The organism is Pseudochrobactrum kiredjianiae (genome assembly GCF_030362795.1).
In the GTDB taxonomy this organism is placed as follows: Bacteria; Pseudomonadota; Alphaproteobacteria; order Rhizobiales; family Rhizobiaceae; genus Pseudochrobactrum; species Pseudochrobactrum kiredjianiae.
Map to the genome: position 1 here is coordinate 1 of NZ_JAUCBM010000018.1, position 41,941 is coordinate 41,941.

Genomic DNA, 41,941 nt, shown 5'->3' on the forward strand with positions numbered 1-41,941 from the left:
GGTTGTGTCGCAAATTTTGCAGTAAGTTAAGTGCGGCCTTATCTGTGGGCACAATTATGCTGCGAGCTCCGCGAACACTACGAATGGCGATTGATTGTCGTTGGCGAATTGATTCTTGCGGATCATGTGAGCCACTTCGATCCCTGCAATGGTGGCTGAAGCGGAATGGAATGCTTTGAAGCCCAACATGTGCTTGGTGACCCGCTTGATGAAACGATGATCCTGTTCAAGAATGTTGTTCAGGTATTTGACCTGAAGAATCTCAATCAGCTTGTCCGTATCGGTGATCTTAAGGATATTATTTATAGCCTGCGCACCAGCCAAATTAGCTCCGCTTTTATCAATAACAATCTTGTTCGGAACACTATTGCTTGCGATAGCCTTTTTAAGGAAACGCCGCGCAGCGCTGAGGTTGCGGCGCTCAGAGAGCATGAAATCAAGGGTTTGGCCGTCACGATCAACGGCCCGATATAGATAGGTCCATTTCCCTTTGACCTTTATATAGGTCTCGTCAACACGCCATGAGCCTAGTGTTGCGCGTTTACGCTTCTGAGCATGAGTTGCAATCTGCGGCGAGTATTTAACAACCCATCGGTTCAGTGTTGCATGGTCAATCTCTACGCCTCGTTCGGCCATTATTTCCTGAAGATCACGATACGAAACTGAATAACGAACATAGAAGAAAACGGCATACAGGATGACACTTTTGGGGAAATGCGTTCCCTTGAAATCGACCATGTTCAATGCCTCTCATCAATCTGTAACCGACGCCACTCATCGCATATATGGTCCGACATAAAAAGTTTGCGACAAAACCATGATATTAGTCATGCATTTCTTGTAGCAGTTTAGGTATGAAAAAAGCCGGTCACGAAGACCGGCTGGAGGAAATGACAAATTTGCCATGAGTGGCACAAGAACATTTAATCACATGGATTATATGTCATTGAGCCTTGTTCTTTGGCAGCGATAGCAGCAAATTAGTACCCCTGATTACATCAAGGCTACTGCCTCGTAAGCGCTTAAAAATTTCACGCATACAGTAACTTTTATCCGGATTTTCACTTAGATATTTAGGTGAAATCAAGATCAGTAGATCCATCAGTTCTATGTGAAGCCGATGGCATATGTTCAGTGTTACCAAAAGCGGTACACCCGTTTCCCCATTTTCAAAGGAACGCAGTGTGTTGAGTGGTATGTTCACAGAGTCGGCCAGTTCCTTTTGACTAATTTCTGCTTCCTTACGGTAAGACCGTATAACAACCCCAACCTGTCGGTTGAAATTGTCGACCTGATCAACATCAACAAAAATCGGAGTTGGGTTTTCTTCCTGGGATGAAAGTTTTTGCAAAACCGAGTTTTTGATTAGGCTTTTGGCATGTGTATCAATTCTACGTAATATACTTGGCATAGCCCATTTTCGTTCCCTACAGACAGCCCGCTCACAACTCACAATAGCGTTATTAAAATCTGTGTCTATTACAAGTATATAATTAATTAGACTAATAGGTAAAATTTGCCCGCAATTTTACGAATTTAATTTCATGACATTATGCGGGAATGAATACATTTTTCTATTGTGTGTTTTTCTTAACAATAAGCGCTCTGAAATTTAGCCTTCATATATTTGACATGCTGAATAAATCAAATCAGTATGCGCTAATGACTAAATATGCCATGTTGTGCATAGATTTTGAGTCGTAAAATCCGTGTTTTGCGTAATGTTATAGGTAAAAAACGCCAACTATTCGCAATAATCAATTTCAGATGAAATTTATATTATTGAATAAAATCATATAGATAGATGTCAAATCTATCATATTTCACTTGGCATTTTTTGCTCAATAGCGTCGATAATATTGCAAAAGTAACCATAACTGAGCTATGTTTTGCTCAAATTGCGCTCGCGCACATGATTCATATGGAGATCAAATGAGGCCATAAAAGAAAACCGCTCCCGAAGCGAACTCCGAAAGCGGCACATAATTTCAAGTTGTTAAAAAGAACATAGTTGCCCTTTCCCTAAAAGTCAATAAGAAAAGCATCGTTTCGGTGAACGGGGAAGCTTTGTCTGGCCTCACCTTTTTGGAGGTGGGCAGATGTACCCGAACTATACCGCAGGCAGGAAACTGTCAGCTGATCGGCTCAATTTTATACAATTGGCCGAAACGGCAGAACTCGGCCAAGTCAGCCGTTTTAAGCTGCTGGATTTAGCAATCAAACTTCCCTTGCTTGGAACTATCCGAGCTAAGGAAGCCACATTACTTGCAGCGCTCATTCAGTCGGCCACGCATGACCAATTTAAAGATGGCCAAAAGCCTATTGTCTTTAAATCGAATGCCACGCTTGCCGCTGAACTCGGATATGCACGGCCTGAAACAATCAGCCGTATGTTGTCATGTCTTTATGATGCCGGTCTGATCACAATGAAGGACAGCCCAAATTATAAGCGCCATTCAACGCGCCATGTCGGGCAAAATATTATTGACGGATTTGGCATTGATTTAAGAGTGCTGGTTGCTCGATATTTCGAGCTGGCGCAGCAAGTCAAAGATATGCAGATTTTACGATCACAGCATCAAGCCGCTGTTAGGTCGTATCGCGCTGCATTGCGCCAATGGAAGAATGCTCTGCCATGTTCGCAACATCTGCCAGCTGCTTATTTGCTGGCTCAGGAAGCCCATTGTGCAAAGGTAATGCGCATCATTGGAAAGTCTGCATATGCTACGACTGACTATCTGGAACGCGCAGCTGCGATCCTGCACCGACTTACAGAACGCCTATTCAGCGTAAAGCACGAAAACATATATGTTTTTCAATCAAAAAAGTCATGCACGAATGCGCAAACAGTCACGCACATAGATAATACAAACCCTTATAATTCCGACTGTATTAGTAAGGATGAACGGAGTTCGCCTAACGGCTCACAACAAAATTTAAATGAAGCTGGACAAGCCAGCTTATGGGCTTTGGATAAAAGCCAATCGGAAACCTTGAGCCATGACAAGCTAAAATCAGCGCAAAGCCTAGCAATTGACTTATCGCTTGTGCTGAAGGCGACCCCATTTGTGCAAGATATGTTGCCCGAAAATGCAAGCTGGCGCGATTTTGTTGCTATAACCGGCGTAATGGCCGGTATTTGTGGCATTTCAAAATTCGCGCTCGCTCGGTCGCGCAATTTGTTATCGGCCGAGTTGATTGCAACGGCGCTCGCAATCACCCTGCAAAAATATGCTGATCAGACCGTGAAATCGCCCGGCGCGTATTTCGTGGGTATGCTCAATAAGGCTGAAAACGATGAATTGAGGCTGCAAAATTCGGTTTTTGCGCTGGCAAGCGCAAAGGCGGCGTAAATTTTACAGCGGAAAAAACCTTGTAGTGCCAAAGCTAGTTTCATCCGGAAATATGGGTCATTGTATCGTTAGCGATCATCCCAATGACCGCTTGTTTCAGTCCAAAGCATAGCCCCGCTCACGGACTGAAGCAGGGAACGGCCAAAAGCCGTTCCCACTTTTTCCTGAAACTTTCCGCGATGAATAATCTGCCGTGCCTTTTAGCACGGTGGATTATTTTTGTCGGAGGATTGAGCGCACATTTATCCGGTGCCGTAGGGAAATCCGTAGACCGCTAAACCGGCCACGGTTTAGAGCGCAGCGGCGCGGAAAAGGGAAAAAGAAAATCAAATAAAGAATGACCGCCTGCGGCGGTCATACATTTCTTGAAAAGCCAAAATAAATTATGCCGATCGAGGCGACAAATATTTTGAAATAGGATAACTTTCACAGCGAAGCGAAAACGCATCGCTTTGGGGCTTAGAATCCCCTTACTTGCGGTTGGTGTTGGCCGTTACAGCACCAGACTCTTTGACTTTTATGGTCGGGGAGCTTGTAGCGTATGCAACAGGCTCAACGAGCTAAAGGCTATGAGGATCGTCAAGTACGGTATTCTAACTCCCCGATCACCAAGGGATCAATGAGCATGTTAGCGGGGGCGCACCGCTGAAGCTTGGGGGGAATGGAATTGACTTCTCAGCATGAGTTTTATGCGATAACGCACCGCCAACTTGGCGAAATTATTATTGAAATTTATCCTAATTTTTCCGACGCGATTAATGATTTTTGGGCGTTTGAGAAGGCTTTTAGCCAGTCAGCAAACGATAATGAAAGCCACGAGCTGACGTTGCATAATGCTTCCGCGAGCTTGCCGGAAAATCTGATTTTTCTTTCAGATAAAGTTAAAATGGCATACTTAAATTCGTCTGAATATGAAAATCTGGTGAATGCAAAGCTGTTGCAAAAACTGCATGTAAGCCAGAAATGTTGAATCCGGATCTCCGATAAATTTAAGAAATTGGCCGTACCCCTGCGGGTCGGGCTTTATTCCGTTCGCCCTGGCACCGCTTTGCGGCGCTAGGGCGAACTACACCGAACCCGCATAGCGGTTTCGTCCCTTCGGGTTACAATCCCTTACGGAAATAATTCGGCCGGCTGCGCAACTTTTTATATTTATTGCCGCCATAGCATCGCCACTCATACGGTCAACGGCCAAGCGCAAGCGTCATTCCCGCAAAAACGGCTTTCATCCTTCAGCTGAACCTTCAGTTTTTGCGGGAATGAGCCATGACCGAAATTCGTGCCGAACTATCGGCGGGCTTCGCCCCCCTCTTTGCTCCGGTAACAGCTGAAGCCGTTACACGGATAAAGAGGATGCCTTGCCCAAGGGCGGCATAGAAAGGGAATGAAATGCTAAAATTTATGCGCGAGATTTACGATCCCGTATTGCTCATTGTGGGGGTGGCATTTTTAGCAATTATGCTACCGGCCATATTTCTTGATAAATTACTCGGCCTATATCCTGAGCCGCTGCGCTTATGCATGTGTCAATGTTTTTGAAAATTAAGCCCAAAAAAAGCCCTATACAGCTATTGCTCGTATAGGGCTTTAATGCGTTTTTGATATATTTAAGAGTTTAGTTTCAAAAGAATAATGATCAACGCTGCTGCTGGCACAGAGAGCTTTAAGAGTTCAAACCGGCGATGAAATTTTAATTTGAAATCTTCAGATTTAGGAAACTGATAATCAACAACGGTGGTGAGTACCATCGGCGCAATAATGACAAGCAAAATTGCACTAAATAGAAATGCCGGTTTCGGTTCAAAGAATAACAACGGAAGGCCAGCGCACAAATAGAAGGCAAAAACCAAAAATTCTAAAGAGTTTTTTGGAAAAAAACCTGAAAACCATTTTGATATTGCTGCTGACTGTCCCATTACAAAATCCTATTAATTATAATCCGTCGTCAGATTAAATCAAAAACCCCAATATTACAAATACAGCAACTTGTATGTTTGATCATACTGGCTAGGATTATCAATATCGCCGGTGCCGTTATGGTCGGATCGACCGCACATAACGGCATAAGAAAGGGGAATATCCCCTCTCAAACTCACCTATATGGATCTGTTTCACAGATTAAAGGCCAATATTTCATGACTGAATATGCTCCACTCATGCACAATTGTGCCCATTGCGGCACGGAAATGGAAAAGCAGTATAGAACATGTCGAAATTGCAAGGCGGTCTATGGCTTTATGTTTTGGCGTTTTCTTATCATGGTTCTTATTGGTGGTCTGTTCTTAGTCAGCCCTTTCATTGCTTTTTGGCAAACATACCAAGCAGGTAAATTTGCCATTCAGGATATTCTAATTGTCCCTGCTATTTTCGCAGGATGCATCTTTATTGCTTATAAAATGTTGCGTAACTGCTGGCGGTATGGCTGGACAAAACCATCGCCACCCTCAAAACCCCTCAATCTTGAGAACCCGCATATGTAAGTAGGGGAACAAGGGGGCTTCGCCCCCTACCCCTCACAAGCAGGAAAATGGGGTTTCCCCGTGCTTCCGCATTCTCTTCAGCCGGCACGACCGGCTTTCGTTCTTTTGTGCAGCATCACCAGGAGCATAAACGCTCTTGGTGTCCCTTCGGGCGGGTGATCCCCCTCCCCATTTTCCAACTTGCCACCCCTTACCCCCAGTCTCACTTGCGACGCCGCAGGAGCAGAAACGGGGTTTCTGCCCTACGGGCAAAAAAGGGAAAAAAGAAATGGCAAAACTCACTAAAGCACAGTTGAAAGCTCACCGCGAAGCCGAAGCGATTTTGACAAAAGACCGCTTGAGCGAAGATGAAAAACTGTTCGTGCTGGATAACTGGCACGAAGGCGCAAATTTCACAAATGGCGCGTCTGGTGCGTTCTTTACTCCCGCAGACCTTGCAAGTGATTTTGCAATTGAAGCCGGTTCAGGCCGTATTATTGACTTGTGCGCAGGGATTGGAACTCTCAGCTATCATATCTATGACCGCCACCGTTATAACCCGCAACAAGTGGAAATTACGTGCGTAGAAATCAATCCGCGTTATGTTGAAATCGGCAAGAAAATTCTGCCTGAAGCCCGTTGGATTTGCGCAGACGTTTTTGATTGGCGCGAATGGTGGATGAAAGACCTGAAAGGCGAATTGTTCGAGACAGCCGTTTCAAATCCCCCTTTTTCAAAAGTTCGCCGCTCAGGATCAGCACCGCGCTATTCCGGTTCTGAATTTGAATTTCACGTCATTGATATAGCCGCAGAAATGGCAAAATACGGCACCTTTATTGTGCCGCAGCAATCAGCAAATTTCCGCTATTCCGGTGCGCATTTTTTTGATTGGCGAAAGGACGGCCGCGCCGTTGAGTTTTGCAAAACGACCGGCTGGCAAATGAATGCTGGCATTGGAATTGATTGCTCTATTTTCAAAGACCAATGGAAAGACACCTCAATCATAACCGAGGTTGTGAATTTTGATTACGGCTTAGACCGTGAAGAACACAAGGCCGAAATTCAAAACCGCGAGGCCATTTTAGCCGCTGTTCAGCCCTTTGCCGCGCAGCAGCTTGCCCTCATTTAAGGAGCCTTCAAAATGGCAGCATATGCAATCAGCCTTTTGAAAGGCTATCATCTCACCGCAACCGAGAAACGCCATATTTCCGAAGTGTTGGAGAGTGGCCAGAAATGCGGAGCAACAACTAAAATGCGGCTCGAAATTTTGAGCCAGCATGAACAGACTTATGAAATCGCTATCCATACCCGCGAGCGCGATTCATTAAATCGCCTTGTTCCGCGCCGCAGTCTTGTAACCGTTAAAGCCGTGCCGCGCCTCGTGAAATCAAAATGAAATCTGTTGAGCGCGTTTATCGCGCTTAACAAAAGCCATAACAATCTTAGCCCGCATCGAGCGGGCTTCAATTGTACGGAAACCCCTAACCCGTTTCCGAACCATTCCCCGCCCGTTAACCTTGCCCCGCTTTGTCGGGGCAATCTTTTTTATGCTCATTGAAAATTGCGAATGTTCATTATATGTTCTTTTGATGCAATCTGAAGTAAGCACCATGATTTTAACACCAGTCCCTAATCCCATTGACGGGAAAACCGTAAAACTATCTTCAATAGTTGTTCCTGCTGGCTTTCCCTCGCCAGCCAGCGACGACTTAGAAGATGAAATTGACCCTATTGCTTGGATCGTCCGGCACCCAAGCGCTACATTCTGGTGGCGCGTTTCAGGTGATAGCCTCATAGACGAAGGCATTTATGATGGTGATATTATTGCCGTTGACCGCGCCGGAAAGGCGCGTGTTGGGCGCGTAGTTCTGGCCGTTGTTGACGGCTCTATTACCTTAAAAAAATTAGCCAAACGTGAGGGGCAATATTGGCTCGATCCAAAATCTAAAGGTAATGGATTCCAGCCAATCCGAGTAAACGACCAAACGGAGATTTGGGGCGTAATAGCTGGTGTTGTGCGCCGTTATTCGGTGGAATAACGGCGATGGATAAACCCATCGCCCTCATTGACGGCAATAATTTTTATGTCTCTTGCGAGCGCGTTTTCCAACCGCATTTGCTCGGCAAGCCCGTCATTATTCTTTCCAATAATGACGGCTGTGCCGTTGCGCGTTCAGAAGAAGCCAAAGCCCTTGGTATCAAAATGGGCGCACCGCTCTTTAAAATCCGCGATCTGGTCAAAGAGCATGGCGTTAAAGTTCTATCGTCAAACTATACGCTTTACGGGGATATGAGCCGCCGTGTTGTCGATGCTGTTAGCCAGTTTTCGCCACACTATGAAATCTATTCCATTGATGAAAACTTTGTTGATCTATCGGGATTTGGTGAGCGGTATGAGGCCATTGCCGTTGAAATGCGCTCGACAGTTCGCCAGCTGACCGGCATTCCAAATTGTGTTGGCATTGGCAGCACAAAGACCCTCGCCAAACTTGCGAATTTTGCCGCCAAAAAAAACCCGATTTTTGGCGGCGTCTGCGACTTCACAAAATCGGCTGTATTGGCTTGGTGTCTCGACCGGATTCCGGTCGGGGAAGTGTGGGGTATTGGTCGCCAGACACAAATTAAACTGGCCTCACAGGGAATAACGACCGCAGCACAATTGCGCGACATGCCCCGCACTCTTGCCCGTCAACTCGGCACTGTTGTGCTAGAGCGCACAGTTGCCGAATTACAGGGCATTCGTTGTCTCGAAATTGAGGACGTGGCACCACAAAGAAAAGGTATGGCCGTTACCCGTTCTGCAGGGCAACCAATGCGCAATCTGGAGGCTGTTATGCAAGCGCTCACCGCCCACGCATCCCGTGCAGCTGAAAAGCTGCGAATGCACGGGCTAGTTGCTGGTCAGATAACCGCATTTTTTCACACAAATGCGTTTTCTAAAACTGCCCCGCAACATTCGGTATCGCGCACGATAAAGCTGAAACCAATGACAAATAATACCTTTGATCTTGTGCAGGCTGTTAGCCGGTGCGCTCATGCCGGTTGGCATCCAAAAGCGGAAGCGATCGGTTATGCTTATACAAAAGCTGGTGTGATGCTGGATGATCTTCTGAAAGAAGAGGACGCGTCCAAAATGCTATTTGATGTAGAGCAGCCCCGCGATGCTCGCCTCATGAAAGCGATGGACGCAATTAATGACCGATACGGCAAAAAGAAATTAGTTTTGGCTTCGCAAGGCTTTAAAAATACCCATGAAGCCAAAGCTGATATGCGTTCCCCACGGTTCACAACAAGAATGTCAGACTTACCTGTTATTTACTGATTAAATTCTAGCTGAAGGCTGTCCATTACCTTCTTAATTTAATTAGCATAAATGCAATTAAGGCACATACAGCGACAATAATCATCGTATGAATTTTTGAATATGTGATTTCTTGGACTGAAAATTTATAACATACCAGCAATGCGAAAGAGGCAAATGCAAAGGCAGTATATGCGAGTATGTTATTTTTCGCACTAAAGGATTTTTCTTCAGTAAAAGAGGCTTTATAAGCGTCCCTAAAACAGTAATTGTCTACTGTTATGAAATGGTACATTCGGTATAATTTTTGATGAATATACATACAGAAATATATAACGAGAAAAAGTATTGCATCATCGCTCGTTACAATCATATTCCCCCCTTGAAATGCATTTTGGTGCCACTTAAACAAAGTCAATGAATGTCTTTTATTGTAGCAGCTACATTCAATTGATATATTTTCCTTGGGTCTGTTTGTTTCTAAAACCCCATGATCGAAACAAATGTTAGAATACAAAATATTTGTTTTTCAGGCAATGTATCTATGGTTACGCTCGTAGTTTAATAAACTTATCATTCCATTTTCTTGGCAGATTATGACGTTTCCCTTCGGGACGGGCTTTATTCCGTTCGCCCTGGCACTGCGTTGCAGCGACTAGGGCGAACTCCACCGAACCCGCATGCGGTTTCGTCCCTTCGGGTAACAATCCCTAACGCAAGAACTGCATGAACCGCCTGCGCCGTCACTACGGCACTATTTGATTTGCGCGTTCTGGCTTCGGCTTCAGCGCTTCGCGCTGCTGTCCATTTTTGCAGTTAAAGAAAGGGGAACAAGGGGGCTTTGCCCCCTTCCCCTCGCAAGCAGGAAAACAGGGTTTCCCCGTACTTCCGCATTCTCTTCAGCCGGCACAACCGGCTTACGTTCATTTGTGCAGTATCAGACAGCGGATTTGCTTCGCAGATCCGCTGCTGACCCTTCGGGCGGGTGATCCCCCTCCCAGTTTTCCAGCTTGCCACCCCTTACCCCCAGTCTCGCTTGCGACGCCGCAGGAGCAGAAACGGGGTTTCTGCCCTACGGGACAGAAAGAACGCTTCGCGGAAAAGGAAGAAGGGAAAAACAAATGACTATTCGTGAAATCGCATTATCAAACCTGCTGCCAGACCCTCTTAATGTGCGTAAGAGTATGAATACCGCAGACCTTGCAATTCTGGCCGCAAGCATTCGCGCAACTGGTTTTAAACTGTTGCAAAATCTGGTTGTCAGACCCGCAGAAACCAAAGGCGATTTTTTTGTTACCGCTGGCGGTCGTCGCCTTGCCGCTCTTTTGCGTCTGGCCGAAGCTGGCGAGATTAAGCCAGATCATAAAATTACCTGTAGCGTTCGCACCGATGCAGACCCTGTTGCCCTCAGTCTCATTGAAAATGAAGCACGGGCAAGCATGACACCACTCGACCAGTTCGCAGCGTTTAAGGCACTGGCCGAAAATGGCGCAACCGTTGAACAGATCGCTAACACCTTTAACGAAAGTGTTCCGACCGTTCAGAAACGCTTGGCATTGGCAAATGTCGCGCCGGAAATTCTGGACGCTCACCTTCAGGAAGTTATTTCTGTGCCGCAGCTTCAGGCATTTGCAATCACTGACGATCATGAGCGCCAAAAGGCCGTTTTGTCGCTGTTGCGTTCTGAATATTATTCACCAACAAGAATACGCAGCGCACTGACCAACTTTGAAATGGCAACATCAACGCCAACCGTTCGCTTTGTTGGGCTTGAAGCCTATAAAGCCGCTGGCGGTGCAGTCATTACAGATTTGTTTGCTGATGATGGTGGCGGGGTAATCGTAAACCCTGAAATTATCGGCAAGTTGTTGGATGAAAAACTTGAAGCTGTGAAAGAGAAAATCGCCGCTGAAGGTTGGGCATGGTCTGAAATGATGGGCGATAGTTCCGATTATTACAACTGGCGCAGAATCTATTCAAAAAACAGAGATTTGAGCGATAAAGAGTATGCACAGCTCGAAGCTTGGGAGGCCGAAATGGCAGCACTCCCAATTGAAGGCGATAAGCCGGAAAATATTGCAGCCCTTGCTGAACATGACCGGATATCCGAACTATACGAAGCGTTGCAGGAAAAAAAATACTCATTTGACCCTGTAGAAATGGCCTATTCTGGCGTGTTCTATACAATCCGCACAGATGGAGAATTGCACTTCTATCATGGATATATTCGCCCAGAGGACGACCCAGAACGCTTGAAAAAAGTTTCAAGCGCTCAGGCAGAAGATACAAATGGCGGCGTATCTCAAACATTGCGTGAGGATTTAACCGCACATAAAAACGCTGCTATGATTGCACTCATGGCAAAAGACGCGAATAGCGCACTTGTAGCGGTTGTGCATCGCTTTCTTATCAGCACCCATTACGGAAAGTGCTGTGATCTGTCACCGCTCGACATTGCTATCTATTCGACTAACACAACCACTTATATGAAGCAGCCGGAAAGCTCGAAAGCTTATGACGCATTTGAGGCCATTAAAATTGAAATGGGTGAAATGCTGCCGCAGAATGTCGATGATCTTTTTGAATGGTTGCTCGACCAAAACAAAACCACCCTCTTGGCACTTTTGGCCTATGCCACGGCTCCATCTATTAAAGTGATTGAAACACGCAATCAGATAAACGCACCAGATAAGAATGACCAGCTTGCAAGAGCCCTTAATCTGGATATGCGCGACTGGTGGACACCGACCGCAGATAGCTATTTCAGACAGGTTTCGCGCAACGAAATACAACGCACCGTTGGCCTTTTGAAAGGTAATGATGCAGAGCGCGAAGTCATGCAATCATCAAGCAAGGCAGATGCTGCAAAGCTGGCCGAGAAAATTCTTAAAGGCACGAAATGGCTACCACCTCTCTTGCAGGTATCTAAGCCGGTGAACCTTGACACATCGGACGAAATGCCAGACGCTGCATGAAGCCCCGCAATGCTTCAAAGGCATTTATTTCTTGATTTACGGGGCGGATTTTCTGCCCCGTTTCCTCAAAAAATGATTGCAAATTTAGTATATACTTTGTAGTATATACGTATATTTCAAATTGGATATACCGGAGTCAATTCAATGTCTGGTCTATATGTCAAAGATGATGCCGTTAATGAAATGGCGATCAAACTTATGAAAGTTACCAATGCGCCGAGCAAAACGGAAGCAGTTCGCCGCGCCATTCAAAATGAGCTGAACCGTTTTGCAAACGAAAGGCCGCTTGCGGAGCGCGTGGCAGAAATTCAGGCATCTATGAAAGACCTGATCGGGGAAAATAAGACCCCACATGACCATAAGGCTTTCATGGATGAAGGATGGGATTTGTAATGTTTCTTGATGCTTCAGTTATCGTTGCAATTCTGGCCGAAGAAGAAGATGCAGGTTATTTCGTCGGTAAGATTGAAAGCTGCACAGGGACTAAGGCATATTCGTCTGTTTCAGTTTTTGAAGCTGTTATAAGTCTGGCTCGTATTGCCGCGACCGCACGTTACGGCGATCAAAAGCCAATCCCGCCGGAACTGATTGAACAGGTTCAAATCCGAGTTGATAATTTCCTGCGCACAATTGGTGCGAAAGAAGTTGCAATAGGCGGCTCAACACATAAACGCGCCCTTGATGCAGCCAAAACCTTTGGCCGCTTTGTCGGGCATCCTGCTAAACTCAATTTTGGTGATTGCTTCTCTTTTGCAAGCGCTACAGAATTGCGTTTACCGCTATTGTTCAAAGGCAATGACTTTAGCCAGACTGATATTGAAAAAGCCTAAGCGAGATAAAGGACAGGCATTATGAAAAGCATTACACTAATTGCATTAGTTTCTCTCTTTTCTATGCCTGCCTTTGCTGACAGTGCCTATAATTGCGGCGCAAGCGGCAATCGGTGCCAGTCAAAAGAATTTCAAGAGTATCTTGATATTGCTGCCGGTGCCTTTCCTGATGCACCTAGCTATCAATTAAGCACTTATGCTTATAAGTGCGAACATGCTTCAAAAAAGAATAAGCAACTGTGCCGGAAAAACCCGCAGCAAGCGGCCAAAAACCTGAAGGTTTTTGAAGATGAATGATGGTTTTGGCTTGCCAAAACCGCGCTGCCTGCCATTTCTTCAATAAAGCCCCCAAAGGGGCTTTTTTATTCCCTAAAATTGCAGTGAGCTATTCCCTTGCGCACTGGTTAGACAAGATATGCCAAGCCATAGCCGACTTTGTGATTAAGCCGAGATCCGTTCTGCTGGCTGTTACCCGTGCCTTATTACTTATGTGACGATTAATGCCATGTTTCCGAAATGCGATTTAATGGTGTTTTTATTTTGCGATTGACTAAAGCACTGACTTGAGTTGCTATCACGCTGGAAGTTATGAGTTAATACAATCGCATTGAATTTTCTTGGTCGCAGGCAGTGAATTTGTAATGTGACGGAATATACCAATTTTTGAGCGGTTCTTTTCGCCGTTGCTTCTGTTACGTCGTCGCATTTCGTGCCGGTTTGCTGCAAAGCCGCGTTCAAAAAATTTCCCCGTCCTGCGGACTTCCTCGCGGGACAAATTTTTTTCTCTCTGGCTTCCTTCGCTTCGCTGCGGCCTCCGGTGCAGCACCGTCAACTTCATGCTTGGGACTTCTCAGCAACTAGCAAAAAGGAACCTAAAAATGAACACCGCCACAAACTTCATCAAATTCGATAGCGACAACATTGAAAATTCCGCAGGCTCCGGCCGCATCTCCACTCTCACCAACGACCTCACAATCAAGGTCATGCCAATCAACAACCCAAAAAGCGATAAAACCCCAACCCATCGCATTTACTCAAAATCTCCGGCAGGCTTCGACATTCAAGTCGGTGGCATCTGGAAAAACAAAAGCCAGCAGGGCAAGGAATACTTCTCAATCACACTGAAAGCGATTGACTTCCGCGCCAATCTTGGGCGCTACCCTGAACAAGATGATGAAAGCCTTCAGGCAATCATCGAATGGGATTAAAAAAATCAAAGCCCCTTCGGGGGCTTTTTCATTTTCAGAAATGGCAGGCAGCTGAAGGCACTTTGTGCCTTCTTTTTTCAGATGAATGGTTGAAACATCTTCGCAACCTGGACACGCCTCTTTTGCTAATCCATTCTGACTGGAATGAAATTTAATGCACGTCCTCGATGCAAGTAATGTTCTGACCAATAGCACCCACCATAATCTAGTTGTCGCTATATTCAGGATAGGCACGATATAGAGCATGAGCCGTAGTTCCGGCATCCTTTCCGCTCAGTGCCTGCCAAGACCACCCGATCATATCTAAAACGCTGTGCTTCAGCGGCCTATTCATGACGGCAAGACTGAAAGGCGTTCAACAACGCTGACCGGCACAAGTGTCATTTAGTTTAGGGGGCAGCACAGCAGCGCGACTTGATATTTCCTGCCGCATACTTGCCTATCTGCCAATGAGGCCGAGCATTGCGCCGTTATGGCTGATTGAATGAATGCAGCAACCACCTGCGCACGAACGAAGCCGCTAAATCAGTGTGAAGCCGTCTCACCTCACACCAACATTTCTTTGAGCTGATGCCGCTTGTCACGACAGGGCTTTGTCATTTGCACAACCCCGCCAGTGATTGCCCAGATCATCCCTTTTGATTGCTGAAGTAGGATGCAACACAAGCGGCGCCGGTCGCACGTTGATGCCAGCCATTAGCACGGCGGCTTGGGTGTATTGATGCGCAAACAGAGCTAACAGGCCGCGCCAACATAGCCGCCCTCACCTCTTTGGTGAAGCATGTTACAGGTGCGAGCTTTGTGGAACTTCCTTTCGTTCCTTACTTGACGGCAAGCTGCAATGGCCTCGTGTCCGGTCAACGGCTTTGCCGTACTCCACTCCGTTTCGTGCCTACGGCTGACCGGCCACTTATGCGGCCATTTCCGTTTTTCTGCCGTCAGGAACGAAAAAGGAGATCCACCATGAAAAGCAACGACACATACGAACGCATCACCCAAACAATCGTTGAGCAGCTGGAGAATGGCGTTAAGCCTTGGATTAGCCCTTGGAATGGCGCTCCAAACATGAAACTTCCGCTCCGTGCAAACGGTCAGACATATCAGGGCATTAATGTTCTCGCCCTTTGGATTGCATCCCTAACCTTCGGCTACGATCAGCCAATGTGGATGACATTCAAACAGGCACAAGAATTAGGCGGTCAGGTACGCAAAGGCGAAAAATCAACCCTTGTCGTTAAATACGGCACCTTCACGCCAAAAGATGAAATGCCGGTCGATAATGAGGAACGTCAAATTCCGTACCTGAAAGGCTACAGCGTTTTTAACATTCGCCAGATTGACGGCTTGCCTGAACACCTATTCATTCAGCCAGACCTGCCAGACAATGAGATTGAGCCTCATGTGATTGCAGATAACTTCATCGCTAATACAGGTGCGAAAATTGAGTTCAGCGGTACGCAAGCTTATTACCGCCCAAGTGCAGACACTATCACAATGCCGGATAGAAAGCGGTTCGTAGATCAAACGCACCTATATTCCACACTGTTGCATGAACTCGGCCACTGGACAGCAGCAAAGAGCCGTTTAGATCGTGATTTGTCGGGACGCTTTGGCAATGAGGCTTACGCAATGGAAGAGCTGGTGGCCGAATTAACATCGGCTTTCGTTTGCTCTGATCTTCAGGTGCCAATCAATCCTGAAGAGAATACAGCGACCTATATCAGCACATGGCTTGAAGTGCTTAAAAATGATCCAAAGGCCATTTTTACAGCTGCATCTAAGGCGCAAGCCGCTGCTAATTACCTTCATGGTCTCCAACCTTCAGAATTGGATAAGGCCGCATAAGCGGCCTCTTTCATTCTTCAGGCTTTGCTTCAGCCTTTTTTCTTTTTGCGGGATATGCCCGTTTTTTAGGCTTTGTTTCAACTGTCGGATTCATCTGTTTGAAAAACAGGTTCATTGTGCGCAAGGCTTCCGGAGGCAGCTTTGACATTGCCGCCATAGTGTCCTGAAACTCTGAAACTTGCTCCGGCGTTGCGTCACTCAGAAAATCTTTAAAGCCCTCAATTGAAGAATAGAGGGCTTTCATTCGTTCAGCTTTTTCAGGGGTATCGCCCAACATTTGTGGGGCAATCGCATAAACAAGGTCAATCATGGAAAAACCGAGCAATTCCCAGACATGAACCAAGCGGCGTACAGTCATACGCGACCGTGCGCGTTCGTAGCGGCCATATACATAATATGACAGGCCGATCAGTTCCACGAAATGTTCATGTGTGAGATTTTTGCTAACACGAGCTTCACGGATGTACTCACCTAATCGGCGGTCAATATCCTCAAATTGCTCAACACCATCAAAGCCGGGTTTTCGAAAAATATTCTTTTTGGTTTCTGGATCGAAACTTTCAACAAGCCCTCTTTCTTCTATTGTTGTTTTGACTTGTTGGTTACTCACGCCAGCCCCTATTCATTTCAAAAGTTAAGCATATTCCGCAATCACGGGATAATACAAAATCTCAGCCCATTTTATAGCCAGCAATTTAGCGGTTATGTGACTAAAACAGTTATGTTAACCGATTAGCTTTTTGCAAGAGACTATGGAAGGTTTTTTTGTATTTCCATTATCTTCCACTTATCTTCAAAGCGCTGGAATGTTGCAGAAATTTGCGTTTCTTTCTCTAACCATGCCAATTTTAAAGTTATATCACAACCAAACGTATTGTTTTGTAATGTAACGCATTCGTCAACATTTGCTTTATTAGCCGTTGATTGTGCGGTTGCTTCCCACTTTTGATGCTCAAATAGCGCATTGAGAGCATCAGTAGATTTAGGCCACTGATTTTGTTCTGCAGGTTGTATAGCACCATAGATAATGTCTTTTAAAGGGAAGTTAGTTGTCTCATTTAAATGCTCATAGAGCATAGGGGCTGAAACAGCCCCTACAACAAACCCGATAAAACCAGCCATTACGAAGCCAAAGCGCATAATTAGAAACCTAGTTCTTTTAGAGCATTATCCAATGCAATGCTAAGGATAGCAGTTTTAGAGCAGCGTGTGCTTTCTGCCGCTGCATTAAAGCGGCTATTCAAATCCGCATCTAGTCTAATATTGACCGCAACTTTCTCAATATTTTTGTCTTGCAGCTTAATTTCGCGCAACAATGAGCTGCTTGCCGCCCTGCCCGCAGTTTCAGCATTTTGTGCTGCAGGCATTTCAACGCTTAATTCCGGTGAGATAGCCGATTTATCCTGCACAATTGTCGGTGCAATGTCTTGGGCTTCTGGTGCACTCAGATTAGCCTCAGCAGGTACTACTTCATTTTCTTTGGTGGTTTTAGAAACACCAAAATGCGCGCGGCGAGTACCATCTAACAAAGCTCTTTTTGAACTAACTTGGCTCATTATAGACTCCCCGTTTCTAAATACCGAACTACGTTGTCGGTGAAGATTACAGCTTCTTCAATGGCCTTTTGCACTGAATCATTATTTGCATCCGGTAGATCATATAATGAAGGATAGCCGGAATAGACTTTGCGATATGGATTACGCTGCATCAGCTCGACGTTGCAGTGATCAACAACAACATCAGACTCTTTAAGTTTGGCGAGGAACCCGCGTATTGTTTTATATTCTTCAATATGGCGATCTTGGAGTGTTACGCGCGTATTGAAAACAAGTTTCCTGATATTCACACCTTGATCTTCTTCAATTTGAAGGAGATTTGAAATCGTTGTGACCATTCCTTTAATTTCTGACTGACACGCCTGTACTGGAATGATTGTCAGATCAGTAACGAGAAAAGAGTCCTCTTGAAATTTTTCCATTCGACCCGGAGTGTCGATGAAAATATAATCGTAATCATCTAGGTTGGCACTCAAAATTTGCTTCAGCTTGTTCGCCGTGCCTGCATATTCCAATGTAATATTGCTGATAGGCGTTTCGTTTTCCGAGCAACGATCAAACCAAGCAGAAATATTCTTCTCAGAGTCTGTATCAACGATCAGGACTTTTTTGCCCCTGTGCGCAAGCTCAGAACTTAGCATTATTACAGAGACTGTTTTTCCAGCCCCGCCTTTTGCATTCGCACCAGTAATAATTTTCGCTTCAGCCATTGTAAGCCTCTTGTGCATTTCGCTTGAAAAAAATTCCGACGACACTTTACGGTCTGTAAAGCAGTCATTGCTTTACCCTATGTATAGCATTCAAAACTTTACGATTGGTAAAGTATGGCGGTAAAGATACGCTGTAAAGCCGTTATGTAAAGTTTCTTTGTAAAGCATTTAGGTATAGCCATAACGTAAAGCATTAATGTAAATTTAAATCGTAAATCATTAGTGTAAAGCATTTTCGTAAAGCGTATTTGTATTGCACAGATGTAAAGCACTAACGTAAAGTTTGAATGTACCGACATAATGTAAAGATAATTTGTAAAGCTAGTTGTAAGCTCAAAACGTAAAGCTCTGCGCAACGCTTAAATGTAAAGCATATATGTAAAGCAATTTTGTAAAGACGCTCTCATGCGTACCTTAAAGCTCGGAGTAGTTTGTAAAGAAGTTTTGTAAAGCAAATACGTAAAGCACAGCAGATAACCGCTATTGAGCTGCAACGTGTGATCAAATCCTAATCTTAAATCTAGGATGCCCCACAAATCGACACAGTGCGCGCCGCAGGCGCATTTGCCGCCTATCTGAAGGGGTGAAGCTCGGAGCCGCGCAAATCGCTGTCAGCGACGATCTATGAGTGAAATGCAAGGTTGAAAAGCGAAGCGTACCTTGCATGATCGAAAGATCGTTCGAAAAAGGCGATTGCGGCTTTCGTAGGTGAACCTTGGTGAGCGCATTTTAAAATAATCGAGCAGAGCGAGAAAATTAGGAGGCGAGCGAAGCGAGGCCGAAAAAGCCTTTGTAACGAGCGAAGCGAAGTGATAATCCTATTTTAGTTGGCAGGATACGTAATTTTGTAGTACAAAATTAATTCAATCAGCAACAGGTGCTGATTATTGGATTGTTCATTGGATTGATTGCCTCAAATTTGAGGCGTGGGAACAGGTTGAAACATGAAGGCAAAAGAGGAGAGGGCGCACGTTGTTACATTGCGGGTTTCCGCAAGCGAACACGCTGCTATTCATGAAGCGGCAGCTAAAGCCGGAATGTCGCCCTCAGCCTTTATGCGTTCAACGGTTCTTGAAGGTGCAGGGATAAAGCCCTTTCTGACAGAGGATGACAGGGTGATTTTCGCCCTGATATTGGAAGATTTGCGCAAGGTTGGTGTGAACCTAAACCAGATAACAGCGGCAATTAATTCCAAAAAATACCCAGTTCCTGAAGAAGTAGCTCTTCATCAGATGAATGTTTTGAAGTCTCATGCAGCGATATTTCACGAAGTGAAGCGTCTTTATGAGAAAACAGGACACAGATTAAAGCCAAAGGAATAAGACTTGGAGCCGTTTATTGGTGCATTTACAGAGCAGTGGGAGCGCCGGAAGGCTGCTGAAGCCCACGCTCGTCAGCGCCAATTGATGGTTCTCATAGCACTGGATGAAGAAGAGCGCCGCCGAAAGGGTGGTGGTGGCGGTGGGGGAAGTGCTGGAAGTCGCAGGCCAAAACAGGCAAAAATCAGTTTTAAATCGCAAGCAGCATTTCCGCGGCCATCAAAGCCTGTTGTATTTGATCGACCGCAAACCGTCCGAATGGAGGGACTGGCTTCAGGAAGTCAGCCAGCGGTTGTTAAAATGGCGTCCTTTGGTGGTGGTTCCCGCCTTGGTGCGATGCTTAATTATGTTTCTCGTTCAGGCGATTTAAAGCTGGAAAATCATTTAGGGCAGCAAGTTTCTGGTCAAGAAGATTTGCGCGAGATCCGTTCAGACTGGCAGAGCCTAATGTCAAATCGCACTGAATCCCGCGATGTAGCAGGGTTCAGTATTGAAATATCAGGACAGTCTGAAAACCATAACACGGACGAATTAGCGTTAAGTGTTCTCAAAGCTGGCCTTGGTGATCGTCACTTTGTCTATTCTGTATCTGCCAACAGAAACGGCGGTATCAATGTTTCTGGTGTTGCTGTTTTGCGAAATAGCCAAGGCGAGCGTCTTAGTGCAGATGCAAAAGCAAATATGATCGTCGCAGATCGTTTAAGGACTATATCAGCTGATCAAGGTCTGCGTGTATCTTTTCGTTTTCGCGGGTATGGGAATGGCGTTGAATATGGCAGCTATAAAGTTCGTGAATTAGTGGCTCATAGTGGCGATGCTGTTAAGAATGAGAATGGCCGTATTATTCGGACACATGACGAGGCCGGTGATTTAGTACAAAAAAATTGGCGGCAAGATATGCACAGTCGCAAAGGACGTGATGTAATGCACGTCATAATGTCAGCGCGACCTGGCACTGACATAAATGCTTTCCAATCCTCAGTGCGCGATTTTTTATCTCAGCAATTTGGTGGTCATAAATACGTATTTGCAGTGCATGACGAAGTGAGTGACACCAAAGAGGCAAGTGCAGGGGGCAAACGACCTCATGTGCATGCGCATGCCATTATCACGATGAAATCTGAAGCTGGAATAAAACTTCAAACCACACCGGAAACATTCAGGCAGTGGCGTGAAGTTATGGCTGAAAAGGCTAGAGATAACGGCATCAGAATGGAAATGAATGACCGGCGAGAATTTGCAAGCGCACCGGCTTATTCATCAAAACAGGTTCGCCCTATTTATAACAATGACAACATTGCTCGAACAGAACATGAGCCGGTAAGTGCCAGTGCCGCAGCACGGTATAATAACAAACGCGATAATGTCAGCCAGATTGCTCAGTCTGCCCGTAGTAGAGACTACGCACTCAATGCTGCTGTAAATTGGCAGAAGGTAGCAATGGCGAATGCCAACACGCAAATTGCGACACATGCCACACAATATTGCGCAAAAATAATCGACACAATTTTAGAAGTTCAAACCGATCAATCAGGAAAAGTAATCGCATTCAATCCCAATCATTCCGTAGCAGCTGGTGTTGCAGCGGTCATAAGTTTAGCTCAGGAGGCAACATCAATGCCAAACATGAATAGACAAGAATTTGAAGCGTATGAAAAAGTTGCGGAACAAAATATTCACAAAGTTGAGCAGATCATTCCTGAAGCCAATAGGGCTGATTATGAGGAAGTCATTGCGCTTGCCAGAAAGACCATTGATACGGAACGGTCATTGATGATTTTCAATGAGCAAGAAGCAGAGAGAGAGCAATCAATCAACATTATTAAGCGTAGTGTTGAAAGTGATTTTGCCGAGTTTTTTGCCCAAGAACTTGATAAAAATTTAGGTGAACAGAAGCACACTTTAACTCAAGCTGAAGGGGTATTAGGCGCTCCGTTCCCTGAAATGCCAGCCGAAGCTACAGAAGATCATACAGCTAATAAAAATGGCCTGATTAATCCTGAAGAGGATAATAAAAAGCGTCATGGTTATCCTGAAGAAGTAGAAAAACATCTTTACGTTCGTGAAGAGAAGAACGGCGAGCAACACCGTGTTTTTTATGACCATAAGGGCGAGCGGGAAATGTTCGTTGATAATGGCGAACGTATGCGTGCCAAAACTTTCGATGCTCATGCGGTGCGAATTATGGTTGAAACTGCTGCGCATCGAGGTTGGACGAGTATTGATGTAACAGGATCAGCCGAGTTTAGACGCGAGGCATGGGTTGAGGCACAGGCTCATGGGATCACGGCGAAAGGCTATAAACCAACAGAACTTGACTGGCAGGAAGTTGAACGCCGTGAGCAAGCATATTTGAAGAATGAAATCTCAAATAGCGATAGAGAAATGTCCACGCGACAGGTGCAAAGCCGAGAAGCTGGTCATGCTGGTTCAGCTATTGATACACGATCTGTTACTGAGAAAGGTCAGGAGCCAACTCGTGCAGCAGCCCCAACATTCAAAGAAGGGGTTGAAGGTAAGCTCTTAGAAACAGGCATCAAGCCTTATAAAGACGACCCTAAAAATGAAAAATCACCGTATGTTGTCATGGAGACAGGAGAAGGTGAAAAGACAATTTGGGGCGTTGGTATTCCTGATGCTTTGGACAGGGCAGGTGTAAAAGTAGGTGACAAAATCAATCTGCGTGAAGATGGAATTGAGAGTGTAAAAAAACCTATCATCAAAGAAGTGGATGGAAAGAAAGTACGAGAAACAATTGAAGTTGATCGTCGAGCATGGAAAGCAGAAATGCTTGAACGTCCTGAAGCGAAAATTGAACAGAAAACCATATCTGAAGTTGGCAGAGGTAATATAGGCTCGAACTCTGATCATGAACGTGCTAATCTTGATCAACTTACAGTTTTGAAAGAAGCTGAGACAGTCAGAACAGATCCACCGGCACAACATGTCAATCGTGCTGAAGATATGGGTTGGAACCACGATAAAGATACGGAGCATGAAAGATGAGCTTAGGAGATCATCGACCTGCCTTCTATGAAGTGCGGGTTCCAGTAAGCAAAAAGGATGAAGAAAATTCCACCGCTATGGTGAAGTTGTTCTTTGTTGTCGTTGCTCTCATGCTTTTTGCTGTTTTCATTACGTGGCTTGAGAACATCGTTTACACTTGGTTTGATAAGGCAGCATCTTGGGTCGGTGATACATATGCCGCCTTGCTTGCTTACCTACCATTTTAGAAAAAGCCGCTTTAAGCGGCTTTTTTTATGAAGCTGTATTAGCGCCAGCAGCAACTTCGGTCTTAACTGCATCAAGCATAGCGAATAAAGCATCAGACCGGTTTTTAGACTTTTCTGACTTTGCCAGCTTTGTGCCTAATTGGCTAAAGTCTTGGATAGCGCTGATATTGGCTTTCCTCAACTTCATAAACTCTTTTAGTCGTTGATCTTCAATCTCGTCCTGATCGACAATAGATTTTTGTTCGTCGTCATTATCCTGAATTATGGATATTTGAGTTTCGGAATCCGGTTTGCTGTTTTCCATTTGATTGATTGCTACCGGAGGAGGGGGAGCTTTGGCTTCAGGTGCTTCAGATTGAGCTGGTGTTTCTTCAATCGCTGGCTGAATTGTATTTTCTTCTTCGACGGGAGCTTTTGGCTCGGCCAGAAGTCGCTTTGCTATTGGCGTAAGTGGTACATAATAATCCAGTGCTGAAATTACCGGCATGTGACTTTGAGAATATTCGACCGCCTTATTAAACTCTGCGACTTTGAAATACTGGATTTTTTGCCCGAAAATTGGAGCCTCACCTTGAGGCAATAAAATCATTCTATCAGCAGGCATTTGACGAACCTCTTGCGGCATCATCAAATCGCGCTCGCGGATTTGCTCAACCTTTGTTCTCCGTGGTACGCCAATTAATTCAATTGTTCTGGATTCAGACTGATAGCGAATTGTTTTCCGGCCGAGTGATTTTGAAAAATATTCCGCTGTAGCCTGATCATTGGCAGCTAGGCATATTTGATAGCCACAGTTTCCTAAGAGGGAATAGCGGGACGTTTCGCCATAAATTTCATCAAGATTTTTTAGATCCTGAATGACAAACGCCATTTTGATATTATAGCCAGCCACGTAAGGAAGCTTGTTGATTACTTCTGACATTTTTTTAAGCTGGCGAAATTCATCGAGTAAGAAATAAACTTGTAATGATTTTTCATCAAAGTCCAATGTCAGCAAATCTAAAACCTGTTGCACAAACAATGTGAGTAGTGGCTTTAGTAGTGAAACGTCATTAATTTTAGGAGCGAGATAGACCGTCACCGGCTTTCTCTTCATTGATTTAAGATCAATATCCGTGACAGTTGTCGCTGAAGCAATACGCTCATTTTTAAACGGACGCATCGCGTTTTGAATGTCAACCAATGTAGACGCGGCCACACGATCACTTAGCCCAAGATAGCTATTGAAACTCTCTTGGGTGAATCTAGACAAATAAGGCTCTTGCTTGAGAATAAGCGAAATTTGTTTTTGTAAATCGAGACCTGAATTTATAAATGAATTTACTTCAGCAAGGTTGCGATGATTTTCGTAGTGCGGACTATCAAGCATATAGCTAATAATTCCGGCGAGTAGCTGCTGTGCGAGACCTTGAAAGACTGCATTTTCCCCCTGAGATTCAGGAATTAAAATGTTAGCCATATTCTGAATATCAGTTGTCCGGTCGCCTCGACTTTCACGAATGAAGTCTATTGGATTCCAGCGGTTTGTATTTTCACTTCCGGGAGCAAAAAAATATACAGAATTACCGTTCTTGCGACGATAACCAGCAGTACGCTCAAAAATCTCACCCTTCAAATCGGTTACGATCATTGAACCCTCATGCGTAAGTGCATTAGGAATGACATAACTAATGCCCTTACCTGAGCGAGTTGGTCCCATTATTAAATGATGCCTATCGTCATTACGCCGTAGAAGTCTCTTATCCATACGGCCAAATAAATGTCCCTTCTTTTGAAACCACTTGTTTTTTATGAGCGATGGTAATGTTTGAAATTCAGCATCACCAAGGGGATTTGATGATTTTCGTAAGCCCAACCAGCACACCCAAGAAGTTAAAATAGCTGTTGGTGCAATTGCACCAAGTGCCACCTTCTGAACGGTCGCGTGACTATAGTAGAACCAAACTTGCTTAAATGAGGCAAAAAAATTGTCTGAAATTGTAGCTTTTAAAACTCGGCCGTCTTTAAAGAAAATAGCAAGCCCTATTCCATAGAACAGCATCCATAGGATGAAAGCTATAAAGAGGCAAAATATGATATAAATGATTGAAAGCGGCTTGCTCATAATTACCCTCGGTTGAAAGCTATTTCAGAGACACCACGCTTTCCGTTCATATTTTTCACCTGAACGACAATAGGTATGACCATTTTAATATATGCCATTAGGTCAGCTTTAGCATAACCACTTGTAAGACCAGACTGCATCATCATCAAAGCAAGCCGTTCATAGGCCATTTGTGGGCTATTCGCGTGAACCGTAGACATAGAACCCGGATGCCCCGTATTAATTGCTTGAAGAAATGTGAAGGCTTCGGAGCCGCGAATTTCACCAACAAAAAGACGATCTGGACGCATACGAAGAGTTGCTTCGAGAAGGTCTTGAATAGAGGCATTTGAAGTCCCTTGACCGCCTTTTGAAGCCACTAAATGAACAGTGTTTTTTTGTGGAGGCATTAATTCGCGTGTATCTTCAATGGTAATTACACGCTCATTTTCATTAACAGCTTTGAGACATGCGTTTAAAAATGTTGTCTTTCCTGAAGATGTACCACCTGAAATCATGATGGTTTTTCTATTGGATATAGCTGTTTTGATGAACGAATAATAATCTCCACTTTTCAGTAAACCATCAAGTTCAAGATTAATCTGGCTTTCTTCATCACCAGCCATTGTTACCGCTTCAAACGCACCAAGCGCATTATATTGCTCTAGTGAGAAATCATTCAAAACTTGGCGACGAATTGATATTGCACCACCTGCCGGTGCAGCTGGTGGAAGTACAACCTGAATACGTGCCTTAAAATGATCAATTGATGCACTGAGAATTGGCGTTTGTTCGTTGATACTTTGCTTAGTTGCGGTCGCTACTCGTTGGCCGATATGAGTAATTTGTTGTGCCGTTAAATCAGGTACATGAATGTATTCCATATGAGGCTTGCCAAGTTCCTCAAAAAAAACTTGGCAAGGCTCATTCACAGAAATCTCAACAATTTTATCGTTCTGAAGTAGGTGCAATAATGGTTTCAGACTTTCATTGAGAACGAAGTTTCCTTGTGGGATATGTGCAATATTATCTGCGGCGCTCACGTTGAATTTCCTTCAATTCTTCTGTCACTGGATCGTCATAGAAAGCGGAAAAATCTAGATCCTGCCTAACAAAAACATGAATGTTTGCGCCTTGGTGGACAGTGATTGTTGGCTTAACTTGTAAACCGTCGCGAAGAGCTTCATTTGCCATTTCTGAAAATGTTCTGGCAATTGTATCGCGAGCAAGTTCTTCACCACTTTTAGAGTTAGTGCTACCTGTTGCGCGATCTCCATAACCGGCGGCATAACTTGCACCTGCACCGACAATTGATAACAAAATTGCAGAGCCAAACCGCTCACGGAATTTTTTATCAACATTTCCGGTTAAACCTACACGGCCAAGACCATCTGATCCAAAAGAATTGAGCCGGATATTTACCCCATCATCACGAATGAGGCGTGTCCAAACGACAAATACACGAGTTTGACCAGTCATTACTGACGATTGATATTCACCAATTAAGCGTGTTCCCGATGGAATAAGCACTCTGCGCCCATCCATAGAATAAACGTCAGCAGCAGTAACCGCACGTATCTGACCCGGAAGGTCACTGACAATTGCAGTTTCTAGGATGCCAGGAATTAAAGTACCTTCAGTGACTGTTGCGTCTATCCGATGAATCTTGCTCGCAACCGTGGCTTTATTGTTTACCGCTGATGCTGTAGCCAAAAACTGACTATGAGTGTCAGTTCCGGCTACTGTTGGAGAACCGGCACCATCACTATCACCACCAAAACCACCCGTGGCTAAAGAACCACTGGTTTGATCGAATGCGACCATTGGTGAACGGAACCGTGCCGGAAATTCTTCTTCTTCAGCAACAGGTTCTATAATCGTACTGACAGGCTCAATCACTTGAGGTGGGGGAGGTGGAGGAACGTCAAATTCAGCTACAGTTTCAGCTGGTGGTTCTTCTGCCGGTGGTGGTGGAATAATCACCAATTGATTTTCAGCCGGTGGTTCGGGTGCAGGCTCACCGTCCCTTACAAATGAAGGTGGTTTGAATGAAGTTGTATGAAATTCTTCATTAAGGTTTTTAGCCGTTTTGGTTTTCGACCCACTATTAGAGAAAATAAAAATTATGGCGATAACAGCGGCGCCGAGGAAACCAGCTTTCAGAATATTCTGTTTTCTTTTGTCATTTTTATCCGCAACGGCAGCATCATCATGACGGTTGATTGCTTCTAATTCTGGAGATTGAGACATTAGTTTCCGCTCCCCCTACGCTTGCTTGATGTGGTTTCTTGCTTAGGTGCCATAATGTTAGGATCAGGGGCGGCAAAGTCCGGTTTGCGTAGATTAAATACGCATGTCCAATTTGCACCATCACGCAATGTAAATTGAGTGGCTGTTGTATCAACTACGATGTATTCACCCTCTTTTCGGAAGTTTACGAGGGTTTCAGAGTAGTCGGGGTTTACTGTGAAAATTGCCGGTGTTTTGCCTTTGAATTTTAGGAATGTTTTATTCCCATCATCAAATACAACAGTTGGTTTAATCAGTGTCGACCCTGTGAAAGAGTAGTCAATGTTGACATTCTCTTTGTTGATCTTAGAAATATTTGGATTGGCCGCACGATACTCAGCCTCTTTTCGCATAGCGTTGTTTACGGCATTTTCTGGATAGATAAATCGAACTCCAAAAACTTTTGTGCCGGCACTAGGCTTATTATCGATCAACTCGATAAAATACATGCGTTTGTTTGTAACAATGTTCATGTTTGTTGGAACATTGTTAGCAACCGGCTTCACAAATAAAATGTTTTTGCGTTCATTTGGCGTTACCTGCCAGCTTTCTGTATCGCCAAGGGCAATTGTCTCAAGCCGTTCATCATTCTCAAAAATAATCGCTGTAGAAATGCCATGTGTAGCATTTACCTTCAGCACATTATTTGACTGATACACGACAGTAGTAACGCGAGGATCTAAATTGCCCGGCTTTGGAGCTTGCGCCCCAAATGCCAGTCCTGAAGATGCTGACAGAAAGCAGCATAATAATAAGAGCTTCTTCATTTATTTTACGTCCCCATTTGTGATGGTTTCTTGTTCACGGCGATAATCGTAAACCTGAAAGCCAAGGGGATTTTCAAAGCGCCATTCATTCGTCGCTGGCGTGTCTGTATACCGATACCGAACCACTGAAATATAATGACGCTCAATTGCGTCTGTGTCCGATTTTTCAATAAGTGAAAATCTGACCAGTGCAGTGTTATCGTTAGGCATTGTTACAGATTTGATATTTGCGGTAAGTCTTTTATTCTTACCGTAAACACGCGCAGGGTTTTGCGCGTTTGAAACGCTATAAATGCGTTGCAATTCATTTGCAGCTGAACCTGTAGACAGCAGACCGGCCAAGCTAACATTTTCTTCAATTGCGTATGGATCATATCCTTCACGCGCACGAATATAACGAACAATATTAGCCTGTGTAACTGCTTGTTTGTCGGTAATATTATCTTCAACAGTCAGACCAGATTTTACTTCTGTGTAACCGGTGTTTTTATCAACTACCACGATGTAAGGCTCAAATGTTTTGAGCGGAACAAGCATCATCAGTGTGATAATTGCTAAAATAGCGACTACAGAAGCAATGACAGCAACAAATATTGCTAAGCGTTTAGAACGCTCAGCTTTCTTGTATATTTGTTGTTCCCACTGCTCACCGCTTTGATAGTATGAGCGGAGATTTTCATCAGTTTTAGCTTGTACTTTTGACATTTTCTTAATTTCCGCTCTTACCTTGGACGGCTATGATTTTGCACTTGCCTTGCCAGTGCTTCACGACTGGCATTTGATACAGACCCACCATTTGAGCCGCCGCCGCGAGAGTATCTGTTGTATGCTTTGCGAATGCCTCTTGCCGTAGTTGAGACGGTCGAACTGGCTGCGCCATAAGACATTCTTCGCGCTCTTGAAGCGAAGTCCCCTGCAGAAATCATCACAGTACCAACGACACCTTGGGTCATGGTTTGAATGGTGAAAAGAATGTAGAGGCCAGCTAAGCAAACAAGGATGAAAATGGCACCTAAACTGGCCAGCTCATCAAGCGCAATTCCACTATAATCTTGGTCTTTGATTGCAGTCCTCATTGTAGCAATGATGATTGCACAGGCTCCATATGTGAATATCGGCATTAGCGAATATGCCATCACCTGCGTTAGCCAGCCGTCAGTTAGTTTGCGTGAGACATTAAACAGATAACAGGTGATAAAAATTGGTGCAGTTCCTATTAAAATCCAAAGAGCTACCTTTGAAATCATAAGAAGCATCAACGCCACGCCAACAAGAAAATATGAAATTGCTAGGACAAAAATACCGAACAAAATTGGTCCGAATTTAGTCCAACCGGCAGCATCGTTAAAGGCATGATTGATTGTTGTGGCTTGCTGAACAATAGCCGAGAGGCCATTTGTTGTTTTGGTTGTTGAGCCACCAGCCGCGTTTAAAACTAGCTGTCCGATGCCGTCAGGAACAGAGATGATCCATGAATATATAAGATCATTAAACATGCTCCAGTTTGTAGCAAGCGTAGCAACGCCAACAACCTTTACAACATGAATACAAACCTCAGCCGCAGAAATAGATGTAGCGCCCATCAAGAGCCGTATTCCATAGAAAATGACATATAGAATAACGAGAATATTGATCAACGGCATTATATCGCGTTCAAATGCCATAAATGCATTGGAAGTAAAATTACCACCAATAGCATCTAAGTTTTCAAGTAACTTTCCAATGAAATCATTTTCCATATTGAACCTCGTCACCAATCAAATCTTGGATAGCTAGTGCAGCTTCACTTTGATTGATTAGTTCCATTGAACCGCAATTCATTGGCTCTTGATAAAAGCCCATCAGTTCAGTTGGTCGCTTACATGGTGAAGTTTTCTCTTTTACCGTTCCACATGCAGCAAGAATTGTTGCAGAGACAATTAGAACGGCCATTGTTCCATAACGCTTGCTCATTACTTCACACTCCCAATTTCAGGAGCTTTCCATTTTAAGGCGCGTGATGAATTGGTGATTGAAATCAGGTTTTGCTGGTTCTCGACCTGTAAGGATTGAACAGCGCCATTCATGACCCCAATCAATTCATTGATTGTAAGGCCGGTTTGAACTTGCAATTGAGTGTTCTGGTCAATTGAGCCTTTAATATCTTTGGCTTCACCAATTTGTTCACCAGCAGATTTTAAGCTTTCGGTACGTGACTGAACCGCTGATTGTGTTCCTTGAACAAGAGCAGAAACACTAGCAACGGTGGAGATTAATTGTTTATAGCCTTGATCACCTGATTGGTTCTTCAGGCCACTAGATAATTTCTCGACAAGTTGTAGCCCCTTCATGAAGGTTTCAACAGTTTTGCCGAGGTCAGTACCAAAGCCGCTTAAATCCAAGCCACCACTCGACATAAGGCTGTCAAATGAAGGCATTGAAGATACTGAGAAGCCATTTCCAACGGCGAGAGACTGGAAACCTTGAGAAGAGTCCTTCCGGTCGCCTGTCATGGCAGACAAAGTTTCTTCAACTTTTGTCAGAATTTTGCCGTTCACATCCAAAATATCTTTAGTTGTTTCCGCCGTTTTTTTAGCGATTGTATAGTTCCGATTATCAATAACCGGCACGTCAGCATAAGCTGTACCAGTCATGAGAATGATTGCTGTCGTAATGAGGCTAGTTGTTTTCATCATATCAGCAGTTCCTATTCTGGTTTGAGCATAAGTTTGTTTTGATCAGAAGGTGGATAAATGCAGCTTTGACTTTCTTCATTCCATTTTGAACCTTCGAGATTGGCGCATTTATCTTTTGTTTGTTCGTCAGGTTCTTTCTCTTTTTTAATTTTTAGAGAATTTGAACTTCCTGACAATGCTGCGGCACCAAGCTTATTTTTGGAATTTATTAAGTCAGCGAAGGCAGAGCCAACCAGCAAGGCGCGGTTGAACATTTCAATGTTCGCGTTTCTCGCGCCTGAATTAAGATCGTAACTATCTTGAATAGTATCAGTGTATGTTCCACCGAGCTGGTTGAGCCATGAGGCTACATTGCCGCTACTTTCAGTAATCGAAGTGCTAATTTTTTCGGATGAATTTGCTGTATCAATTGCTTGTGTGTAAGCGTTCCCACCCTCAAATGAACCGCCGCCATAATTTATAGGTACGGATTTTCCATTTATTTTTGGAAGCCATTTTTGGGTAATGTTATGAACGTAACCACGAGTTTCTTTAAATGGAGGTACGCCACCATATTTATTGACGTTCCCAGGTCCCGCATTATATGCGGCTAATGCCTTGGAAACGTCTCCGTTATAGCGCTTCAGCTGCTGTTTTAAATAGCGTGCTCCACCACGCAAATTACTTTCCATGTTTTTGGGATCAACGCCCAAATCTTTAGCAGTTCCTGGCATCAACTGAGTAAGGCCATAAGCGCCAACATGCGAACGCGCACAGGGATTGAAGCGGCTCTCTTGATAGATCAGCGCAAGAAATAAATCGGGATCAAGACCTTCTTGCAAAGCAATCCGTTTTGCCATGCCAGCAATTTCAGGATTGTTGTTAATGGCTGCTTGTGGGTCGTCTTTCCGCGAAGGTCGATAAACAGCACCGGCCACACACGTTGTGCGCTCTCTGCGCACATTGTCATTTTTTTTAATTTTTTCTGTTGAATCTTGGCGTTTATTTTTTTCTGACAAATTCCGATTATCAATAACCGGAACTTGTGCACTTGCTGTCATAGAGCTAAAAATTGCAGCCATGATTATTGGCGAAAACACCTTCAATCTAATCATTGTTATTCTCCCAATCACAGAAAATTGGTAGCCAATGCTTCGGATCGTTCCCGACCTTTTCTCTAAGTGCTGTGCACTCGTCTAGGGTGGCTTTATTTGCTGAAAGCACCTTGATTAAATCTGGCATCTTAGAGAGATCCAATCGGGCAATAACGGAGTCATTACCCTGCTTAATCAAGAATGAGCGGCTTTCTGGTGCTGTATTTTTAATGTACTGAAATTCTTTGATCGAAAGCCCAAAGCGCTTTATGTAGCTTTCTTCATCAGCTCGCGGATTAGGAAAATGAATATTCAAAGCTGATTGTTCGATGATCGTGTGCGATGCTTTGGCTTTGGTAATATCAGCGGCAGACTGCGTTCCAAAACCAACTAGACCATTCAATTTACGAATGGTTTTCATTTTATCGACAATGAACGAAGAAAATTCCTCATCTTCGAGAAGCTTCCAGCCTTCATCCATAAAAAACATGACAGGATCGCCATTGAGCATTTCATCAAAGCGATGGAATAAGTACATAAGGACAGGAGTTCTTACTTCTGGAATATCTAAGATACTCGTCATGTCGAAGCCAAAAACTGTTGTCGTAGAAAAATCTAAAACATCTCTTTGAGAATTAAATACCCAAGCTTTTTCACCGTCGATCCAAGGCCGCAGTCTTGCGGATAAATCGTTAGCGTTAGCTTTTGTCCGACCAGATAATAATTCCTGAAGGTTATTCAGATTCCGCTGCTCAAGTGGATATGACATGAGATTGTTGAGCGCGTATTCTAGAGTGTCTTTATCTTCCTGTGCAAAATCATGCGTCCCTGATGAAAGCATGACTTTTAGTAACCGGAATAAAAACTCTCTATTCTTGGAGTTGTTATCTAAGTGTAACGGGTTGAAGCCAGTTTTTTCACCTGCATTGAGTGTTTCATAGTTCCCACCGATAGCACGAATGAAAATTTCCGCACCGCGATCTTTGTCAAAGAATGCAGCGCGAGGAGTAGGTGAAACTCGTCTTGCTTGAGATAGTAAGAAATTTAAAACAACAGTTTTACCAGAACCAGTTGGTCCGGTTATTGTAAAATGTCCCACGTCTCTTTGATGAAAATTAAAGAAAAATGGTGTCTGAGACGTGGTTTCCAATAATGAAATTGGAGTACCCCAATGGAGGTTTTCAGACCGGCCAGATGCAAAATTGTGAAGGGAGGAAAGACCAGCAAAATTGGCGCTAGATAGCATAGATTTACGCGCTATATAGGCATGGTTTCCCGGCATTTGCGCCCAAAATGAAGCTTCTAAATTTAAATCTTCACGTATCCAATTAATATTTGTCTCAGTCAGGCAGGAACCTAAATCAGAGACTGTTTTATTTAATTCGTTCAATGACTTTGAGAGACATAACAGGCTTAGATGATGTGTACCAAATACAGCTTCTTGGTTGATCAGGCTGTTAAGTGCTTCATCAATATCTGTTTCGACAGAGCTTCCTGCTTCATCTGAAGCTTGAATTTGACGCTGAAGCCTTGAAATTCTTTCTTGAGCAATCGGCTTGTCAGATAATGTAAATGATTGAGTGAGGATAAACTCATGATTAATTTGCAATAAATTGTCGAGCATACCCGGAGCTGTAAATGGCGGGTATTCCTTAATGGAGATCATCGCGCCGAAGTGGCCTTCATTTGGTGCAGCACCTTGAATTTGCATAGTGCGCTTGCCAAAATGTAACCGGCTGGAGCCGATGTATGATGAAATACCCATGCGTGGAAGGCGCATTTTTCTGAAGCGCCCACCATCTAATATTTGGTTCAAAAATTCACATGGTTCTGAATATGGTTCATCATTGCGATATGTAATGCCAAGTGGCTGAGCACCATACTTTTCGAACTGGCCTTTTAAATTGCCTAAAAGCTCTTCTAACTCGGTAATATCTTCCTGACGAGCTTCGTAATTATGCTTGCCTTTACCAGCAAGCATGTTGCTTACGTAATCGGCAATACCAAGTGCGCCACGCATGTTTGACTTTAAAATTGTTAGAAACAATTCATTTGTAAACATGCGTTTTTTACGCAGTTGTTTTGTGTATGTTTTATTCAGACGATCAGAAAATTCGTCCTCAAATTCCCCATCAACTTGCGCTTTAATTTCACGTCTAATTAGCGTTGACCAAACCGAAAATTCGCTTGACCCTAAAGCTTTAATAATTGTGTTTTGAACCGCATTTCGAAGATTTAATTCCGACTGGTCTACTGTTTGAAAGAAAAGACCATTCAGCTTTATAACGCACATAAGCGAACCATCTTCGAGCGCAATAACCTGCTCCGAAACATGCCGCATATATGGTAGATGGTACGACATTGGCCGCTCATTGTGAGCGACCTTGCCTAAGCCTAATTCTTCTCTGACAACTTTGAGCATTTTTATGACCTGTAAGAGTTAGCGCCCCAAAAAGTGCGATTTCTTGTTCGTGGGGTTTTGGAGGTGCAGACCTGTAAAACGTCCAAAAAACGGGCGTCTCTAGCACACAGAGCAAACAAAATTCCGTAGCTGATAGGCGCCATTAAAATTGCCCAAAACGATTTTGAAATGAGCCAAGTAATGATTGAGACGCCAATCACCATAACCACGGCCATGTAAGGCACGCCCCAAAGTGTTGGGGAGCGTGTCAAACCGATAACCAGAGGTATTACTGTGGGTTTTTCATCCTCGAACTGGTTCATTTGCCAATTGCACCGATAAGTTCAGGGGCGATCTGTGGTGCACCGAAAATAATACCAATGCCAATAATCACACTGCCAGCTGTGAACCAAGAGAGGCGACCGGCAGCAGCCATAAAGCCCAGACCCATAATGAACAAAACAGCAAGAGAAACGCCAAAAGGTCCGACAATAAAATCGACAATGGCTTGAATTGCTTTATGGATTGGCGAGAATGCAGCCGTCTGAGCATATGCGTTTTCTGTAAACGCAAGCGAGGAAATTAAGGCTGCGGATAATGACAAATATTTTTTAGAATTTGTCAGGCGTGAAAGAGTGTTTTTTGCACTTAGCATCATAGTCTCCTTTAAAAGTGCATAACGCCGCCAACGAAGTTTCCAGTTTTTTGAACTTGAACAACGCCGGTATCTTTGGGGGTATCAATCGCAGCAACTGAATTGGTTGCTTTGCGTGAGCTGGATTTTTTTGCTGGCATTGGCCGGTCGATCATAAAATTGACGACCTCGGCCACATAGCCAACAGTCTCTTTGAATGGGGGGATGCCCTGATATTCATAAATTCGACTGGAGCCAGCATTGTAGGCAGCAGCCGCAAGCAAAGGGTTTTCAAACTCGTCAAGAAGTGAGCGAAGGTGACGAACGCCTGCTTCAATATTGTCTTGAGGATCGCAAATATCTTTCACCCCGTATTGTGCTGCTGTAGGAGGCATAAGCTGCATTGCCCCGCGAGCGCCTTTCGGTGAGTTGCGAGATCTGTCAAATCGGCTTTCAGCCCAAGCTATTGCGGCAGCAAATTTTTCGTCAACATCATGTCGTTGTGCAGCGCTTTCAACCATTTTTCTGATTGTTTCTGCGTCAAACGGAGAGTCACCGCATATGCTTTGTTGTTGAGCAGATGTAGCGCTATTAATTTCTCTTTGTTCGATTACATGACTTTTTTTAGCAATATCTGTCTCATTTTTGCCACGTATTTGCCCACTTTTCTGTTGTTCCAAAGTAGGTAAATTTTGCCAAGTAGTTGATAACGCTTCTGGAGCATATGCAGAAATTATTCCGGTATTGCTATTATCTTCATGGGAGGTTGATGCCCCCCATCTTTCCTTGAATTTATCAGCGTTTTTAGTGCCTGATCTATCATTAAATGCAGCAATATCAATACTTTGAGCCGAACATGCGGGCGCATAAAATGCAGTGCACAATGCTGCGCAACTTAATAACATTTTAACCTTTGTGCGCATCATAACTGCATCCACCCCTACAGAATTTTATTACGTGCCGTTGTTAATAGCATATAATTTGATAATGTTGATCCCACTATATGACCTTTTTAGTCGTATAGTCTTGCTTTGTATTGCCTCATTTGGCACAAGGCAAGTCATGAATAGATGCTAATTTTAGCTGTGAGGGTAAAATGAGGGGAATTTCAAAACTTGCTGTATTAACCTGCATTCTTGCAGGCTCTGCATCCGCAGCACCGCAGATTGATAAAACCTACATTCGTAGCCTTGCAGCGCCGGGAAAATCCGTTCTTGTCATTGAATATTATGGAGCGGACGGCAAAGTCGCAGAGAGAAAAGGTTATGCCAGTGAGGCCGGTTTTTCGGCCAATGATGATCTTGGCATTCAGGTCAATTCTAAAACTTCAGTGAAGCTTTGGGGAATTGAACCCTGCAAAGGCGATTTCGTGAACCGTAAAGAAGATTTTGCAGGCTCATGCAATGACTACGCTAAAGAGCAACTGCAAATCATGCTTAAAGCGCCGAGTGTTTTATATTGCCGCGCATTCATTTCAGAAAAGAATGCAGCAAGTCAGAACGCAACTTGCTTCGGATATTATAATTATCCGAATGCGCTCGATACCGTCGACATGCTTGAAGAGCAGCTTCTCTCCATTGGAGCCGTTCGTCTTAATCGTAAAAAGAATGGTGAAGCAGAAAGAGCTGATCTTACCGACGCGGAACAAATAGGCAAAGACGGGTCTTATGGTTTTTGGGCTGATGAACGTGAGGTTGCCCAATGAAACTATTACGCACGTTTCTTTTTGCTTCAATCATAACAACTCCCGCGCTTGCAGCGCCTGAAGGTTATTTTGATTTAAAGGCCGGAATTACGCTTGAAACTGGTGACACATGGATAGATGAAAACGGCAAAAAGTTTCGTCTTTATGGCGTTCAATCTTGTTTGCGTGGGACATTTTACACCGTTGAATCGGGCATTAGGCAAGACTGTGGCGATGCTTCCTTAGCTATGTTCGCAGCCTATATTCAAGATACAAAACCTATTTGTGCGCCCATAGCTCAAGGCCAGAATATAACTTACGTATTTTGCTATGCAATGGTTGGAAAAAACAGGCTCGATCTTGCAAATGTCATGATTACATCGGGCTTCGCTTTTGCAGCCCTTAATCAAGACGGTTTACCTGTGCATCCGCAATATGCCGTTGCAGAGCAACAAGCTCGCAATGACAAGGCAGGTCTTTGGAAATTCAAAGACGTTCAACACCCATCTATTTTATTAAGCCAAATGGCAAAACAAAAACGGGGTAATCAATGAGATTGGTTCCGACTATAGCGGCATTGTGCAGTATGACAGCAGCAGTTAATGCCGCTGATATAATCAATCAAAATGCTCCATATCAGCCTACACCGAATATAGCACCTGCCCCCCTTACATTTAAGGGATATGCAAATGTCCTTGATGGAAGAACACTCTATTTTCCATCTTCAAATGCAACGGTTAGACTGGCACATATTGATGCGTGCGAGCTTCCACAATGGGCTTTAAATCCGAAATGGACAAACAGAAGCGTTGTTAAAGCCCCTCAACCAGTGCCTTGCGGTGCTTTGGCGAAAGCATGGCTAAAGCGAACAATTGGCAAGCAACAAGTGTCTTGTCGAATTGCTGGATATGATCAGCAAGCCGTTACAACTGCTTACTGTTATGCAGGAAAACAAGACGTTGCGCTCGAAATGTTGCGTGTTGGTTGGGCGCGTGTTGTTGAGCCTATAAGCGCCCCTCAGCTTTATGTTTCATATCAAGATGCCGCTATGAGCAAGCGCTACGGCATGTGGGAAACTTATGTTCTCGATATGAACGAGTGGCGGCAAAGAGCAATTGATAAATCCCTTGAGCGCCAGCCTTATGCAGATTTCAACATTCTAGCAGATCGCAAAAGCGAAATTTCACCGCCATTTCAGGATGCGCGGCAAAAACCAAAACGCACCGATAGATAATGTTCAACAGTGGGATGAAGCCAATGAAAAAAATTGCCATAGCCTCAGCCGTTACAGCATTCGGTTTGCTTGGTATTAGCGCCCAAAATGCCAGTGCTGATAATGTAGAATGGGGCTGTCAGGTCTTGATGTGTGCTGCGAGTTCAGCACCTTCTTGGCAAGGCGTTCCATATTGCGTACCCCCAATGACAAAGCTGATAGCTGCAATGAAATTACCGGGTTTTTCGTGGCCGATATGCCCTGATAGCAATACTGGAAAACCAGCATATGAGCCATATGAGCCATGTCCTTCAGGCTTTGCTGCGCAAACCATCGGTGAAAAGCATGACACGAGCGAACTGTGCGTTCGATTTGTAAATAAACGCCCAAATCCGAATGAATATCCTGAAGCCAGTGTTACGCCTGAATATGGTGGAAGCGATGATCAATACATTCGGGGATATATAATATCTCAATCGCGTAAAAGGAAAGAGAACCCATATTATTATGACATACCGAATGAACAAGGGGTAAAGCAGCGTTTTTACTTCAACCTGAGATTTTAAAATCGCTTCAATATCTATCGAAATGTGCGGCTGAATTGTTCCAGCAATTCAGCCGCTATTCCTAAAATAAAAACAATCTGACTCGTCTTATTTAAAGGAACGACTGCATGAAACACTTTTCACGCGTAACAATCACTACACTTATGTGTAGCACTGCATTTATTATTATTAGTTTAATGAGCAGTAATGCACATGCTAATGATAAAAGCTGCGCTGTCAAAGACGGCTATAATGGTGGGGCGTCTTACTCAAAAACAGGTAGAACAGGGCCGGAGGGTGAGACTACAACATATACCGTGAATGCAGTTTGCGCCGAAGGCGATATTGCTATGGGAATTGATAGAAATGGCAGACTTCGACCAGTTCACGAAATTCTAAATTCATTGGTTGGAGGTGGTGGCTCTCCAACTACAGTGCCATATCCAAATCCCTACGTTTCAGCATCACTCGGCTCTGGCTCAATTGATGATATAAACCGATCAATAGATAAAATTACTGACAATATTACAAATATTACCAATAAAGATAAAGATCAGGACGGTCGTCTCGACGGTCATGATAAAGATATATCTGACCTGCGTGACAAAGATAAAGAGCAAGACGGTCGCCTAGACGGTCATGATAAGGATATATCTGACCTGCGTGACAAAGATAAAGAGCAAGACGGTCGCCTAGACGGTCATGATAAGGATATATCTGACCTACGTGACAAGGATAAAGAGCATGACGGTCGTTTAGATGGTCATGACAAAGACATAACCGATTTGCGCAACAAAGACATTGAGCAAGATAATCGTTTAGATGGTCACGACAAAGATATTGCAGCTATCAATGATGGTGCAGTTTTCTATAGTCGTGATCAAGATGGTAATAAAACCGGTGGTGTTACGCTTAATGACGGAACCGGCAATAATGTTCAGTTGGGCAATGTAGCAGCTGGTATCGACACCAAAGATGCTGTGAATGTTGACCAGCTTAATGGTGCGCTCGCTGGCTTAGGTGGTGGCGCTTCCATCAATGATGATGGAACTGTAAACGCCCCTACATACACAGTAGGCGGTGCAACCTACAACAATGTAGGCGATGCACTTATCGCAACGAATAAACTTGGTGTTCAATACGTTGCTGACGAAAACGGCAATCCTACAAATACCGTTGCTCTTATCGGTGATGGAACTGGTAAACCTGTATCAATTACCAATCTTGCAGACGGAGTTGCAGATAATGATGCTGCAAACTACGGTCAGGTTAAAGACCGTGTTTCTTATGATAGAAATGAAAATGGATCACGCTCAAACACCATTACATTACAAGGTGGAAACTCGGCTGAAACTGTGAAAATTTCAAACTTGTCTGACGGTGTGGCCTCAAGTGATGCTGCAACAGTTGGACAAGTTAACCGTGGCATTCAGGGATTACGTGATTACACAGATAATCGTTTGGATGCTCTGGCTGGACATGTTTCTGACGTTCAGAAAGAAGCACGCGGCGGTATTGCCTCGGCAATGGCAGCTGCTGGTTTGAGATATGATGATCGTCCTGGCAAGGCTTCGATTGCAGGTGGATTAGGTGGCTTTAAAAATGCACAAGCCATTGCAGCTGGTGTTGGTTACACAACTGAAAACGGACGTTTTCGGTTGAATGCAGCAGTTGGTCATTCATTCCAGTCTAACGATACATCGTGGAATGCTGGTGCGAGTTGGACTTTGAATTGAACGCACTAATCAAGGTCGCTGCAGAGCGACCTTTTGCGTTATCAGTTACATGGAGTTGAGCCAATGAACTACAAGCTCATTAAATTCATATCTACATTTTGTTTAATGCCAGTCGCAACATTTGCACAGGCACAAACACCTGTAGAAAATCGCATTGAAGCAGCCTTCAAAGAAAACGATAAAGGACTGGATTTATCATATCTTCAATCTGCAACAGTTTATGAAGCTGGTGAAGAACTAGATATGGGCGATTTAATAGAATTAAAACGGGGCTTTGGTGACTGGTATATGTCTTGCCAAATTCGCCCTTCAAAAAATTTGCGCATATGTGCAGTTGAACAAAAAAAAGGGGAGGACGTTTATACCGTCCAATTTAGAATTGCACAAAATAAAGAAAAAAAACCTGTAGCAATTATTGTTTTGCCTTCATTTTTAAAAACTGATGATGGATTAAGAATATCTTTTTCAGGTCTGGAAAAAACAATTGAGAAAGACGAATTTCGTTGTACTCCAACATTTTGCATTAGCGGCTTTCCATTTGAGGGATTTGTTCAGTCAGCAATTACGCAATCGTCGCGTATAGGTTTTTCCTACACTGCACTTGGCTTTAACCCGTCCGAGGAAGAAAAAGCCATTAAGATAACCATGAAAATGGATGGTTATGCACCACGCCAACGAGATTTCCAACCTGCTGATTTTGCAGTATTATTCTGGAAGTTTGGAGATGATGGTGCCGCGCATTGGGATCGGTTGTTCGTGCCCGACCGTGATAATCACGCCTGATCACCCGTGTGTTCGACAAGTCGTTTGGATGCACGGCACTGCACTTTATTCTTTTCGTCCCACTCATCAAGCTCGTCAACTGGTAATACCCCCATTTTTAACGGGGTTCTGGCGTGGAATTTATGCTGCCATTTTCAGTTTCTGCGCGGGTGTTATTCCGCCTATGCCCATATTGGGACGTTCATTGTTGTAAGTCCATAACCAATCTGTCGCGAAGGCTTGCGCTTCTTCAATTGTCTCAATGATATATTGGTCTAGCCATTCGTGCCTGACAGTCCGGTTATAGCGTTCAATATAGGCATTTTGCTGAGGCTGTCCTGGTTGAATATACAAGATGGTAATAGAGTGTTTTTCAGCCCACCCCAGAAGTTTACCACTGATATATTCCGGGCCATTATCAACGCGTATAGTCTCTGGCTTGCCGCGCCATTCGATGATCTGGTTCAAACTTCGAATAACCCGTTCTGTTGGCAAAGAGAAATCCACCTCAATGCCTAAGCCTTCACGGTTAAAATCATCCAGTACATTCAATAGCCGGAATGACCGGCCGTCTGCCAACTGATCTGCCATGAAATCCATCGACCAGACCAAATTAGGTTTTGTTGGAACTACCAGAGCATCAGGTTTATCCCTTTTAAGGCGTTTTCGGGGCTTAATTCGAAGGTTCAGCTCCAACTCACAATAAATACGATAAACCCTCTTGTGGTTCCAGCCATAGCCTTTGACATTACGAAGATAAAGAAAGCACAATCCAAAACCCCATGTCTTTTTAGCTGCCGTTAGTCCAATCAGAAGATCTGCAATTTCTTCATTCTCATGACGAAGAAGAGGGCTATAGCGATAACAGGTCTCGCTTACTTCAAAAGCTCGGCATGCACACGCAATACTGACATCAGGCCGTTTCGCAGCTATCACGGCCATATCTCGACGCTCCGAGCGCCCCGTTACTTTTTTCCAAGAGCTTCTTTCAGTAAGTCATTTTGCATGCTCAGGTCAGCAAACATTCTCTTTAGCCGACGGTTTTCATCCTCGATAGATTTCATCTGGCTGACCATCGAGGCATCCATGCCGCCATATTTCGAGCGCCATTTATAAAATGCTGAATTGCTCATGCCGTGTTCGCGGCAAAGCTCAGGAACAGACACACCACCCTCAGCTTGGCGTAAGATTGCAAGGATTTGTGGATCGGTAAATCTAGTCGTTTTCATAAAAATCTCCTCGTTTATTAAACAGAGAAAATTCCACTTTCAAACACCTTTAATTAAAGGG

At 44.1% G+C, this 41,941-nt stretch carries 43 protein-coding genes; 22 read left to right on the forward strand and 21 right to left on the reverse strand.

Annotated features, from left to right (window positions below; all coding sequences use genetic code 11):
- Positions 1 to 54 precede the first annotated feature (54 nt).
- Together QUF18_RS18310 and QUF18_RS18315 are read right to left on the reverse strand one after the other, a co-directional pair.
- A complete protein-coding gene (locus tag QUF18_RS18310) occupies positions 55 to 738 on the reverse strand; it encodes an IS6 family transposase (protein ID WP_289388726.1) in 684 nt (227 codons plus the stop codon).
- A 205-nt stretch (positions 739 to 943) separates the two neighbouring features.
- A complete protein-coding gene (locus QUF18_RS18315) occupies positions 944 to 1,411 on the reverse strand; it encodes a helix-turn-helix transcriptional regulator (RefSeq protein ID WP_213600391.1) in 468 nt (155 codons plus the stop codon).
- Between the two features lie 688 nt (positions 1,412 to 2,099).
- Between QUF18_RS18315 and repC the strand changes: the two genes are divergently transcribed.
- Positions 2,100 to 3,353 carry a plasmid replication protein RepC gene (gene repC / locus QUF18_RS18320; RefSeq protein WP_289388727.1) on the forward strand — a complete coding sequence of 418 codons (1,254 nt, stop codon included), beginning with the start codon at positions 2,100 to 2,102 and terminating at the stop codon, positions 3,351 to 3,353.
- Between the two features lie 661 nt (positions 3,354 to 4,014).
- A complete protein-coding gene (locus QUF18_RS18325) occupies positions 4,015 to 4,323 on the forward strand; it encodes a hypothetical protein (protein ID WP_289388728.1) in 309 nt (102 codons plus the stop codon).
- Between the two features lie 637 nt (positions 4,324 to 4,960).
- Here QUF18_RS18325 and QUF18_RS18330 read toward each other — a convergent pair.
- A complete protein-coding gene (locus tag QUF18_RS18330; protein WP_289388729.1) occupies positions 4,961 to 5,269 on the reverse strand; it encodes a hypothetical protein in 309 nt (102 codons plus the stop codon).
- Positions 5,270 to 5,389: 120 nt separating this feature from the next.
- Here QUF18_RS18330 and QUF18_RS18335 point away from each other — a divergent pair, with 120 nt between their 5' ends.
- The 11 genes from QUF18_RS18335 (at position 5,390) to QUF18_RS18385 (ending at position 15,971) form a co-directional block, all read left to right on the forward strand.
- Positions 5,390 to 5,833, forward strand: coding sequence for a hypothetical protein (locus tag QUF18_RS18335; RefSeq protein WP_289388730.1), 444 nt, complete (start codon positions 5,390 to 5,392; stop codon positions 5,831 to 5,833).
- Between the two features lie 139 nt (positions 5,834 to 5,972).
- Complete coding sequence (locus tag QUF18_RS18340; protein WP_289388731.1) at positions 5,973 to 6,941, forward strand: methyltransferase; 969 nt, start codon at positions 5,973 to 5,975, stop codon at positions 6,939 to 6,941.
- A 12-nt stretch (positions 6,942 to 6,953) separates the two neighbouring features.
- Positions 6,954 to 7,208 (forward strand): hypothetical protein, encoded by a 255-nt coding sequence (locus QUF18_RS18345; RefSeq protein ID WP_289388733.1) that lies wholly within the window; start codon positions 6,954 to 6,956, stop codon positions 7,206 to 7,208.
- Positions 7,209 to 7,359: 151 nt separating this feature from the next.
- Positions 7,360 to 7,851, forward strand: coding sequence for a LexA family protein (locus QUF18_RS18350; RefSeq protein ID WP_289388734.1), 492 nt, complete (start codon positions 7,360 to 7,362; stop codon positions 7,849 to 7,851).
- 5 nt (positions 7,852 to 7,856) lie between these two features.
- Positions 7,857 to 9,134: a Y-family DNA polymerase gene (locus tag QUF18_RS18355; protein ID WP_289388735.1), complete on the forward strand. Its 1,278-nt coding sequence runs from the start codon at positions 7,857 to 7,859 to the stop codon at positions 9,132 to 9,134.
- A 1,100-nt stretch (positions 9,135 to 10,234) separates the two neighbouring features.
- Positions 10,235 to 12,088 carry a ParB/RepB/Spo0J family partition protein gene (locus QUF18_RS18360; RefSeq protein WP_289388736.1) on the forward strand — a complete coding sequence of 618 codons (1,854 nt, stop codon included), beginning with the start codon at positions 10,235 to 10,237 and terminating at the stop codon, positions 12,086 to 12,088.
- Positions 12,089 to 12,232: 144 nt separating this feature from the next.
- Positions 12,233 to 12,481, forward strand: coding sequence for a type II toxin-antitoxin system VapB family antitoxin (locus tag QUF18_RS18365; protein ID WP_022709281.1), 249 nt, complete (start codon positions 12,233 to 12,235; stop codon positions 12,479 to 12,481).
- Positions 12,469 to 12,918 (forward strand): type II toxin-antitoxin system VapC family toxin, encoded by a 450-nt coding sequence (locus QUF18_RS18370; protein WP_238481768.1) that lies wholly within the window; start codon positions 12,469 to 12,471, stop codon positions 12,916 to 12,918. The genes QUF18_RS18365 and QUF18_RS18370 overlap by 13 nt, the downstream gene beginning before the upstream one ends.
- A 21-nt stretch (positions 12,919 to 12,939) precedes the next feature.
- Positions 12,940 to 13,215 carry a lysozyme inhibitor LprI family protein gene (locus QUF18_RS18375; RefSeq protein WP_289388738.1) on the forward strand — a complete coding sequence of 92 codons (276 nt, stop codon included), beginning with the start codon at positions 12,940 to 12,942 and terminating at the stop codon, positions 13,213 to 13,215.
- A 581-nt stretch (positions 13,216 to 13,796) separates the two neighbouring features.
- A complete protein-coding gene (locus QUF18_RS18380; RefSeq protein WP_289388739.1) occupies positions 13,797 to 14,126 on the forward strand; it encodes a DUF736 family protein in 330 nt (109 codons plus the stop codon).
- 963 nt (positions 14,127 to 15,089) lie between these two features.
- Complete coding sequence (locus tag QUF18_RS18385; protein WP_289388741.1) at positions 15,090 to 15,971, forward strand: ArdC family protein; 882 nt, start codon at positions 15,090 to 15,092, stop codon at positions 15,969 to 15,971.
- Between the two features lie 10 nt (positions 15,972 to 15,981).
- Here QUF18_RS18385 and QUF18_RS18390 read toward each other — a convergent pair whose 3' ends face one another.
- The 4 genes from QUF18_RS18390 to QUF18_RS18405 all read right to left on the reverse strand — a co-directional run bounded on the left by QUF18_RS18390 (position 15,982) and on the right by QUF18_RS18405 (position 18,237).
- A complete protein-coding gene (locus QUF18_RS18390; protein WP_213600406.1) occupies positions 15,982 to 16,581 on the reverse strand; it encodes a helix-turn-helix domain-containing protein in 600 nt (199 codons plus the stop codon).
- A 140-nt stretch (positions 16,582 to 16,721) separates the two neighbouring features.
- Entirely contained in the window at positions 16,722 to 17,093 is a 372-nt protein-coding gene (locus QUF18_RS18395) for a hypothetical protein (protein ID WP_289388742.1), read from the reverse strand.
- 20 nt (positions 17,094 to 17,113) lie between these two features.
- Positions 17,114 to 17,527 (reverse strand): hypothetical protein, encoded by a 414-nt coding sequence (locus QUF18_RS18400; RefSeq protein WP_289388743.1) that lies wholly within the window; start codon positions 17,525 to 17,527, stop codon positions 17,114 to 17,116.
- Complete coding sequence (locus QUF18_RS18405; protein WP_213600403.1) at positions 17,527 to 18,237, reverse strand: ParA family protein; 711 nt, start codon at positions 18,235 to 18,237, stop codon at positions 17,527 to 17,529. Before QUF18_RS18405 ends, QUF18_RS18400 begins: the two co-directional genes overlap by 1 nt.
- Positions 18,238 to 19,181: 944 nt before the next feature.
- Here QUF18_RS18405 and QUF18_RS18410 point away from each other — a divergent pair.
- From QUF18_RS18410 to QUF18_RS18420, 3 genes are read left to right on the forward strand one after another with little or no spacing between them, the layout of a single operon-like run.
- Positions 19,182 to 19,559: a plasmid mobilization protein gene (locus QUF18_RS18410; RefSeq protein ID WP_213600402.1), complete on the forward strand. Its 378-nt coding sequence runs from the start codon at positions 19,182 to 19,184 to the stop codon at positions 19,557 to 19,559.
- A gap of 3 nt (positions 19,560 to 19,562) precedes the next feature.
- Entirely contained in the window at positions 19,563 to 22,562 is a 3,000-nt protein-coding gene (locus QUF18_RS18415; protein WP_213600401.1) for an LPD7 domain-containing protein, read from the forward strand.
- Complete coding sequence (locus QUF18_RS18420) at positions 22,559 to 22,789, forward strand: hypothetical protein (protein WP_213600400.1); 231 nt, start codon at positions 22,559 to 22,561, stop codon at positions 22,787 to 22,789. The genes QUF18_RS18415 and QUF18_RS18420 overlap by 4 nt, the downstream gene beginning before the upstream one ends.
- 25 nt (positions 22,790 to 22,814) lie before the next feature.
- Here the strand turns inward: QUF18_RS18420 and QUF18_RS18425 are convergent, their stop codons facing one another.
- From QUF18_RS18425 to QUF18_RS18485, 13 genes are read right to left on the reverse strand one after another with little or no spacing between them, the layout of a single operon-like run.
- A complete protein-coding gene (locus QUF18_RS18425) occupies positions 22,815 to 24,893 on the reverse strand; it encodes a type IV secretory system conjugative DNA transfer family protein (RefSeq protein WP_289388744.1) in 2,079 nt (692 codons plus the stop codon).
- A 2-nt stretch (positions 24,894 to 24,895) separates the two neighbouring features.
- Entirely contained in the window at positions 24,896 to 25,915 is a 1,020-nt protein-coding gene (virB11, locus tag QUF18_RS18430; protein WP_213600398.1) for a P-type DNA transfer ATPase VirB11, read from the reverse strand.
- Positions 25,899 to 27,122, reverse strand: a complete 1,224-nt coding sequence (gene virB10, locus QUF18_RS18435) for a type IV secretion system protein VirB10 (protein WP_213600397.1) — start codon at positions 27,120 to 27,122, stop codon at positions 25,899 to 25,901. The genes virB11 and virB10 overlap by 17 nt, the downstream gene beginning before the upstream one ends.
- Positions 27,122 to 27,928, reverse strand: a complete 807-nt coding sequence (virB9, locus tag QUF18_RS18440) for a P-type conjugative transfer protein VirB9 (RefSeq protein ID WP_213600396.1) — start codon at positions 27,926 to 27,928, stop codon at positions 27,122 to 27,124. Before virB9 ends, virB10 begins: the two co-directional genes overlap by 1 nt.
- On the reverse strand, positions 27,929 to 28,633 hold the full coding sequence (locus QUF18_RS18445; protein ID WP_213600395.1) for a VirB8 family type IV secretion system protein: 705 nt from the start codon (positions 28,631 to 28,633) through the stop codon (positions 27,929 to 27,931).
- A 17-nt stretch (positions 28,634 to 28,650) separates the two neighbouring features.
- Positions 28,651 to 29,667, reverse strand: a complete 1,017-nt coding sequence (locus tag QUF18_RS18450) for a TrbL/VirB6 family protein (protein WP_213630903.1) — start codon at positions 29,665 to 29,667, stop codon at positions 28,651 to 28,653.
- Positions 29,657 to 29,881 (reverse strand): hypothetical protein, encoded by a 225-nt coding sequence (locus QUF18_RS18455; protein ID WP_213600393.1) that lies wholly within the window; start codon positions 29,879 to 29,881, stop codon positions 29,657 to 29,659. The genes QUF18_RS18450 and QUF18_RS18455 overlap by 11 nt, the downstream gene beginning before the upstream one ends.
- The gene (locus tag QUF18_RS18460) at positions 29,881 to 30,600 is read right to left on the reverse strand and encodes a type IV secretion system protein (RefSeq protein WP_213600411.1); all 720 of its coding nucleotides are present in this window, start codon (positions 30,598 to 30,600) and stop codon (positions 29,881 to 29,883) included. Before QUF18_RS18460 ends, QUF18_RS18455 begins: the two co-directional genes overlap by 1 nt.
- Before the next feature lie 14 nt (positions 30,601 to 30,614).
- Entirely contained in the window at positions 30,615 to 31,697 is a 1,083-nt protein-coding gene (locus QUF18_RS18465; RefSeq protein WP_213600392.1) for a lytic transglycosylase domain-containing protein, read from the reverse strand.
- Entirely contained in the window at positions 31,690 to 34,098 is a 2,409-nt protein-coding gene (locus QUF18_RS18470; protein ID WP_213656859.1) for a VirB4 family type IV secretion/conjugal transfer ATPase, read from the reverse strand. Before QUF18_RS18470 ends, QUF18_RS18465 begins: the two co-directional genes overlap by 8 nt.
- A 2-nt stretch (positions 34,099 to 34,100) precedes the next feature.
- Entirely contained in the window at positions 34,101 to 34,400 is a 300-nt protein-coding gene (locus QUF18_RS18475) for a VirB3 family type IV secretion system protein (protein ID WP_213630902.1), read from the reverse strand.
- Positions 34,397 to 34,735, reverse strand: a complete 339-nt coding sequence (locus QUF18_RS18480) for a TrbC/VirB2 family protein (RefSeq protein WP_213630901.1) — start codon at positions 34,733 to 34,735, stop codon at positions 34,397 to 34,399. The genes QUF18_RS18475 and QUF18_RS18480 overlap by 4 nt, the downstream gene beginning before the upstream one ends.
- 8 nt (positions 34,736 to 34,743) lie before the next feature.
- A complete protein-coding gene (locus QUF18_RS18485; protein WP_289388747.1) occupies positions 34,744 to 35,637 on the reverse strand; it encodes a lytic transglycosylase domain-containing protein in 894 nt (297 codons plus the stop codon).
- A gap of 170 nt (positions 35,638 to 35,807) precedes the next feature.
- Between QUF18_RS18485 and QUF18_RS18490 the strand changes: the two genes are divergently transcribed.
- The 6 genes from QUF18_RS18490 (at position 35,808) to QUF18_RS18515 (ending at position 40,672) form a co-directional block, all read left to right on the forward strand.
- Entirely contained in the window at positions 35,808 to 36,416 is a 609-nt protein-coding gene (locus QUF18_RS18490; RefSeq protein ID WP_213630899.1) for a hypothetical protein, read from the forward strand.
- Positions 36,413 to 36,949 carry a thermonuclease family protein gene (locus QUF18_RS18495; protein WP_213630898.1) on the forward strand — a complete coding sequence of 179 codons (537 nt, stop codon included), beginning with the start codon at positions 36,413 to 36,415 and terminating at the stop codon, positions 36,947 to 36,949. Before QUF18_RS18490 ends, QUF18_RS18495 begins: the two co-directional genes overlap by 4 nt.
- 32 nt (positions 36,950 to 36,981) lie before the next feature.
- Positions 36,982 to 37,629 carry a thermonuclease family protein gene (locus tag QUF18_RS18500; RefSeq protein WP_289388748.1) on the forward strand — a complete coding sequence of 216 codons (648 nt, stop codon included), beginning with the start codon at positions 36,982 to 36,984 and terminating at the stop codon, positions 37,627 to 37,629.
- A gap of 23 nt (positions 37,630 to 37,652) precedes the next feature.
- A complete protein-coding gene (locus QUF18_RS18505) occupies positions 37,653 to 38,174 on the forward strand; it encodes a hypothetical protein (protein ID WP_213630896.1) in 522 nt (173 codons plus the stop codon).
- Positions 38,175 to 38,281: 107 nt separating this feature from the next.
- A complete protein-coding gene (locus QUF18_RS18510; protein WP_289388749.1) occupies positions 38,282 to 39,889 on the forward strand; it encodes a YadA-like family protein in 1,608 nt (535 codons plus the stop codon).
- 63 nt (positions 39,890 to 39,952) lie between these two features.
- Positions 39,953 to 40,672 carry an invasion associated locus B family protein gene (locus tag QUF18_RS18515; protein WP_289388750.1) on the forward strand — a complete coding sequence of 240 codons (720 nt, stop codon included), beginning with the start codon at positions 39,953 to 39,955 and terminating at the stop codon, positions 40,670 to 40,672.
- Between the two features lie 120 nt (positions 40,673 to 40,792).
- On the opposite strand, the gene QUF18_RS18520 is transcribed toward QUF18_RS18515, so the two are convergent.
- A protein-coding gene (locus QUF18_RS18520; protein ID WP_113946470.1) for an IS3 family transposase occupies positions 40,793 to 41,880 on the reverse strand; the annotation gives its coding sequence in 2 pieces (ribosomal slippage) (positions 40,793 to 41,619 and positions 41,619 to 41,880; 1,089 coding nt in all).
- Between the last annotated feature and the right edge of the window lie 61 nt (positions 41,881 to 41,941).

What these genes read in the sequence shown, in the direction of transcription:
- QUF18_RS18310 (WP_289388726.1), bottom strand. Translation starts at nt 738, where the DNA reads ATGGTCGATTTCAAGGGAACGCATTTCCCCAAAAGTGTCATCCTGTAT.
- QUF18_RS18315 (WP_213600391.1), bottom strand. Translation starts at nt 1,411, where the DNA reads ATGCCAAGTATATTACGTAGAATTGATACACATGCCAAAAGCCTAATC.
- repC (WP_289388727.1), top strand. Translation starts at nt 2,100, where the DNA reads ATGTACCCGAACTATACCGCAGGCAGGAAACTGTCAGCTGATCGGCTC.
- QUF18_RS18325 (WP_289388728.1), top strand. Translation starts at nt 4,015, where the DNA reads ATGGAATTGACTTCTCAGCATGAGTTTTATGCGATAACGCACCGCCAA.
- QUF18_RS18330 (WP_289388729.1), bottom strand. Translation starts at nt 5,269, where the DNA reads ATGGGACAGTCAGCAGCAATATCAAAATGGTTTTCAGGTTTTTTTCCA.
- QUF18_RS18335 (WP_289388730.1), top strand. Translation starts at nt 5,390, where the DNA reads ATGGTCGGATCGACCGCACATAACGGCATAAGAAAGGGGAATATCCCC.
- QUF18_RS18345 (WP_289388733.1), top strand. Translation starts at nt 6,954, where the DNA reads ATGGCAGCATATGCAATCAGCCTTTTGAAAGGCTATCATCTCACCGCA.
- QUF18_RS18350 (WP_289388734.1), top strand. Translation starts at nt 7,360, where the DNA reads ATGCTCATTGAAAATTGCGAATGTTCATTATATGTTCTTTTGATGCAA.
- QUF18_RS18355 (WP_289388735.1), top strand. Translation starts at nt 7,857, where the DNA reads ATGGATAAACCCATCGCCCTCATTGACGGCAATAATTTTTATGTCTCT.
- QUF18_RS18360 (WP_289388736.1), top strand. Translation starts at nt 10,235, where the DNA reads ATGACTATTCGTGAAATCGCATTATCAAACCTGCTGCCAGACCCTCTT.
- QUF18_RS18365 (WP_022709281.1), top strand. Translation starts at nt 12,233, where the DNA reads ATGTCTGGTCTATATGTCAAAGATGATGCCGTTAATGAAATGGCGATC.
- QUF18_RS18370 (WP_238481768.1), top strand. Translation starts at nt 12,469, where the DNA reads ATGGGATTTGTAATGTTTCTTGATGCTTCAGTTATCGTTGCAATTCTG.
- QUF18_RS18375 (WP_289388738.1), top strand. Translation starts at nt 12,940, where the DNA reads ATGAAAAGCATTACACTAATTGCATTAGTTTCTCTCTTTTCTATGCCT.
- QUF18_RS18380 (WP_289388739.1), top strand. Translation starts at nt 13,797, where the DNA reads ATGAACACCGCCACAAACTTCATCAAATTCGATAGCGACAACATTGAA.
- QUF18_RS18385 (WP_289388741.1), top strand. Translation starts at nt 15,090, where the DNA reads ATGAAAAGCAACGACACATACGAACGCATCACCCAAACAATCGTTGAG.
- QUF18_RS18395 (WP_289388742.1), bottom strand. Translation starts at nt 17,093, where the DNA reads ATGGCTGGTTTTATCGGGTTTGTTGTAGGGGCTGTTTCAGCCCCTATG.
- QUF18_RS18400 (WP_289388743.1), bottom strand. Translation starts at nt 17,527, where the DNA reads ATGAGCCAAGTTAGTTCAAAAAGAGCTTTGTTAGATGGTACTCGCCGC.
- QUF18_RS18405 (WP_213600403.1), bottom strand. Translation starts at nt 18,237, where the DNA reads ATGGCTGAAGCGAAAATTATTACTGGTGCGAATGCAAAAGGCGGGGCT.
- QUF18_RS18410 (WP_213600402.1), top strand. Translation starts at nt 19,182, where the DNA reads ATGAAGGCAAAAGAGGAGAGGGCGCACGTTGTTACATTGCGGGTTTCC.
- QUF18_RS18420 (WP_213600400.1), top strand. Translation starts at nt 22,559, where the DNA reads ATGAGCTTAGGAGATCATCGACCTGCCTTCTATGAAGTGCGGGTTCCA.
- QUF18_RS18425 (WP_289388744.1), bottom strand. Translation starts at nt 24,893, where the DNA reads ATGAGCAAGCCGCTTTCAATCATTTATATCATATTTTGCCTCTTTATA.
- virB10 (WP_213600397.1), bottom strand. Translation starts at nt 27,122, where the DNA reads ATGTCTCAATCTCCAGAATTAGAAGCAATCAACCGTCATGATGATGCT.
- virB9 (WP_213600396.1), bottom strand. Translation starts at nt 27,928, where the DNA reads ATGAAGAAGCTCTTATTATTATGCTGCTTTCTGTCAGCATCTTCAGGA.
- QUF18_RS18445 (WP_213600395.1), bottom strand. Translation starts at nt 28,633, where the DNA reads ATGTCAAAAGTACAAGCTAAAACTGATGAAAATCTCCGCTCATACTAT.
- QUF18_RS18450 (WP_213630903.1), bottom strand. Translation starts at nt 29,667, where the DNA reads ATGGAAAATGATTTCATTGGAAAGTTACTTGAAAACTTAGATGCTATT.
- QUF18_RS18455 (WP_213600393.1), bottom strand. Translation starts at nt 29,881, where the DNA reads ATGAGCAAGCGTTATGGAACAATGGCCGTTCTAATTGTCTCTGCAACA.
- QUF18_RS18460 (WP_213600411.1), bottom strand. Translation starts at nt 30,600, where the DNA reads ATGAAAACAACTAGCCTCATTACGACAGCAATCATTCTCATGACTGGT.
- QUF18_RS18465 (WP_213600392.1), bottom strand. Translation starts at nt 31,697, where the DNA reads ATGATTAGATTGAAGGTGTTTTCGCCAATAATCATGGCTGCAATTTTT.
- QUF18_RS18470 (WP_213656859.1), bottom strand. Translation starts at nt 34,098, where the DNA reads ATGCTCAAAGTTGTCAGAGAAGAATTAGGCTTAGGCAAGGTCGCTCAC.
- QUF18_RS18475 (WP_213630902.1), bottom strand. Translation starts at nt 34,400, where the DNA reads ATGAACCAGTTCGAGGATGAAAAACCCACAGTAATACCTCTGGTTATC.
- QUF18_RS18480 (WP_213630901.1), bottom strand. Translation starts at nt 34,735, where the DNA reads ATGATGCTAAGTGCAAAAAACACTCTTTCACGCCTGACAAATTCTAAA.
- QUF18_RS18485 (WP_289388747.1), bottom strand. Translation starts at nt 35,637, where the DNA reads ATGATGCGCACAAAGGTTAAAATGTTATTAAGTTGCGCAGCATTGTGC.
- QUF18_RS18490 (WP_213630899.1), top strand. Translation starts at nt 35,808, where the DNA reads ATGAGGGGAATTTCAAAACTTGCTGTATTAACCTGCATTCTTGCAGGC.
- QUF18_RS18495 (WP_213630898.1), top strand. Translation starts at nt 36,413, where the DNA reads ATGAAACTATTACGCACGTTTCTTTTTGCTTCAATCATAACAACTCCC.
- QUF18_RS18500 (WP_289388748.1), top strand. Translation starts at nt 36,982, where the DNA reads ATGACAGCAGCAGTTAATGCCGCTGATATAATCAATCAAAATGCTCCA.
- QUF18_RS18505 (WP_213630896.1), top strand. Translation starts at nt 37,653, where the DNA reads ATGAAAAAAATTGCCATAGCCTCAGCCGTTACAGCATTCGGTTTGCTT.
- QUF18_RS18510 (WP_289388749.1), top strand. Translation starts at nt 38,282, where the DNA reads ATGAAACACTTTTCACGCGTAACAATCACTACACTTATGTGTAGCACT.
- QUF18_RS18515 (WP_289388750.1), top strand. Translation starts at nt 39,953, where the DNA reads ATGAACTACAAGCTCATTAAATTCATATCTACATTTTGTTTAATGCCA.